Source organism: Aeromonas schubertii, assembly GCF_000820105.1.
In the GTDB taxonomy this organism is placed as follows: domain Bacteria; phylum Pseudomonadota; class Gammaproteobacteria; order Enterobacterales; family Aeromonadaceae; genus Aeromonas; species Aeromonas schubertii.
In genome coordinates, this window is the sequence record NZ_CDDB01000011.1 from 113,208 (window position 1) to 168,933 (window position 55,726).

The following is a 55,726-nucleotide window of genomic DNA, read 5'->3' on the forward strand; positions in this document are numbered from 1 at the left end:
CGCTCACCACTATCGACCCGGACAAGGTGGTCGCCATCGGTGCCGCCGTGCAGGCCGACATCCTGGTGGGCAACAAACCCGATTCCGAGATGCTGCTGCTCGACGTCATCCCCCTCTCCCTGGGTCTCGAGACCATGGGGGGACTGGCCGAGAAGGTGATCCCGCGCAACACCACCATACCGGTGGCTCGCGCCCAGGAGTTCACCACCTTCAAGGATGGCCAGACCGCCATGATGATCCATGTGGTGCAAGGGGAGCGCGAACTGGTGGCGGACTGCCGCTCCCTGGCACGCTTTACCTTGACCGGCATCCCGCCCATGGCGGCCGGCGCCGCCCACATCCGGGTCACCTTCCAGGTGGACGCGGACGGGCTGCTCTCGGTCACCGCCATGGAGAAGTCCACCGGGGTGCAGGCCGAAATTCAGGTCAAGCCCTCCTATGGGCTGGCGGAGGGGGAGATCCTCTCCATGCTGCACTCCTCCATCCTGCATGCGGCGGACGACATGGCCGCGCGCATGCTGGCCGAGCAGCAGGTCGAGGCCGATCGGGTGGTCGAGAGCCTTAACGCCGCCCTGGCGGCCGATGGTGCGGCCCTGCTCGACGAGGGCGAACTGGCTGCCCTGCGCGACCAGGTGGCCCGACTGGTGGCGACCCGCCAGAGCGGCAGTGCCGATGAGATCAAGGCCGCCATCGAGGCAACCGATGGGGCCAGTGCCGAATTTGCCGCCCGCCGCATGGATGCCTCCATCCGCAAGGCGCTGGCCGGCCAGAACGTCAACAAGGTGTAACCATGCCGAAAATAGTTGTATTGCCCCATGCCGAGCTCTGTCCCGAGGGGGCGGTTCTCGAGGCCCGTGAGGGAGAGACCATCCTCGACGTGGCCCTGCGCAACGGGATCGAGGTGGAGCACGCCTGTGAGAAGTCCTGCGCCTGCACCACCTGTCACTGTGTGGTGCGCGAGGGGTTTGACTCTCTCGATCCGAGCGACGAGCTGGAGGATGACATGCTGGACAAGGCATGGGGCCTCGAGCCCGAGTCCCGCTTGAGCTGTCAGGCCAAGGTGACCGATGAGGATCTGGTGGTGGAGTTTCCCAAATACACCCTGAACCTCGCCTCCGAACGCCACTGAGTGGTGCTGCGGTGAAGGCGTCGCAATGATATGGTGAAAGGCCGTTGCCCCCGGGGCACGGCCTTTTTTATTTGCCGCAGCAATCAACCCATGATGGATTAAGCGCCGGTTTGGCCGGCGATCACAAGAAGAAGGAAGCAAACCAAGATGGCTGAATTGATGAACGTTCTGCTCACTACCACCCCGGCGCCCGCCGTATGGGGGGCGGGAGCCCTGCTCAGTTTCGAGGGGGAGACGGCCCGCATCCACCTCGAGGGAGATGTGCTACGCGCCGTGCAGCGCGCCGCCCGCCGCCTCGAGTCCTCCGGCATCCGTCAGGTGCGCCTGGCAGGGCAAGGGTGGGATCTGGAGCGTCGCTTCGCCTTTGCCCAGGGTTTCTATGCGGCCAAGGGGGATCGCGAGCTCGACTTCGGTGAGCAGAGCGAGCAGGAGGCCCGCGAGCTGGGAGGGCTGCTCAAGGCGACCCAGTGGGTGCGCGATGTGACCAACGCCTGTCCCGAGGAGATCTACCCCATGACCCTGGCCGAATCGGCCCTGCTGCTCATTCGCGGCCTGGGGGGCGAGAGGGTGACTGCCCGTATCACGGCCGGCGAGGCACTGCGAGAAGCCGGCCACATCGGCATCTGGTCGGTGGGCCGTGGCAGCGAACGCGAGCCTGTGCTGCTCGAGCTTGACTACAACCCGACCGGCCGTGACGACGCGCCGGTGGCGGCGGCCCTGGTGGGTAAGGGGATCACCTTCGACTCCGGCGGTTACTCCATGAAGTCCTCCGACAACATGTTGCCCATGAAGTCCGACATGGGCGGCGCCGCCATGGTGACCGGTGCCCTGGCACTCGCCATCAGCCGTGGCCTCGACAAGCGGGTCAAGCTGATCCTCTGCTGTGCCGAGAACCTGGTCTCGGGCCATGCCTTCAAACTCGGTGACATCCTCACCTATCGCAACGGCCTGTCGGTGGAGATCCAGAACACCGACGCCGAGGGGCGCCTGGTACTGGCCGATGGCCTGCTCACCGCCGTCGAGAGCGGCGCCGCTTGCATCCTCGATGCCGCCACCCTGACCGGCGCCGCCAAGATGGCGCTGGGACGCGACTACAATGCCGTGTTCGCCCTCGATGAGGAGGAGTCTGCCCGTCTGTTGGCCGCCGCCCGCCGCGAGAACGAGAAGGCCTGGCCGCTGCCCCTCGAGCCCTGGCATGTGGGTCAGCTCAGCTCCTCCTTTGCCGATATGGGCAACGTGGCGAGCGCCGAGGGCACCGCCGGGGCCACCACGGCGGCCGCCTTCCTGTCGCGCTTCGTGCATGCAGGAGGAGAGGGTTGGGTACACATGGATCTGGCCGGCTCCTATCAGAAGGCGGGCAACGATCTCTGGGCCGTCGGTGCCAAGGGACACGGCCTGCGCACCATTGCCGCCTGGCTCGGGGAGGTATGCGCATGAACGTCTGGTTGAGTCGCGATCCGGCCGCCCCTGCGTGGGGCGAGGGGGCACTGCTCTCCTGGCATCAGGAGGGCATTGCCATTCATTTGGGCAGTGATCCTCTGGGGGATATTCAGCAGGGGGCCCGTCGCCTCTGCGCTCAGGGGATCCAGCAAGCGGCCCTCTGTGGCCACTGGGAGCGGGAGCAGCAGTGGGCCTTCGCCCAGGGCTTCCAGACCCCCAAGGCCGAGGTGCAGCTGCAGTGGGCCACCTGCGAAGAGAGCGACCGCGCCGAACTCGAGGCCCGTTGGCTCTGTGGTCGCTGGGTACGCGAGATGACCAACGCCACCCCGGAGCAGATCGGCCCGCTGGAGCTGGCGGTGGAGGCGGCTGCGTTCATTACCGAGCTGGCGCCGGATCGGGTCAGCCATCGCATTCTCAAGGGCGAGGCCCTGCAGCAGGCGGGCTGGACCGGGATCTGGTCGGTGGGGCGTGGCAGTGCACGGGAGCCCGTGTTGCTTGAGCTCGACTACAACCCGACCCGGGATCCCAAGGCGCCGGTGGCGGCCGCCCTGGTGGGCAAGGGGATCACCTTCGACTCGGGCGGCTACTCCATGAAGAGCTCCGAGGGGATGCTCACCATGAAGTGCGACATGGGAGGGGCGGCTATCGTGACCGGCGCCCTGGGGCTCGCCATCGCGCGTGGTTTGACCAAACGGGTGAAGCTCATTCTCTGCTGCGCCGAGAACCTGGTCTCTGGCCATGCCTACAAGCTCGGGGACATCCTTACCTACAAGAACGGTACCACGGTAGAGATCGTCAACACCGACGCCGAGGGGCGCCTGGTGCTGGCCGACGGTCTGCAACTGGCCGGGGAGTCGGGGGCGCCGCTCATCATCGATGCCGCCACCCTGACCGGGGCTGCCGTGATGGCCCTGGGGGGGCGCTACAACGCCCTGTTTGGCCTCGACAAGCCGCTGGTGGAGCGGGCCCGGCAAGTGGCCGATGCGGAGCAGGAGCCGGCCTGGCCCCTGCCGCTGGAGCGCTGGCACCGGGGCATGTGCCCTTCCCACTACGCCGACACCGCCAATAGCCGACCGGTGAAGGGGGGCGGCGCAGGCGGAGCCTCCAATGCGGCCGGTTTCCTGTCGCGCTTCGTGCCCCGGGATGGTGAGGGGTGGCTGCATATCGATCTGGCCGCCTGCTTCTGCGATAACGGTGACAGCCTGTGGGCGCCGGGGGCGACGACCCTCGGCATGCGCACCGTGGCCCGGCTGTTGGAGCAGGCCTGATAAACAAAAAACCACCTCGCTTGAGGTGGTTTTTTTATTGGGGGATCACCGGGGTCGGGTCGGCCAGGGGTGATCGAAGATACGGGCCCGCTCCCAGGGCGCATCGGGCTGGGCCGAGGTGAGCCCCTGATATTTGCCCACATCGTCCACGACCAGAGCAGAGAGGATGGGCAGCTGATGCTCGGTGCAGTGCATGCGGATCCGTTGCAGCAGGGTTCTTAGCTCGTCCTGACAGTTTTCAAGCCCGGCCAGTTTGGCCAGCTTGGAGTAGCGAATGGTGGTCCGCTCCCGGGCCAATTCGGTCAGAATGGCCCAAAGGGTGGCATCGCACACGCCATGCGCTTGAGTGGATTGACTGGTCATAGTTTTCTCCGATGCGACAGTTCGCGGGATCTCGGTCCGCATAGTGGGCGCCAGAGGGGTTGGCGGCCATGATCTGGCGCAAACAGGAGCCCATTATCCGGTGTATCTGGCGGTTATTGCTGGTCTGGTCCGAGCTTGTCTTTATTTTATTCCGCTTATGTCACTGATGGCCAGTGCTTGCTCTGTGAAGTGACAGAGGAGGCCTCCTTTATGCTGCCGGCAGTATGAGCCTGGGGGCGTGCAGATAGGCCAGCTCTCCCTGGCGGGCGATGGTGCCGGGCTCCACCCGCAGGGGGAGACGAAAGCCAGGGCCATTGAGGGTCATGGTGTGGTACTCCCCCTGCTCACCACAGAGATCCAGTTTGCCTCTTGCTGCGAGTTGCTCCAGATCGAGCAGGGCCTGCGCATCGAGTCGGCGCCCTACCCAGTTAGCAGGGAGGTTGCGAGTATTCACGCAGGAGAAGAGGCACTCGATACGAAGCGAGAGGAGGCGCTCCAGCAGCGCCTTCCTGGGCCTCTCCCAGAGGGGAAGCAGAGGGCTGAGTCCAAGCGAGTGGCAGCGCTCGACGATCCAGTTGGGGGCGCCCACCGGCGCTATGTCCCCTGTGATGACGCAGTCGATCCCCAGTCGTTCTCACAGCTCTGCCAGGGCGCGCTCGTAGCTGGTGGCATAGGGGGCCGTGATGGTCATCCGATACAGCGGGAGTGCGAGGGCGTCGGCCTGGGCATGGATCAGTGGCAGTGGATGAACCAGAAAATGGGGGGAAGGGGGAGTAAAGGTGACCAGAGCGGCGACAGCGACCCCTTGCAGACGCGCCTCTGTGAGGGCGAGCATGGAGTCCTTGCCACCGGTCCAGAGCATGATGGCACGGGACATGGGAAACGGCTCAAAAAGGCCATGATGCGCGGGGATAGCCCGGGTGTCGAGCACAAAGTAAAACGCCCCCGTGATGGGGGCGTTGAGCAGAGGCTGTGGCTTAGAGGAGTACGCTGGTCAGCAGGTAGCCGACGGTACTGGCCACACTCACCCCGATGAGACCCGGGATGATAAAGCTGTGGTTCAATATGTACTTGCCGATGCGGGTGGTGCCGGAGCGGTCGAAGCCGATACAGGCCAGATCGCTCGGGTAGGTCGGCAGGATGAAGTAGCCATAGCTGGCCGGCAGGAAGGCGATCAGCAGCTTGGGATCGACCCCCAGCGCCAGCCCCATGGGGGCGATGGCGGTCAGTGCCGCGGCCTGGCTGTTTACCAGCTTGGAGATGAGGAACAGCACCAGGGCGTAGGTCCAGGGCTGGGCCTGCACCACGTGGGCCAGGTTCTCCTTGAGCAGCGGCATATGGCTGTGGAAGAAGGTCTCGCTCATCCAGGCGACGCCGAAGACGGAGAAGATGGCAACCATGCCGGCCTTGAAGACGGGGCCGTTGGAGATCTCGGAGGCCTTGACCTTGCAGCTCATCAGGATCACGGCGCCGGCGATCAGCATCATCATCTGGATCACCAGGTTCATGGAGAGGGGGCCGGTCTTGCCACCCATCTCGAACACCGGGCGCAAGGAGGCATCGGCACCCAGCACGACCACGGCGGCAATGGCGGCAAAGAAGATCCAGGTGGAGCGATAGGCTTCTTTCGGGAACTTCTTGTCCAGCAGCGTCTCGCTGCCACCATAGATAAACTCGCGCTGATGGGGATCCTGCAGCTTGGCCTGGAACTCTTCATCTTTGTCGAGATCCTTGCCGCGACGCAGGCTCCACAGGGCGGCGGTCAGCACGCCACACAGGGAGGCCGGTACCGAGACCATCAGGATCTCGAGCAGGCTGTAGGCATGGCCGATACCGGCCTTGGCGCCCAGGATGGAGACCAGAGAGACCACGGCCACCGAGACCGGGGAGGCGCAGATGGCCATCTGGGAGGCGACCGAGGCGACCGCCATGGGGCGCTCGGGGCGAATGTTCTTCTGCAGCGCTATGTCGGCGATGATGGGGAACATGGTGTAGACCACGTGGCCGGTGCCGCACAGGAAGGTCAGCGTCCAGGTGGTGAGCGGCGCCAGTATGGTGATGTACTGGGGATGGCGGCGCAGCAGGCGCTCGGCGATCTGCATCATGAGATTGAGACCACCGGCGGTCTGCAGCGTTGCGGCGCAGCCGATCACGGCGAGGATGGTGAGCATGACCTGTACCGGTGGCTCACCCGGGGTGAGGCCGAACACGAAGCTCAGAATGAACAGGCCGATGCCGCTGATGAGACCTAGCCCCATTCCCCCAAATCGGGTACCGAGCAGCAAGCAGCCCAGCACCACGAGAAATTCCATCAGGATCATATCCTGTATCCTCCAGTTGCGTTGTGTAGGTGTTTTCCTGGTGGAAAAACACGCTCCCCTCGTCAATGTTATTATTAGCCCTTAAGGGTTAGTTTTCATTATCCCGGCAGCGCCACCAGGAAAAGTTGAGCCGCTTCAATAAGAACTTAAAAACCACAAAAAAGCGGCTAATAGGTATTTTGTTATTTGCCGGGCCCGGCGCATAAAAAAGCCGCCCAAGAGGGCGGCTCGTGAATCGGGTTCGATTAGAACTCGGCGGTGCGGGGGGTGCGCGGGAAGGGGATCACGTCGCGCACGTTGCCCATGCCGGTCACATAGACCACCAGGCGCTCGAAGCCCAGGCCGAAACCGGAGTGGGGCACGGTGCCGTAGCGACGCAGGTCACGGTACCACCAGTAGTCTTCCTTGTTCAGGCCCATCTCGGCCAGGCGCTGATCCAGCACCTCGAGACGCTCCTCACGCTGGGAGCCACCGATGATCTCGCCGATCCCCGGGGCCAGCACGTCCATGGCGGCAACGGTTTTGCCGTCGTCGTTGAGGCGCATGTAGAAGGCCTTGATGTCCTTCGGGTAGTTTTTCACCACCACAGGTGCCTTGAAGTGCTCTTCGGCCAGGTAACGCTCATGCTCGGAGGAGAGATCGATACCCCAGGAGACCGGGAACTCGAAGCTCTTGCCACAGTTCTCCAGAATGGTGATGGCGTCGGTGTAGTCCACCTGGGCGAAGTCAGAGGCGACGAAACGCTCGAGACGGCCGATGGCATCCTTGTCCACGTGCTGGGTGAAGAACTCCAGATCGTCGCGGCGCTCACGCAGCACGGCGTTGAAGACATACTTCAGCATGGCTTCGGCCAGGGCGGCGTTATCGTTCAGATCGGCGAAAGCCACTTCCGGCTCGACCATCCAGAACTCGGCCAGGTGACGGCTGGTGTTGGAGTTTTCGGCGCGGAAGGTGGGCCCGAAGGTGTAGACCTTGGAGAGGGCGCAGGCATAGGTCTCGACGTTGAGCTGGCCGGACACGGTCAGGAAGGTCTCCTTGCCGAAGAAGTCCTTGTCGTAGTCGACCTTGCCTTCCGGGGTGCGCGGCAGGTTTTCCATGTCCAGGGTGGAGACACGGAACATCTCGCCGGCGCCTTCGGTGTCGGAGGCGGTGATGAGCGGTGCCGCGATCCAGAGGTAGCCCTGTTCGTGGAAGAAGCGGTGAATGGCCTGGGAGAGGCAGTTACGCACCCGGGTCACGGCGCCGACGATGTTGGTACGGGCGCGCAGGTGACCCTGCTCGCGCAGGTACTCGATGCTGTGGCGTTTGGCGGACATGGGATAGGTGTCCGGGTCCTCGACCCAGCCGACCACCTTGACCTCGGAGGCCTGCAGCTCGAAGGCCTGGCCGCTGCCCTGGGACTCGACCACGGTGCCGGTCACTTCGACGGAGCAGGCGGTGGTCAGACGCAGCACTTCATTCTCGTAATTGGCCAGGGAATTGGGGACGACGGCCTGCACCGGATGGAAACAGGAGCCATCGGTAATGGCCAAAAACGAGATCCCCGCCTTGGAATCACGGCGGGTCCGGATCCACCCCTTGACGGTCAGGGTGGTGCCAACCGCATACTTGCCGGTCAGCACATCAACTACGGATGCGTGCGTCATTTGAAATATTGTCTCCAGCTTGTTCTTGCAACGCTTTATTGTGCAAAGTTCTGACGGGCTGGGCGCCGGGCGCCAGCCGAAGGCATAATCTTACCCGCGCCGGATTGATAAACAAGCAAAAATATGGGTATAGGCGCTACCCGGGAGTGGTATTGAAATGGAGAGGGATCGTCGTCGAGGACCGGATCTCTGGGTGCGTCTCACCCAGGGGCTGACTCTGATCTGTTGGGGCCTGCTGTTGGTGGCGCTGGCACTCTTTCATCTGGCCAGGCCGGAGATGGATGTGGGCTTCCTGCGCTACGGTGGCATCGAGATCCGGCGTGAATGGCTGCCCGAGCTGACCCTCTGGCTGCTTGGGGCCCTCTGGTTTAACTGCCTGCTGACCCTGACCACCCTGGTCATCGGATGGCGGCGTAACCGGCGGCTGGAAGATAGCCGCCAGACCCAGCTCTGGTTACTGATGATGGTGCTGCTGGGGGGACTCGGAGCCTATTACCTGGGTTGATGCCTGCTGCAGTGCCAACTGTTGCTCTACGCTGTCGAGCATCTGGTTATAGGCCACCGCGACCCGCCCAATCTCATCGGTATCCTCATAGTCGAGACGATGACCGAAGTCGTGGCGATCGGTCGCCTCCTCCATGGCTCGGGTGAGCTGAGCCAGGGGGTTGACGACCCAGGTGCGCAATACCCAGAGAGTGAGCAGCAGCCCCAGGCTGAAGATGGCGGTGAGGATCAGGGTCGATCCGAGGATGCTGCGCTCTACCTGGGCAAACAGGGGATCGAGGGAGTAGTCGATGCGCACGGCACCGAGTACGGTGCCTTCCGGTACCTGATGGCAGGCGGTGCAGTCGGTGCCCCTGTACTCCTTGCTGGCGCGCAGGGGCAGGGTGGCCACCAGGCGGCTGTGGATCCCCTCCTGCACGACCTCCAACGTGGCTTGGCCCGCCAGGGCTTGCCGGTCAACGTCGTCGCGGGCCTGCTCCTGGGCTCGCCCCGCGCCAAACTGGGTGTTGACTGCCTCTGCGCGAATGACTCTGGCCTCCTCCACGTGACTGTGCTTGAGGAATTTCTCTCTTAAGGTATCCCGCGCGCTCATCTTGCCGGTCAGCATCAAGAGATTGAGGCTGTCAAAATAGGCTTCGGTCTGCTCCTGACTCTGCTCCTTGACGAGATCGAGGATCAGACCCCGCTCGCGCACGGCCTGATAGGCGGCAGAGAAGACCAGCACCATGGAGAAGATGAAGAGCAGGAAGAAGTTGAGCTTGGCGGCAATAGAGAGGCGCATGACGATGGAGGGTTCGTTGGGTAAAACCGCTCCAGTCTACGCCTCTTCAGGGACCCGGTCTGGTGTGTTGCTCACAAAGTCGCAAGAAAATCGGGAGTCAAACGGTATAACCTCCCTCCTCAAGCACGGTGGCGATGGCGCCGGTCAACACCGACAGCTCCTGTGCCGTGATGACAAAGGGTGGCATCAGGTAGACCAGCTTGCCAAACGGGCGGATCCAGGCCCCAAGCTCGACGAAGCGGCGCTGGATGGCGGCCACATCGACCGGTCTGGTCAGCTCCACCACCCCGATGGCCCCGAGCACCCTCACATCGGCCACCGCCGCGTGGGTCCTGAGGGGCAGCAGTTCCTCCTGTAGTTGGGCCTCGATGCCCTTGACCCGCGCCTGCCAGGGAGAGTCCAGCAACAGCTCGATGGAGGCGCAGGCCACCGCGCAGGCGAGCGGGTTGCCCATGAAGGTGGGCCCGTGCATAAAGACCCCGGCCTTGCCTTCGCAGATGGTGGTGGCGACCTGCTCCGTGGTGAGGGTCGCCGACAGGGTGAGGTAGCCCCCCGTGATGGCCTTGCCAAGGCACATGATGTCCGGGCGGATGCCGGCCCAGTCGCAGGCAAACAGCTGGCCGGTGCGGCCAAAGCCGGTGGCGATCTCGTCGGCAATCAGCAGCACCCCGAATTCGTCGCACAGGGCGCGCACCCACTGCAGGTAGCGGGGGTGGTAGAAGCGCATGCCGCCGGCTCCTTGCACGATGGGCTCGAGCACGATGGCGGCGATTTCCTCATGGTGATCCGCCATCAGGGTCGCCAGCTCCACCACGCACTGCTCGTCCCACTCGTCGTGGAAGCGGCAGCTCGGTGCCTCGACGAAGTAGTGCTCGGGCAAGAAGCCCTTGTAGAGCTCGTGCATGCCGCCATCCGGATCGCACACGCTCATGGCGCCGAAGGTGTCCCCGTGATAGCCCCGGCGCAGGGAGACAAACTTGGTTCTGGGCGTCCCCTTGGCGTGCCAGTACTGCTGGGCCATCTTGAGCGCCACCTCCACCGCGACCGAGCCCGAATCGGCGAGGAACACCCGATCCAGCCCCTTGGGGGCTATCTCCACCAGCTTCTGGCACAGACGAATGGCTGGCTGGTGGGTAATGCCGCCAAACATGACGTGGGACATGCGCCCGAGCTGCTCGGTGGCGGCGGCGTCGAGCTCGGGGACCCGGTAGCCGTGGATACAGGCCCACCAGGAGCTCATGCCATCCACCAGTTGGCGACCGTCGGCCAGGGTGAGGTGTACGCCGCTTGCTTCGGTCACTTCGTAGCAGGGGAGGGGGCGGGTGAGGGAGGTGTAGGGGTGCCAGATGTGGCGCAAATCAAATTCGCTCACAAAATAATCCGATGTCAATGTTGCTCAACTGGTTGGTGTTGACAGGATACCGGCAATCCCTACACTGGCCAACCATTAACGGCCCGAGAGCCCCACAACGAGAAGCACTCCATGAGCATCGAACCGCGCCACGACTGGACCCTGACCGAGGTCCAGGCCCTCTTCGCCCTCCCGTTCAACGATCTCCTGTTCCGCGCCCAGAGTGTGCACCGCGCTCACTTCGACCCCAACGAAGTGCAGGTGAGCACCCTGCTCTCCATCAAGACCGGTGCCTGTCCGGAAGATTGCAAGTACTGCCCCCAGAGCGCCCGCTACCAGACCGGCCTCGAGGCGGAGCGACTGATGGAGGTGGAGAAGGTGCTGGAGCGGGCCCGCGAGGCGCGAGAGAACGGCTCGTCGCGGTTTTGCATGGGCGCCGCCTGGCGTAACCCCAAGGAGCGCGACATGCCCTACCTCATCCAGATGATCGAGGGGGTGCGCGCCATGGGGATGGAGACCTGCATGACCCTCGGCATGCTCACCGCCGATCAGGCTGGCCGACTCGCCGAGGCGGGGCTCGACTACTACAACCACAACCTCGACACCTCGCCCGAGTTCTACGGTGACATCATCACCACCCGCACCTACCAGGACCGGCTCGATACCCTGGAGCACGTGCGCGGCGCCGGCATGAAGGTGTGCAGTGGCGGCATCGTCGGCATGGGTGAGCAGCCAAGCGACCGGGCCGGCCTCTTGATGGCCCTGGCCAACCTGCCGCGCCACCCGGAGAGCGTGCCGATTAACATGTTGGTCAAGGTGAAGGGGACGCCGCTCGAAGACGAGGCGAACCTCGATCCGTTCGAGTTCGTGCGCACCATCGCCGTGGCGCGCATCATGATGCCGCGCTCCCACGTGCGCCTCTCCGCCGGCCGGGAAAAGATGAACGATCAGCTGCAGGCCCTCTGCTTTATGGCCGGCGCCAATTCGATTTTTTATGGTTGCAAGCTGCTCACCACCCCCAACCCGGACGAGAGCAGTGACATGCAGCTGTTCAAGCGCCTCGGCATCCGTCCCGCCCAGTGCGCCCAAAAACCCGACGCGGTGCAGGAAGAAGAGCTTAACGCCACCCTGGCGCGTCAGGCCGCCAGTGCGCCGGCGAACGGCGATCTCTTCTACGACGCCACGGCCCGCCGATGAATTCCCCGTTTGATCTTGCCGGCGCCCTGGCCGCGCGGCGCGAGGCGGCCTTGCTGCGCACTCGCAGCGCGGTCTGCCTTGAGGGGGCACGGCTGCGCGTTGCGGGGCGAGACTACCTTCATTTTGCCGGCAACGACTACCTGGGGTTGGCCCGGGAGCCGGTGCTGGCCGAGGCATTTGCCGACGGGGTCGCCCGCTTTGGCGCCGGCAGCGGCGCCTCGCCCCTGGTCACCGGCTACCAGGAGGTGCACCTGCGTCTCGAGGAGACCCTGTGCGACTGGCTCGGGGTGGAGGCGGCGCTGCTCTTTAACTGCGGGTTTTCTGCCAATCAGGCGGTGCTCAAGGCGCTGCTTGGCAAGGAGCATCTGCTCTGGCAAGACCGGCTCAATCACGCCTCCTTGCAGGAGGCGGGCAGCCAGCTCCCTTGCGCCATGCGGCGCTTTGCCCACAACGATATGGGGGCGTTGGCACGTCAACTCGAACCCGGCCGTGGCCTCATCGTCTCGGAAGGGGTGTTCAGCATGGACGGGGATCTCGGTGCCTGGCCGGCCTTGTGCGAGCTCGCCGCCGAAACGAACAACTGGTTGATGATCGACGACGCCCACGGCCTCGGCGTGCTGGGGCCCGAGGGGCGCGGTACCCTGGCATCGCTCGGCATGGCGCCGGGCCGGGTCCACATCCACATGGGGACCTTCGGCAAGGCGCTCGGGGTGGCCGGCGCCTTTGTGGCCGGCAGCCGCGAGCTGGTGGCGTACCTGGCCAACTTCGCCCGCACCTATGTCTATAGCACCCACATGCCGCCGGCCCAGGCCCACGCCATCACGGCCGCAATCGCCCTGGCGCGGGACGGGGAGGGGCGCCGCGAACGGCTGGCGCGCCTCATCGAGCGCTTTCGCTCGGGAGCCCAGGCCCAGGGGTGGCAACTGGGGCAGAGCCACACCCCGATCCAGCCGCTGCTGGTGGGGGAGAGCGAGGCGGCCCTGGGGCTTGCGGCGCGGCTGCGCGCGTGCGGCATCTGGGTCAGCGCCATTCGCCCGCCCACAGTGCCGGCCGGCACGGCGCGACTTCGTATCACCTTAAGCGCCGCCCATAACGAGGCGGACGTGGATGCCCTGCTGGCGGCGCTGAATGCCTGCCGGGAGGGGGCATGAGCGAGTTGCAGCCGTTTCAGCGGGTCGACAAGGCCCTGCTGGCCCGCCGCTTCGGGGCGGCGGCCCGCCATTATGATGCCCACGCCGCCTTCCAGCGGGAGGTGGGGGAGGCGCTGCTGGGCTGGCTGCCGGCGCGAAGGGATCGCCTGCTCGATTTGGGCTGTGGCACTGGCTACTTTCTGCCCGCATTGGCGGCGCGCAGCCGCACCCTCACGGCCCTCGATCTCTCCCCCGGCATGCTGGCCCGGGCCGGCGAACGCCACAGCGGTGCCCTGCTGGTGTGCGGCGATGCGGAGGCGTTGCCCCTGGGTGATGGTTCACAGGATCTCATCTTCTCCAGTCTGGCCCTGCAGTGGTGCGAGTATCCCGAGCAGGCCTTTGCCGAGGCGCGCCGGGTGTTGGCTCCGGGCGGTCGGCTCTGCTTCTCGACCCTGTTGTCGGGCTCACTGGCCGAGTTGAAGGCTTCCTACCAGGCCCTCGACGAGGCCCCGCACGTCAATCGCTTCCTGGAGCAAGAGGCGCTCGACGCCGCTATCTCGGCCGGTGGGCTTGCCATCGAGCGGCTCGAGGTGCGCCCCTGGTGCCTCTACTATCAGGGGGTCGAGGCGCTGCTGCGCGATATCAAGGGGATCGGCGCCAGCCAGGTCAACGACGCTCAGGGGGCTGCTGGTTTGGGTGGACGAGCCCGCCTGAGGCGACTGGCGCAGGCGTTTGAGACAAGGCGAGAGGCGCAGGGGTTGCCGCTCACCTATCAGGTGGCGCTCTGTGTGGCGACGCCCGTCATATAATCATCCTAATTCCGATCGGCGCGGGGTCGATCCAGAGCCAGGAGTCGTTATGGCCAAGACATTCTTTATCACAGGTACCGATACCGATGTGGGCAAGACCCAGGTGGCGTGCGCCCTGCTCAGGGAGCTGGCAGCCCTCGACTACAAGGCGGCAGGCTACAAGCCCATCTCGGCCGGTTGCGCCCGCACCCCGCAGGGACTGCGCAATCTCGACGCCCTGCTGCTGCAGGAGGCGGGCAATGTGGACCAGCCTTATGAGGCGATCAATCCCATCGCCTACGAGCCTCCCATCGCCCCCCATATCGCCGCCGAGGAGTGCCACAGCCCCATCTCGCTGGAGACGATCACGTCGGGTCTGCACCGGTTGCAGCAGAGCGAGGCCGATGTGGTGCTGGTCGAAGGCGCCGGTGGCTGGTATTTGCCCCTGGATCGCCAGCACCTCCTCTCGGACTGGGTGCGCGAGCAGAACCTGCCGGTCATTCTGGTGGTGGGAGCCAAGCTGGGTTGCCTCAACCATGCCCTGCTCACCTTCGAGGCCATTCGCCGCGAAGGGCTGCCTGTGGTGGGGTGGGTCATGAATCGCGTCACCCCCGAGATGAGCCACTACCGGCAGAATCTCGATACCCTGCGGGGTCTGTTGCCGGCCCCCTTCCTCGGCGAGATGCCCTGGCTACCCGAGCACAGACGACATGAAACTTCAGGGCTGCTCGATGTTTCCCCCTTGCTCTGATTGTTAACATTCAGCAATCATTCATTGGATTTTGCGATAGTGGCGCCATGAAGTGGTCATGGCGCCACTTTGATGAAATGGCGTAGCCCAATGAGGAGTCAAGAATGAAGCGCATCCTACTGTTCCTGGTCACCAACCTCGCCGTGATGCTGGTGCTGGGGGTGGTACTCAATATCCTGTTCAGCGTACTCGGCATCAACAAGTCCAGCATCAGTGGGCTCCTGGTATTCTGTGCCGTGTTCGGCTTCGGGGGATCTTTCATCTCCCTGTTTATGTCCAAGTGGATGGCCAAGCGCAGCTACGGCGTGCAGGTGATCGAACAACCCCGCAACGAGATGGAACACTGGCTGGTTAGCACCGTGGCTCGCCAGGCTCGTGAGGCCGGCATCCAGATGCCGGAAGTGGGGATCTACGACTCCCCCGAGATGAACGCCTTTGCCACCGGCGCGAGCCGTGATGCCTCCCTGGTCGCCGTCTCCTCGGGTCTGCTCTATACCATGAGTCGCGACGAGGCCGAGGCGGTGCTGGCCCATGAAGTGAGCCACGTAGCCAACGGCGACATGGTGACCCTGACCCTGATCCAGGGGGTGGTGAACACCTTCGTCATGTTCTTCGCCCGTATCGTGGCCGGCGTCATCAGCAACTTCTTTAGCAACAACAACGATGAAGAGAGCAGCAGCACCGGTGGCCTTGCCTATATGGCGACCGTGTTCGTGCTGGAGATGGTGTTTGGCATCCTGGCCTCCATCATCGTCATGTGGTTCAGCCGTCAGCGTGAGTTTCGTGCCGACGCCGGTGCCGCCAAGCTGGCCGGTCGTGACAAGATGATCGCCGCCCTGCAGCGTCTGGCCCGGGGTCCCGAGTCCCAGATGGAGGGCACCATGATGGCCTTTGGTATCAACGGCAAGCGCTCCATGAGCGAGCTCTTCTTGAGCCACCCGCCCATCGAGCAGCGCATTCAGGCTCTGCGCGGCTGATTGCCGGCGAGCGCCAGAGAATGAAAAGGGCCGATTGTTCGGCCCTTCTTTTTTGACTCTGTTATCTCAATCTGAAGTGGGTCATCTCCGTCTCCAGCTCACGGGACAGGCGCTGCAGCCGCTCGGCCTCCTGGGCCGAGTTTCTGGCCGCATCCCGCGACTGCTCTGAGAGGGAGGTGATGGTGCCCACCGTCGACGCCACCTCATTGGCTGCCACCGACTGCTCGCGCAGGGTGTGGCTAATCTCACCCATCAGTCCCGTCAGATTGGCCGCATTGCTCTTGATGCTGGTGATGGCCTCACCGGTCTGGTTGGCAAGGGAAACCCCGCGAGAGACGTTATTGACCGCCGCCTCCATGTTGCGGATCGAGCTGTCTGTCCCTCCCTGAATCTTCTGAATCATGCCGGTGATCTGCTGGGTCGAGGCGGCCGAGCGGCTGGCGAGATTGCGCACCTCGTCGGCCACGACCGCAAAGCCGCGTCCCTGATCACCGGCCCGCGCCGCTTCGATGGCCGCATTAAGGGCGAGCAGATTGGTCTGCTCGGCGATGCCGCGGATCACCTCGATGATCTCCGAGATCTGTTGGGTATGGGTGTTGAGTTCGGCGATGCTGGTGGCCGCGTCGGTCACTGTGCTGGAGATGCTCTCTATGCTGTCTAGGGTCTGGTTGATAACGGCAGAGCCCTGATCCAGTGCCGTTGCCGCATCCTTGCTGAGCTGATCGGCGTTGCTGGCATTATCCGAGAGATGGGTAATGCTCACCACCAACTGCTCAATGGCGGCCGCCATGGTCTGGGTACTGCCCTGCTGGGAGGCCGCATAATGGGAGGTCTGCTCTGCCGTCATGGCGATATTGTCGGCCGACTGCATCAGGGATTGGGCCGAGTGGGAGACCTTGCCGATGATGTCGCGCAGGGTCTTTTGCATCTCGGCGAGCATGCCAATCAGGCTATAGCGAGCATTGGCGGGCACCTCTATGGCGCGGGAGAAGTCGCCACGGGCCATGTGCTCCAGCTCCCGGCGTAGCACCTGAACCGGGCTACCCACCAGCTCTAGCAGGGAGCGATAGGTGCGCCAGAGGAAGAACATCAGGGCCACACCCAGCAGGATGAAGAGGTAGCCGATGAGCCGGGACAGGCTGGCCACCCCCTCTACCGCCTCCTGGGTGCGGTTGTCGAGCAGCACATAGAACTGATCGATGGGCTCCATGATCTTGGCCTTGTTCTGGTGATAGGCCTTGTCATGCATCATGGCGATGGCCTGTTGCTGATTGGCCACGGGGTCCCCATCGCTCTGCTGCACCAGCTTGAAGGCGGCCACCTCGGTGTTGACCAGTCCGTCGGAGTTGTTCTTGGCCTCGGTCAGCTTGGCCAGCTCCTGGCTGGTAAAGCCCGCATCCTTCATCAGATCGATGAGCCCGCGTCGCTCACCGCTGTCGGGCCGGGGAGGCTGACCGGTGGCGGCGACGAAATCCCAATAGATCCGGTGATAGTCCTGGGGCCTGGCGGCCTCACCGTTACGGATGGCCAGGATGCGCATGTACTGCTGCTCATAGGCGGGATCCTTGGTGATGACGTAGGTTCTGGCCAGTCGGGTCAGATCGTCTGAGGACTGGCGCAGCTCATCGGCCAACTGATAGGAGTGGTATCGTTGCTCACTGGCCTCCTGGATCCGGGCACTGGACCAGATGTAGGCGATAAAGGTGAGCGCTAACAACAACAGCAGGACAACCGAGATCAGCAGGTTGACCTGAAAGGTGGATTTTGTCTGTTCCATGACGAGCGTTCCAACTACGTGTGCATTCCTGCCACGGGAGCAGGGGGGAGTCGGTCACCCTGATGCCGTGCCGACACCATTGGGTATAGCGCTCAAGTGGGAACGATCGCAAATCTGGAGTTAGGGCTGTGCCACGATATCGCTCAGAGGGACGGCGCAGCAGGCGAGGATCTCGCCCCGGGCCCGGGCCGCTTCATCCAGCGCCGGCGCTGCCGGATGCTCTACCTCCCCCTCCAGCAGGGTGCAGCGGCAACTGCCGCACAGACCCGCACGGCATGACCAGGGGATCTCAATCCCCTGTTTGCCGGCCTGATCGAGCAAGGAGCCCTGGTTATTGCCGAGAAACACCCGCTCGCCGACACGAATGCGCACGCTCTTGTGGGGCCGAGCCACCGCCAGCACGGTTCCCCCAAAGGATTCGTGGTGCAACCGCTCGGCCGGTACCCCAAGCTCGCCGAGCCAGCCCATCGCCAGCTGCATAAAGCCGTTGGGGCCGCACAGGTAGACATCCCGCTCGCTCAGGTGGGGGATGGCGGCCAGGTGGTCACGGGTGAGATGTCCTTTTAACCCCTGCCAGTGGGGGTCGGGCTGGCTTAGCAGCAGGGTGAGGTGCAGGCCGGCCTGACGCAGGGCGAGCAACTCTTCGCGGGCCGGAATATCCGCCTCGCTGCGGCACTGATGAAGGAAGTGAACGTCCCCAAGCTCTCCCCGATCCGCGAGGAAGCGGGCCATGGAGAGCATGGGGGTGACTCCTGAGCCGGCCGAAAGCAGCAGCAGTTTGCGCCGTCCCCCCAGCTGGAACTGACCCTCGGGGGCGTGGGCGAGCAGGGTCTGCCCTACCTGCAGCTCCTTGTGCAGCCAGGGGGAGGCGTGCCCCTCCTCGATGCGCTTGACGCTGATGGCGAGGCGCTCCGGACGAGAGGGGCTGGAGCTCAGGGTGTAGCGACGCAGGATGCGTTGGCCTTCAATGTCCAGGGCAATGGGCAGGTGCTGGCCCGGCAGGTAATCGGGCAGGGGCAGAGCGTCGTCGGCCTCCAGCCAGAAGGTCTCGAGATCCCGGGCCAGGGATTCACGCGCCACACAGCGCAGGCGGCGGCGAGCCGGTGCCGCGTTCGGGTAGTGGGCAGGGCGCCGATACTCGAGCACCTCTATGGGGGCGCCCACCTCGATCACTCCCTCGTTGAGAGGAATGAGGTTCTGGCCGAAGTAGACCTCCCCATCTTCCCCCTTACGGTAACGGGAGAGGGTCGCCAGCGGCTCCTTGAGCCCGTTGAAGCGTTCACTGCCCGGCTCGACCGTGGTCATGATGCAGCGGCTGCAGGGTTTGGCCAGCGCAAATTCCACCTCACCGATGCGGATGCGCTCCCAGCCATCTTCGGCAAACGGGAGCGTGCCGCTGACCACCAGATTGGTGCGAAACTGACTCATGGTGTGCAAGGCGTCGGAGCGCAGGTTGAGATCCTCGAGCGAAGCCTGCGAGATAAGCAGCAGGGGGTAGCCATCGGCAAAGCTGACCCGGGTGCCGATTTTCTCCCGGTAGCGATTGGAGGTAACCCCCAGCCACAGCAATCGGGCCGGCTCGCCCAGCACCCGACTCAACCAGGCATCGGCGCCGGCCGTGGTGGTGAGTGCGGTGAAGTCGTCGCTCCAGACTCGGGTGGCAAAGGGGATGCGGTCAAACTCGGCTTCGTGCACACAGAGCGGCGGCTCCTGTCCATATTCGAGTCGCAGACCCCCCTCGCAGAGGTGGGCCCGGATGAGTTGCAGCCTGGGATGGGTCCTGGCCGTGATAAAGCTGCCGTCGGGGCGCACCACCATGTAGCGGCGATCACCCGCCAGTCCCTCTGCGGTGACCCGGGCCTGGTTCGGGGAGAGGGGGGCGCAGGACTTGACGGGATAGAGGTGGAGGGCGCTGAGGGTGAACATGGTGGATTCCCTTGTATGGATCAGTCCCCGAGCATACCGGCTTCTCGGTCCCGACTCCATCGGCGGTCTATGTTTGTAGAGGTGAAAAGGGAGGTGGCCATGAGAGCGATATTGCTGTTTTTACTGCTGCTAAGCGGGGTCTGTCATGGCGGAACCTCGCTGGTGCTCACTACCGGCGAGTATCCCCCCTACTGCTCGGAACGCCTCAAGCATCAAGGGTTAATTCCCCATATCATCACCAGCGCGTTCGCCAGGGAGGGTGTGACCGTTCGCTTCGACTTTTATCCCTGGAAGCGGGCCTATCGTCTCTCCGAGGAGGGGGTGGTCGATGGCACCGCCCACTGGTATGAGTCGGCCGAGCGGCGCAAGACCCACCTCTACAGCGATCCCATCCTGGCCGAGACGTATGTCTGGTTCTACCTCAAGTCGGCTCCCCTCGAGTGGCAGGAGTTTCGGGATCTCGCCCCTCGCGCCCTGGTGGCCATCAGTGGTTACACCTATAACGAGGCCTTTTACAAGGCGATCGAGTCGGTACCCCTCAACGTTCAGTTTGTGACCCGGCTGCGTCAGAGCTTCGATCTCATCCTCTCGGGGCGAGCCGACCTCACTTTGGAGAATCTGGATGTGGGTTTTTACTCCCTGCGCCAGTTCTATCCGGCGAGCACAGTGGATCTCTTTACCACTCACAGCAAGCCGGTGATGAGGGTCGAGGGGCATCTGCTCATCAGCCGCAAGCGGCCCGATGCCGCCGAGCTTATCGCCCGTTTCAACCTGGGTCTAAAGGCCCTGCGTGAGAGCGGTGAGCTGGACAAAATGGTGCTGGACTCCCGCTCCGGTCGTTATGCGATGGACAAGCCTTGAACAAATCGGCCTTTTTTTGATCTGGGTGGCCATCCTCGACAAACGTTTGTTACACACTGTACCGAGTTTCCGGTTTTTAACGCTTTTGCTTTTCCCCGCCTGCCACCGGCCGCCACGGCAAACCGGTTTTCAAGGGCTCAGGGCGGTCGGTTCACCCACAAGCAGAAAGCAATGTTATGAGCAGACAACTGGATATGACATCGCCGCCGGATCTCTCCCGCAAGACGGGGACGGGTCCGGTGCGCAGTCGGGTGCCTGCCTGGCGCCCGGCCCTGCCCCCCTGCAATCACGCCTGTCCGGCCGGAGAGAACATCCAGGCCTGGTTGTCGCTTGCCCAGGCCGGCCACTTCGAGGCGGCCTGACAGCGGCTTGTCGAAGAGAACCCCTTTCCCGCCATCCATGGCCGGGTCTGTTATCACCCCTGCGAGAGCAGCTGTAACCGCGCCGCCGTCGACGAGGCTGTCTCCATCCACGCCATCGAGCGTTTCCTCGGGGATGAGGCGCTGCGCCTGGGGTGGCGCCCGGCACCCCTCTCTTGCACCGGCGGCAAGCGGGTGCTTGTCGTCGGTGCAGGCCCCTCTGGCCTCTCCTGCGCCTGGCACCTCAATCGCCTCGGCCACCGGGTGGAGATCCGCGAGGCGGGTCCCCTGGCCGGCGGCATGCTGCGCTTTGGTATTCCCGCCTATCGCCTGCCCCGGGAGGTGCTCGATGGTGAGGTGGCCCGTCTGGTGGAGGCCGGCGTGACGCTGACCCTCAACCACAAGGTGGAGGATGTGCTGCGCGAGCGTGACGAGGGGGGCTTCGATGCGGTCTTTATGGCCATCGGTGCCCATCTGGCCAAGCGGGTCGATATCCCGGCCCGGGAGGCGGGTCGGATCCTCGATGCGGTGAGCTTCCTCGAGCAGGCAAGCCTTTGCGTCGAGCAAGGTCTGCCACCACCCAAGCTGGGTCGACGGGTTGCCATCTACGGAGGGGGCAACACGGCGATGGATGCGGCGCGCACCGCCCGTCGCCTCGGGGCCGAGGAGGCGATGATCATCTATCGGCGCGATCGGGATCATATGCCGGCCCACGCCTTCGAGGCCGATGAGGCCGAGGAGGAGGGGATCAAGATCAACTGGTTGCGCTCCATTCGCCACATGGACGAGAGCCGTATCGAGGTGGAAGAGATGACCCTGGACGGGGATGGCAGACCTGTCCCCACCGGCCGCATCGAGACCCTGGAGGCGGATTCCCTCATTCTGGCCCTCGGCCAGGAGGTAGACCTGACCGTGCTCGAGACCATACCGGGTGTTCGGGTCAACCAGGAGGGGGTGGTGCAGGTGGGCGAGAACCTGATGACCGATGTGCCCGGATTGTTCGCAGGGGGAGACATGGTTCCCTCACAGCGCACCGTCACCATCGCCACCGGCCATGGCAAGAAGGCGGCGCGCCACATGGATGCCTGGCTGCGCGGGGAGCATTACCAAAAACCGCCCTCACACCCCCTCATCGGCCACGAGGGGCTGCACCTGTGGTTCCAGACCCGGGCGCCGGCCAGCGATCAGCCCGTGATGGCGGCTGCGGCACGCCAGGACTTTAGGGAGATTGTGGGAGGGCTTTCGGAAGGCGAGGCCCGTTATGAGGCGAGCCGATGTTACTCGTGTGGCAACTGCTTCGAGTGCGATGGCTGTTACGGCAGTTGCCCCGAGCAGGCGATCGAGAAGCTGGGGGCCGGCCTCGGTTACCGGGTCGATCCGGCCCGCTGCACCGGTTGCAGCGCCTGCCACGATCAGTGCCCGTGCAATGCCATCGAGATGGAGGAGGCCAGATGAGCGACCAGATGATCATGGTGGACGGCAACGAGGCCGCCGCACGGATTGCGTACCAGCTAAGCGAGATCTGCGCCATCTACCCCATCACCCCCAGCTCCACCATGGCGGAGCTGGCGGATGCCTGGGCCGACGAGGGGCAGACCAACCTGTGGGGCAACGTGCCCACCGTGGTGGAGATGCAGAGCGAGGGGGGGGCCGCCGGCTCGGTGCATGGCGCCCTGCAGGGGGGGGCACTCGCCACCACCTTCACCGCCAGCCAGGGGCTGATGCTGATGCTGCCCAACATGTACAAGATAGCGGGTGAGCTCACCCCGGCGGTGTTCCATGTGGCGGCCCGCGCACTGGCGGCGCAGGGGCTCTCTATCTTCGGTGACCATCAGGATGTGATGGCGGCGCGCACCACCGGCTTTGCCATGCTGGCCTCGGCCAGCGTACAGGAGGCCCAGGATCTCGCCCTGGTTGCCCACGTGGCGACTCTCCAGTGCCGGGTCCCCTTCATTCACTTCTTCGACGGTTTTCGCACCTCCCACGAGGTGAACAAGATAGCAGCCATCGATAAGGCGACCATTCGGGCCATGATCGATGACGACTGGATCCGCAGCCACAGGGCGCGCTCCCTCAACCCGGACAGGCCGGTGATGCGCGGCACGGCGCAAAACCCCGACACCTATTTCCAGGGGCGAGAGAGCGTCAATCCCTTCTACGAGGCGGTACCGGCCAGGGTGCAGCAAGCGATGGACGAGCTCGCCCGCCACACCGGTCGACCCTACCGGCTGGTGGAGTATCGGGGGGCGCCGGATGCCAGCGAGGTGGTGATCCTGATGGGCTCGGGGGTGGCGGCTGCCCGTGTTGCCAGCGACTGGCTCAACGCCCGGGGGGGCAAGACGGGGGTGCTGCAGGTGCGTCTCTATCGGCCCTTCCCGAGCGCCGCCCTCATCGCGGCCCTGCCCGGGACGGTGCGGCGCATCGCCGTGCTCGATCGCACCAAGGAGGCGGGGGCCGGCGGCGAGCCGCTGCTGCTCGATGTGCAGAGCGCGCTCATCGATGCCCTGCAGCGGGGACTCATCGGGGCGCTGCCCTGGCTCTCGGGGGGGCGTTATGGCCTCTCCTCCAAGGAGTTCACCCCGGCCATGGGGGTGGCCATCTTCAACGAGCTGCGCGAGCCCGCCCCGCGCCCGCGCTTTACCGTGGGGATCCTCGATGATGTGACCGGCTTGAGTCTGACGGTGCCGACCCTGCCCAATCTGGAGCCGGCCAACCGGGTGCAGGCGCTCTTCTATGGTCTCGGAGCCGACGGCACGGTCGGGGCCAACAAGAACAGCATCAAGATCATCGGGGAGGGGGGCGAGCTGCACGCCCAGGGCTATTTTGTCTACGACTCCAAGAAGTCGGGATCGCGCACCGTCTCTCACCTGCGCTTTGGCCCTGATCCCATCGACGCCCCCTGGCTTATCGAGGCGGCCAGTTTTATCGCCTGCCATCAGTGGTCTTTCGTCGAGAGCGTCGATCTGCTCGAGCACGCGGCCCCCGGTGCCACCCTGCTGCTCAACGCCCCCTGGCCCAAGGAGCAGCTCTGGCAGCAACTGCCGGCGCGTCTGCGTGCCCGGATCCGCAACAAGGGCATTGCCCTGTGGGCCATCGATGCGGATCGGGTCAGCGAGCAGACCGGCATGGGCAAGCGTATCAACACCATCATGCAGACCTGCTTCTTCGCCCTCGCCGGCGTGCTCCCCAGGGAGGAGGCCATTGCGCTGATCAAGAAGAGCATCGCCAAGAGTTATGCCAGGAAAGGGGAGGCGGTGGTCGAGCGCAACTTCGCGGCGGTCGATGGGACCCTGGCAGAGCTCTATCCCATCCCCTGGCCCGAACAGGGGGAGGAGAGCGAGTCCCCCTATCCCCTGCCCATCGCCTTGCCACACGGGGTGACGTCGGAGGTGCATACCTTCCTCGAGCGGGTGACAGGACCCATGCTGGCGGGCCAGGGAGATCGCATTCCCGTCTCACTGCTGCCCTGTGATGGCACTTACCCCACCGCCACCAGCCGGGTGGAGAAGCGGGCCATCGCCCGGGAGATCCCCATCTGGCGCTCCGATCTCTGCATCCAGTGCGGTAACTGCTCCTTCGTCTGCCCCCATGCGGCCCTGCGTGCCAAGTTCTATCACGCCAGGTGGCTGGCCGATGCACCCGATGCGGTTCGCTCGGCACCGGTGACGGCGCGGGGGTTCCCCGACAGCCGCTACACCCTGCAGGTCTATCCGGAGGATTGCACCGGCTGTGGCCTCTGTGTCCAGGCGTGTCCGGTGCGCACCGAGGGGGGCGAGCGGGCCATCGTGATGGAGGAGATGCGCGTGCACCTCGAGGCCGAGAAAGAGGGGCTCGCCTGGTTTGAATCGCTCCCCTGGCCGGCGCGGGACAAGGTGGATTTCTCCACCGTGCGCGGGGTGCAGTTCCTCGAGCCCCTGTTCGAGTTCTCCGGCGCCTGTGCCGGTTGCGGCGAGACCCCCTACCTGCGTCTGCTTACCCAGCTCTTTGGCGATCGCATGCTGGTGGCCAACGCGACCGGCTGCTCCTCCATCTATGGGGGCAACCTGCCGACCACCCCCTGGAGCCAGAACGGCGAGGGGAAGGGGCCGGCCTGGTCCAACTCCCTGTTTGAGGACAACGCCGAGTTCGGGTTCGGATTGCGTCTGAGTGCCGATCAGCACAGGAGTCAGGCCGAAGTGGCGCTGCAGGCCATGGCCCCGGCGCTGGGCGAGGAGGTGGTGGCCGCCATTCTCGGCGCGCCCCAGCGCCTGGAGTCGGAGATCCGTGACCAGCGCCAGCGCATTGCCCGGGTGCGGGAGCGGCTTGGGCCGCATCCCGACGAGGCCGGGTTGACCCTGTTGTCGCTGCTCGACCAGCTGGTGCGCCGCTCGGTCTGGATAGTGGGGGGGGATGGCTGGGCCTATGACATCGGCTCGGCCGGGCTCGACCATGTGCTGGCCTCCGGACGCGACGTCAACGTACTGGTGATGGACACCGAGGTCTACTCCAACACCGGAGGACAGATGTCCAAGTCCACGCCGCTGGGGGCGGTCGCCAAGTTTGCCGCGGGTGGCAAGACGCTTGCCAAGAAGGACGTGGCCCTGCAGGCGATTGCCTATGGCAACGTCTATGTGGCGCGCATCGCCTTCGGGGCTCATCCCCAGCAGGCGCTGCAGGCCCTGAGGGAGGCAGAGGCCTATCCCGGGCCGTCACTCATCATCGCCTACAGCCACTGTATCGCTCACGGCATCGACATGGAGCAGGGATTGACCCAGCAGAAACGGGCGGTCGATTCGGGCCACTGGCCCCTGATGCGCTACAACCCTGTGCTGCGTGAGGCGGGTCACAATCCCTTCAGCCTCGACAGCCTGCGCCCTGGCATTCCCTTGCAGACCTATCGGGAGCAGGAGACCCGCTACCGGGTGCTGGCCCAGAGTCACCCAGAGGAGGCCGAGCGGATGATGGCCATTGCCCAGCAGGTGGCGTTGCAGAAGTGGTCCATCTACGAGGAGATGGCGACCCGGGAGGCCGAACGGTTCCATCCCGTGTTGTGATCGTCGGGGCTGGGTAAAGGGGCCGTCAGGCCCCTTCTTCATAGGCAGGTGGCAATCAGGGAGGCCACAGAAAACAACGACCCGGGCCATGCCCGGGTCGTATTGGTCGATGTGTCACTGTTGTGACTGGTCTCGCGCTTTGTAATCTTGCAGGATCTCGTAGAGATCTTCTTTGAGTTTCAGCTTTTTCTTCTTCAGTTCACGAACCTGATCGTCGTTTGCGTACTCTTTTTCCAGTTGCTTGATCTCGTCATCCAGCTGATTGTGCAGATCAAATTTCCTCTGAAAGTGGGCATCGGTGGTTTTCAGCCGGGAGATAAGGTCACGGTACTCTGGAAACATGTCGCCTCCTTTCTTGGTGGGTATGAGTCCAAACTAGCCTATCTCCCTCCCCGGTAACGTGACCCATATCACTTTAATCACAATTCGTCTGCTGGGGCGAAATCGCGTCCTTATCGAGCAGGTGGCCGAAGTAGATACTCACCTGAAGTCCCCCTTCGGGGCGATTGTGAACGCTGATGTCGGCGTCGTGCAGGTGAGCGATACGGCGCACTATGGCCAGCCCCAGACCGACCCCGTTCCCCGCCTGGGGATTGACCCGAAAGAAGCGTTCGCTCAGGCGTGGCAGCAGTGACTCCGGGACGCCGGGGCCGTTGTCTGCGATGTGTACGACCCCCCGGTTACCCTCCCGCTCTACCCTCACCTCTATGGTGCCGCCACAGGGGGTGTAGCGCAGGGCATTGTCGATGAGGTTGGCAAACAGGATCTCCAGCAGGGTCTCTTGCCCCTCAAGGGTGATAGGGTCGGCGACCTCGAGAGAGAGCTGCAGATCTTTTTGCAAGGCGAGGGGGGCGAGATTGGCAATGGCCTCGCGCACGCACTCGTCGAGGCGCATGGGACTGGCCTCTATCTGCTGGCGGTTGTCGAGACGAGCCTGGGTGAGCAACTGGCGCAGCAGGCGATCGCAGCGGTCCAGCGCCGTCACCATCTTGCCGAGGGAGTGGCGGCGGCTCTGCTCGTCGCCGGCGGCCAGGGCGTTCTCGCTATAGAGACGCAGCACGGCCAGCGGTGTACGCAGCTCGTGGGCGGCCTCGTCGGTGAATTGTCGCTCCCGGGCCAGGGTCTCCTGCAGGGTGTGCATCAGGCGGTTGAGCTCCCCCATCAGCAGGGCCACCTCCTTGGGGGGGGAGGGGATGTTGAGAGGGGTCAGGTTGGCCGGGTGGCGTTCTCCTATCTCCCGTGTCAGCTCGGTGAGCGGCATCAGGCCACGGGTCATCAGCCACCACAACAATACCAGCAGCAGGGGCAGGGTGATGATGAGGGGCAGCATGGAGACGGTGGCTATCTTGCCAGCCAGCTCGCCGCGCTCGTCATCCCGTTCGGCGACCATGAGCCAGGTGCCCAGATGGGCATTATGCAGGGTGAAGGTGCGCCAGATGTGTGGCCCGTCCCTGTGCTGGCCAAAACCGGGCTCCAGGGCGCCGAGCGGGCGTTCGGGGGCGCTCGGTGAGCGCAGCATCATCTCCCCGTCGTCGGCGATGAGTTGAAACGAGAGGTTGCGTTCGAACTCGTGCCCATAGGGGGTCAGCTCGTCATCGTCCCCTCCCCAGCCGTGATCGCCCGAAGGGGAGGCGTGGGGCTGTTCCCACTCCTCATAGATGGCGCCCTGGGCGCGCTGATCGGGCAACTGGGCCAGATAGCGCAGCAGCAGCTTCTCGGTGATGCGGGCCGACTGGGCCAGCCGGGCATCGAACAGCTCCTCCATCTCGTGGCTGGCCGAGAGGTAGCCGATCAGCGCACTGACGGTGAGGCTGGCACTCACCAGCAGGAGGACGGCGCTGAGCAGAAAACGGCGCAGAGAGTGGCGGGTCTGGTTCAAGGGAGTGACTCCAGGCGTGGCACTATGTAGCCGACCCCGCGCAGGGTGCGGATCAGGTCGGGGAAGAGCTTCTTGCGCAGGTGGTGGATATGCACCTCCACCGCATTGCTCTCGGCCCCCTCATCCCAGCCGTAGAGGCGCTGATGCAGCTGATCCCGGCTCAGTACCCGGCCGGCCTGGGTCATCAGCTCATAGAGCAGTCGATACTCATGGGGGGTGAGGCGCACCGGCTCTCCCCGGTAGATCACCTGCTGGGCGTCCGGATAGAGCACCAGGTCCCCGTACTCCAGCATGGGCTGGGCCTGTCCCTGGCTGCGCCGCAGCAGGGCGCGCAGGCGTGCCTCCAGCTCGGGCAGGGCGAAGGGTTTGGTGAGGTAATCATCGGCCCCTGCGTCGAGTCCCTGTACCCTGTCGTCCAGGGCATCGCGGGCGGTGAGGATGAGCACCGGCAGGGCGTGTCCCTCCCGGCGCAGGCGACGCAGCAGGTTGATGCCGTCGATATCGGGCAGATTGAGATCGAGGATGAGGGCGGCAAACTCCTCGCACTGCAGGGTGGTGAGGGCGGGAAGCCCGGTGGTGAGCCAGTCCACCGTATGGCCGGCTCCCTTGAGGGCATCTTGCATGCCATCCCCCAGCATTACATCGTCTTCCACCAACAGGATGCGCATTTTTCACTCCCCTCGTTACGACTCGCAGGGCCTCAGTATGCCCCGCCCCGGGGAGTGGCTCCAGTGGGTGGGGCTCGGGTGGTCAGAGTTTGGCCAGTTTGGCCTTGATCTCGCCGCGCCGCCCCTCGTCGGCCACCTCCCTCCCCGGTCTGGCCGGAGCGGCCAGGGCTTTTTCCAGGTACTGCCTGGCCTCGGCCTTCTTTCCCTTCACGAGCAGGAAGTCGCCGTAGAAGTAGTTGGGGTCTATCCCGTCAGGATTGATGGCGAGGGCCTGCTTGAGCAACTCCCCGGCCTTGTCGTCGTCGCCGAAGCCGAGGGGCCAGCCAGGCACCTGATAGTAGAGGGAGCCCAGGCTGGTGTAGGCCGACCCGTCGAGGGCCCTGGCGTCCTGCTTGAGGGCAATTTCGAGGCGGGCCTTGGCCTCCTTGACCAGGGGCAGGGCTCCCAGTCCTCCCTTGGCGCCGGCCCAGGTACTCTTGACGATGGCCGACCAGATCAGCAGGTCGGTGCGAAAGGCCTCCTTGCCACTGGCGGCATCGGCGCGCTGACTCAAGGTCTCGAAGCACGACTCCTTCTGTTGCTCCGGAGTCTGATACTGGCAGACGGCCCAGGCGGACTGGATCTCGGCGAGGGGGTCGGCGGCGAGGGCCGGGGTGGCCGCCAGAGCGGCGAGAAGAAGCATCTTCATGGTCAACCTTCCTTGTGCAAGAGGTGATGGGCAAAGCGGGAGATGGTGGCGTGCTGCTTGGCCAGCGCCTTGTCCACCAGACCCGGCAGCAGGGCGTTGAGGCGAACAAACAGCTTCTCGGGCCAGCCGACCCAGGTGCGCAGGCGCTCCTGCTCCAGACTCTCGATGGCGAGTCTGGCGACCTCCTGGGGTGTGTCGGTCCGGGTACCCAGGGCCGCATTCATGGCATAGACCTCCGGGGTGTTGAGGTGAGTGCGGGTTGCGCGCGGCGCAAAGTGGATAACCCGGATGCCGCTTCCCTCCAGCTCTCGTGCCAGGGCCTCGGAGAAGCCGCGCAGGGCAAACTTGCTGGCGCAATAGGCGCTGTAGCCCGGGTAACCGATGGCGCCGAAGCTGGAGCCAATGTTCATCACTATGCCGGGGCGGCGCAGCCTTGGCAGCAGCAGTCGGGTCAGCAGTATGGGGGCCAGGGTGTTGAGCTCGAGCTGGGCCCTTATCTGCTCCTCGCTCTGATCCTCCAGCCAGGCGAAGTGGTTGGTGCCGGCGTTGTTGATGAGGATGTCGATGCCACCGGCGAGCAGGGGCTCGTGGGCCAGCTGCCTGAGCCCCTGTGCCAGATCGGCGCAGAGCCACTGGTGGCGTTCCGGGTGGGGCAGGCGCTCCTGAAGATCGCGAAGGGGGGCCTCGCGGCGACCGTGCAACAGCAGGTGGGCACCGCGCTCGGCCAGTTGTTGCGCCAGGGCTTCGCCGATGCCACCGCTGGCGCCGGTGAGCAGAATGCGTTTGCCATCGAGGTTCATGCTCTTCTCCTCAATCCCGGGGCAACAGGGTGCGCAGCATATCCCCGTAGAGGCGATAGACCACCCGTGCACTGTGGACGATAGCCGCCTGGTCGGCGGGATCCGTGACCCGGTTCATCAGCCCCTCGAAGAACCTCAGGTGCTCCTGATCGAGCGCCCCGTGGGAACTCAGGTAGCTCATGGCCTGGGGCGGTAGGCCAAGCCCCTGCTTGAGCTGGTCGGCCACGGTCAGGGCGATGGCGACACTGGTTCCCTCCAGCACCTGAACCATGCCGAAAAATCCCATGGGGTTACCCCGCTGGATCTGGTCGTAGAGGAAGGCAACCATCAGCTCGATAGGCAGGCAGGGGGTGCCGCCGCGCACCGCCTCGGCATCCCCGCCGCAGGTGCGGATGTCATTGAGGATCCACTCCTGATGGCCATACTCCTCGTCGATGTACTCGGCAATGGCTCCGCGCACCCACTCGTACTCCTGGGGCAGGCGGCCGCCGGTGGCCATCAGCAGGGGAACAGTATGACGCACGTGATAGTAAGCCTGGGTCAGAAAGGCGATGTAGGTGTGGCTGGTGATCTCGCCGCGCTGGCAGGCCTGGATCACGGGGGCGCTGAGCAGGTACTCGCGCTCGCCGGCCGTCTCGGTTTGCAGGTTGTGGTAAAAGCTCACTGTGTCTCTCCTTGGCAGAGTTGTTCGATACGGGTGCGGTAGGTGGCGAAGATCTGCTCCCGGCGCGGACGTCCGTTGGCGGTCAGCAGCCCGGATGCCTCGGTGAGGGGGGCCACCAACCAGTGGTGAATGCGGGCATAGTCGGGCAGTCGCTCGTTGAGACGCTCCACCTGCTGCGCCAGGGCGCCCTCCATGCCGGGCATGGGGTGCAGCAGGGCCACGTTATGGGTCAGGCCGTCGCCGAAGACCACGCAGCGGGCGATGGCCGGCTCGAGCTGGGCCTCGGCCTCGATCCACTCGGGGGAGAAGTTGCGGCCAAAGGCGGTGATCTGCACGTTCTTCTTGCGCCCCGTGATGGTGAGGAATCCCTCCTCGTCGAACTGGCCCAGATCCCCGGTGGCGATGGGGCCGCACTGGGGAGGGTCGCCCAGATAACCCAGCATGGTGGCCCCTTCGACCAGCACCTCCCCATCGGGTGCCAGGGTCACGTGGCAGTGGGGCAGCACGCGTCCGACGCTGCCGATACGATCGCAACCCGGCTCATTCAAGGCGACCACAGAGCCGCACTCGGAGAGGCCATACCCCTCATAGACGGGAAGCCCCAACTGGCGGGCCGACATCAGCAGGGCAGGGGAGACCTTGCCGCCGCCGACGGCCACGAAGCGCAGGCTCCCGGCCAGATGAGTGGCGAGGTGCGGCTGCTGGCGACACAGCCCGACCAGCAGTCGCAAGAGTTCGGGCACCAGCACCAGGCTGTGGGGGCGCTCTCTCATCAACAGGGCGGTGAAGCGGCCGGGCTCCAGGGTGCTGGAGCCGGTAAACCCCACCTCACTCAAGGAAGGGAGTGTGCTCTGGGCTCCCATCAGCAGCGGCACATAGAGGCCGGTGAGGTTCTCGAGCAGGGTCGTCAGCGGCAGCAGGGTGAGGTGGCGCACCACCCCGCTCGGGGCGACCCGGCTGGCCAGAGAGGTACAGACTGCCTCCAGCAAGGGTTGGGAGAGGCAGACTCCCTTGGGCTGGCCCGTGGTGCCCGAGGTATAGGTGATCTTGACCGTGCCGTCCGGCACCGGGGGGGCTGTGATGGCTCGGCGCAGCAAGGGGTAGCCCTCACACTGCTCGAGCCGCCAGCCGGCCCGGCGCTCGCTGAGCTGCGATGCCGCTTGAGCATCGCTCACCGCCAGGGCATCGGCCCCGCTGCTCTCGAGCAGCCAGGCCTGCTGGCTCTTTGAGAAGAAGCCCGGGACCGGTATCGACACTATGCCGGCCTGCAGGCAGGCGAGATCGAGCAGGGCCCAGGGCAGGCCGTTGTCCCGGGCGATGGCGAGGCGTTGCACCCCGGCGTCGGTCAGTGCCATGGCCAGGCTGGCGATCCCTTGTTCCAACTGGCGGTAGGTGAGGCTCTGTCCACCATCGCACAGGGCGATGCGATCGGGGTGGGACAGCGCCGTGGTCCGGATCCGGGTCAGCAGGGTCATGAGAGGGCACTCCTGGCCAGGGGGAAGAGGGGCGGCATGGGGGCGAACAGGCCGAGCAGCAGGGAGTGGTTGGCCAGCACCCGGCGGCCGAGGCCGAGATCGCCGACCATCACCCTGGGCTTGCAGTGGTAGTAGTGACCCCAAGCGCTGGCCTCTTCCCCCATCCGCTCGGGCAGGGCAGTGGCGAGCTCGACCGGGTTTAACTGCAGGCGGGTGAAGCTGTTGCGAAGGCGCGCCGTACCGGTAAAGACCACATAGTCGAGGGCGTTCTCGCACAACAGCTTGCACAGGGCCGCAAACATGATGCGGGCGTGACCCGGCTCGGCGCAGGCGAAGTTGCCCACCTCGACCAGTCGGTCGCGCCGGGTGGTGATCCCAAGACGCTCGGCGATCACCGCCTCGATGGGAGCGTCCAGATAGCGTTCGAGATAGAGGGGGGCCGTGGCCAGACTCAGACCACAGGCACCGACCAGGGAGTCGTCGGCCCGGTAGAGAGCGATGAGCGTGGGCAGAAAATGGGGAATGGTGGCGTCGAACTCGCGGGCATAGGCTGTCTGGATATAGCCTTGCAGGCGACCGATCTCGTCGGGGGTGTCGGCGATGACGAGACGATAGGGGGCCTGGATCTCTGAAGGCATGGTGGGCTCCTCACTGGGTCGATGAGGAGAGGGTGACAGGCCATTCTTAAGAAGGACTTAAGCGCGGTGAGATGCCCAATGGAAGAGGCGCCGCAGCGCCCCTTTTTCAACTCTCTTTTTTCTCTTTCTTCTTGCGCTCGGGCAGCGGCTTGCCATCCCGGGCGATCACCTTGCCCGCCTCGAAGCAGATCTGGGCGGCCAGCTCCTCGAGGTCGGCGGCCTTGGCGTCGCTGCCTACCGCATAGCGCCAGTTGACCACAGTGATCTTCTCGGCGATGGGGGTCTGGGCCACCAGCGGCTCACGCCACCCTTGCCCCATATGGGCCACCAGTACCCCGTCACGCAGCAGCTCACCGACGATCTCTCTGGTCGGCTCGCCCTTGCCATAGGTGAGCCCCTGGGGATGCTTCTTGCCGGCCAGCGGGGCATCGCTGGCCGGGATGAGGCGGGTGCGCACGACCCACTTGGGCTGCTTCTGATCCTTGCCGAGCGGCTTGCCCACCTGATACTCGTTGACCTTGATCGCCTTGATGAGCTGGTTGGTAAACTCCTTGGTCAGCGCAGCCTGCTCCGGGGCATTGGCATCGGTCTGGATCGGGGCCAGATACCAGGTGGCGGCCAGGGCCGACTGGCCCAATAGCAGTGTGGCCAGCAGCAGGCCGAAGAGAGTCTTAATCGAATTTCGCATCATGATTCCACCAAGAGTTTGTTTTGCCAGCGTCGGCTGCGCCAGCGCCAGTACATGGCCAGGCCGCGAACCCATTCGTCGCAGGCCAGTGCCAGCCAGATGCCGACCAGTCCATGACCCTGCATGATACCGAGGAAATAGGCCAGAGGCACGGCAATCCCCCACATGGAGATAAGTCCCATGAGCAGAGGGAAACGGGCATCCCCGGTGGCGCGCAGGGCGTTGATCACCACCAGGTTGAAGGTGCGCCCCGGCTCGAGGATGAGGCTCACCAAAAAGAGCTGCGCCACCTGGTTGACGATATCCGGGTCGTCGGTAAAGAGACCGATCAGCTGACGCCCGCTGAGCGCGGCGGCCAGCGCGATGAAACAGGTGACGACAAGGCCCAGTTTGAGGCTCTTGAGCAGCTGCCCATAGGCGCGCTCAAACTGTCGGGCACCGGCCAGATGGCCGATGATGATCTCGTTGCCAAGGCCGATGGAGAGGCCAAACAGCAGGATGAAGAGACAGATCTGGAAGAAATAGGAGTGGGTCGCCAGCGCCTTGTCGCCGAGCAGGCCGACGAAGGCGGTCACCACCATGAACTGCAGCATCCAGGAGAGGTTCTCCCCGGCGGCGGGCAAACCGATATGCAGCACCTTGCCCAGCATCTCCCGGCTCGGGCGCAGGATGTCGCGGGGAATGAGGCGGATGCCGGTCTTGCGGGCCACCAGCCAGACTAGCAGGACCACCCCGACCAGGCGGCCGACGACCGTGCTGATGGCGACCCCGGCCACCCCCATCTCGGGCAGGCCGAACCAGCCGTAGAGCAGCAGCAGGTTGCCGGCGAAGGTGATGAGGTTGACCAGCAGGGTGACGTACATGGCCTCCCGGGTATGGCCGTGGGCGCGCAGGGTGGCGGCCAGACAGAGCGCCGCCGCCTCGGGCAGCAGACACAGGCCGATGATCTGTAAATAGAGACGACCGTCGTCCATCAGATCTGCCGGCAGGTTCATCAGCGCCAGTATGGGATTGGCGCCGCCCATGACCCCCACGGCGGCCACCAGGCCAACCAGCAGGTTGAAGGCGATGGCGGAGTGGATCACCACCCGGGCCTTCTCCCTGTCGCCGGCACCCAGATACTGGGTGATCACCACGCTGGTGCCGATGCTGACGAAGCTGAACAGGGTGATGGCGAGGTCGAAGACCTGGTTGCCCACGGCCAGGGCGGCCACGCCCCGGTAGGAGACGTGCCCCACCATGAAGGTGTTGAGGGCCCCGGTAAGAAAGTGCAGGGCGAGATCGATAAAGAGGGGCCAGGTGAGGGAGAAGAGGGTTCCCGGGCCCCGCTCGGAATGGCTTTGCATCGGTGTTCCACGGCTACGGAAGGGCCGGTAGGGCCCTCCACGGTGCGCCATTTAACACCAAGGGGCCGGGTCACGCAATCGTGGTGGCCAGGCTCACCTCCCGTTCCTCCTGCTCGGGATCGGTCTCGGCCAGGGGCAGCGTCTCCTCGGCGGAGCGGTAGCAGCGGGTCATGCGCAGGGCCTGATAGATGTCGGGGCAGAGCAGGATCCCATCCTCGCCAACTCGCACCCCGGCCTGGCGGAACCAGTGACTGAGCTGGCCGTGGCGACCGGCCATCACCATGTGAATGCCCCGTCGTTTCAGCTCCTGGTGCAGCTCTCCCACCATGCTCATGACGCTGATGTCCTGATGGGTAAAGCAGGCCACGGCATCGATCACCAGGCAGCGGGGACCGTGCGGGTCTTGCACCAGCAGTGCCAGCACTCGCCGCTTGAAGTAGGGGGCATTGAAGTAGGTGAGCGGCGAGTTGAAGCGATAGACCAGGATGCCGGGAACCCCCTTCACCTGCTCGTTGTTGCCTATGGTGCGCACCACCCCCTCTTCATCGGTGCCGAGCAGCTGGTCCGTGGGGCGCATCACGTTGCGCAGGAACTGGAACAGGCCGAGCAGCACCGCCAGGGTGATGCCGGGGATCACCCCCATGGTGAGGACGCTGACAAAGGTGGTGAGCGCCAGCCAGAAGGCGGATCGGTCCGAGTGGCGCAGGGCCCACAGGCCGCGAAAGTCGGTCAGTGAGAGAGAGGCCATCACCAGCACCACACCGAGGGCCGCGGTGGGGATGTACTGCAGGGGCTCGGTGAGAGTAAAGGTAACCAGGGCGATCACCGCCGCAGCGATGATGGAGACCAGCTGGCTCTTGCCGCCGTTGGCGTCGTTGACCGCGGTGCGCGAGTCGGCTCCGCTGATGGCGAATCCCTGGGATGCGGCGGCGGCCAGGTTGGCCATGCCAAGGGCCCGGAACTCCTGATCCGCATCGATCTCGTAGCCGTTCCTGGCGGCAAAGCTGCGGGCGGTGAGCATCATGGAGACGAAGCTCACCATGGCGAGGTTCAGGGCCGGCAGCACCAGCTCACGCAGCAGACCGGGGGGAAACTCGGGCAGTTGCAGGTCGGGAATGCCGGAGGGGACATGGCCTATGGTCTTGATGCCAAATTGCCCCAGGGTGCCGGCCCAGACCAGCAGGCCGGCGCCGGCCAGAGCCAGCATGGTGGCGGGCCAGTGGGGGCGCAGCCGCCGGCAGACGAGCAGCAGTAGCAGGGTGAAGAGGCTCATGGCCAGGGTCGGCAGGTGGCTTTGGGAGAGGTAGCCTGGGCTCCCTGCCAGTCGCTCGATGAGGTACTTCTCGCTGAAGGTGAAGCCGAAGATCTTGGAGAGCTGTCCCACCATGATGGTGATCGCCACGCCGTTAAGCAGCCCCATCAGGATGGGGCGCGACAGAAAGTCGGCCAGCACACCCAGCTTGAAGCGGCTGGCCACCAGGCACCAGACACCGGTCATGGCGGTCATGGTCATCACCAACTGCCAGTGTTTGGTGGGATCCCCGGCGGCCAGGGGGGTGACCACGGCGGCGATGACGGCGCAGGTGGCGGCATCGGGCCCCACGATCAGTTGGCGTGAGGTGCCAAAGAGGGCGTAGACCATCATCGGCAGGATACAGGAGTAGAGTCCCACCACGGCACCGACGCCGGCCAGCTCGGCATAGGCGATGGCGACGGGAAGGGCGACCGCGGCCACCGAGAGGCCGGCGCGACAATCGGGGGCAAGCCAGCTGCGCTCGTAGCGGAGCAGAGCGGCGAGGCCGGGCATCCAGCGGGCCAGAGAGAAGAAATCGCGCATAGTGAACCCTTTGAAACTACAGCTTTTTCAAGTGTGCCCAAAGAGGTAACAGAAATGCAATGCCGCCCTCACTGGGCGGGCCAGAGGACTCGCAACCTGGGCCAGAGGTGTAGCCACCCTTTTTCCGTGACGCGCCGGTTGAAGATGGCGGGATCCTGACGGCAGAGGGGGTTGGGGGCGACCACCAGGCTCCAGTTGTGGGAAAGGCCGTGGGGAGCCACCAGGGTCAGGCTGTCGTCCGGCGCCAGTCGGACTCCGACGCAGGTGGGGAGCTCGACCCAGTGGGAGAGGGCGGCGAGGCTGCTCTCGAACGGGGGGAGGTGCTGACGGCGGTGCATCCGCGCCTGGTTGCGTACCTCCCAGCATTGGGCGGGCCAGAGGGCCTGGATGCGGATCTGGTGCTCGGCTTCCCGCTGACCCTCGGGGTCGCTCGGGTCGAGGTAGATGAGATCGATGTCGTTCAAGGGGGTGGGAGTGGGGTGTCCGTGCAGGTGATCCCAGATGAGGTTGCGCACGAAGCCTGCCCCCAGATACCAGTCGGGCAGATTGAGCGTACGGGCCGCCCGCAGACAGCCCAGATGCAGGGGGGAGGCGAGCAGGAGTTGGCGAGTGAGGGCAAAGAGATCACTGCTTGGCATAACGACTCAGCCACACCTCGATATAGCTGCAGGTGGGCACTATCTTGAGCCCCTCGCTCTGGGTCCAGTTGTAGAAGGCGCGGGCGAGCTGGTCGGCTACACCGGCGCTGCGAGCCTCGGGAGGGACGAAGGTGTTGAAGGCCTCCACCGTCGATGCATCGATACGGCGATAGCGCAGTCTGGACTCCTGGCCTTCGACGACACAGACAAACTGGCGTTGATCCTGCTGGTGGACGATCTCGTTCATCGGGTTTCCCTCGAGTTGGCTCGGTTACGCAAAGCATGGTCGCTTGGGGCGAGCAAGTCCATCTCAGAGCGGCTCCTGTTCACTCTCCTGGCGTTGCATCATCAGGGCCTTGCCTTCGGAGAGGCAGCTCACCACCTTGAAGCGGGCGCTCTTTAGCATGTTGGCCAGGGTCTGACGGGAGACCCCCATGGCCACGGCGGCATCCTGCTGCTGCATCCCCTGCAGATCCACCAGGCGCAGGGCCTCGTACTCGTCATCGGCCAGGGTGACCCGCTCCAGCTGGCCCAGGGGGGTGCCGCTTGGCTTGAAGCAGGGGTGGGCCGGCTGGCCACAGATGTGACGGGGTATGCGGGGTCTGGGCATGAGGCCTCCTTCGATAAACGCGCCTATTTAACCCGACCCCGCGGCGCGGTGCAAACGGCTTACCAGCAACGCTCCAGGAGGGTCAGCAGCTCCTCCCGATCGGCATCCTTGCGATTAAACAGCAGGGCGCCGTCATTGATGGCGAGATCCCGGATCTCCACCAGCAGGCTCTGCTCGGTCAGGCCCGCCTCGCGCAGGGTGCGCGGCAACTTGACCCGCTCCCAGAGCAGATCGCGCAGGCGGCAGAGGGCCGTGATGGCGGCGCGGGGGCGCTCCGAGGGCGGGGTGCCGGCATAGTGTTCGGCATCGGTCAGGGCCAGTAGCAGTCGGGTCAGGGCCGGGTCTATGCCGGGGCGGTTGTACTCCAGCACCCAGGGGAGGAAGAGGTTCATGCACAGGCCATGGGGCAGGTGGCAGCGGGCACCCAGGCTGTGACCCAGGGCGTGCACCAGTCCCACCATGGAGTTGGAGAAGGCCATACCGGCCAGGGTCGCCCCCTCGGCCAGGGCCAGACGCAGCTCGGCGTCATCGGGTTTGTCGAGGATCGCGGGCAGTGCCCTGGCTATTTTCTCGACGGCCATCAGGGCCAGCCCCTGGCTGACCGGGTTGGCGCTGTTGCCAATGAGGGACTCGATGGCGTGGGTCATGGCATCCATGGCCGTGGCTGCCGTGATGGGCAGCGGCAGTGACAGGGTCAGGCGCGGATCCAGTACCGCCAGGTTGGGGATGAGGAAGGGAGAGGTGAAGGGCACCTTGCGTCCGCTCTTCTCGTCACGGATCACCGCCACCAGGGTCACCTCGGAGCCGGTGCCCGCCGTGGTGGGCAGCACGGCCAGGGGGTTGAGGGGGCGGGTCAGCAGATCGGCCCCCGACCAGGCCAGCAGGTCGTTCTCCTCTCCCATGGAGACCAGAATATTGACCGCCTTGGCGGTATCGATGACCGAGCCTCCGCCGAGGGCGATAAGGGAGTCGCAACCGAGGCGGCGATAGCGCTCGGCGATGCGCTCGACCACCTGGGTGGAGGAGTCGGGCGGTACCTCATCCTCGATGGCCAGGGCAACCAGGGCGCCGGCGCCCAGGATGTCGTAGACCTTGTCGGCCAACCCGCTGGCGCGGATCCCCTTGTCGGTGATGAGCAGGGGGCGTTCGGCGCCGAGGGCGGCCATGGCGGCAGGCAGCTGCTCGATGGCAGACTCCCCCACCAGCAGTTTGACCGGACAGAAGAACTCGAAATAGCGGCTGTGATCCATGGTGAACTCCTCAGGCGATAAGCAGGCCGGCGCAGATATTGAGGGCGCGGGGCAGTTTGCGCTCGGGGGCGCGGTATTGGCGAAGCAGGGGACGAGCCAGAAACGCCGGCAGCAGCAGGGACTCCAGGGCCTCCAGGGCCCGCACCAGATGCATGGCGGCGGTGAGATCCCCCTCCACGCTCACCCTGCCTTCACAGAAGCTCTGGTTGATGCCGAGGCGAAAGCCCAGCACCCGCAGGGCCGTCTGGGGGTGTTTGAAGGTCATGCTAAGAGAGGGGGTTGAGTGGCTCACGTGCCAGCTCTCCCCCCGTTTTTGCAAGGTGAGGTGGCAGCTTAGCCCCCGCACCTTGAGCTGAAAGCAGAAGCCGTCGGGCAGGGGCGCCAGCTCCCGTGAGACCACGGGGTCAACCCGGGCGGCGCGGGAGAGGGTGCGCCCCATGCCCCACATCAGGAGCGAGATCAGGGTGCGCTTACCCTGCCAGGCCAGGGTAGAGAGGGGGAGGGACAGGGCTTTGCTCATGATGCACTCCTTGCGATGGCATGCCAGAAGAGGTCGAAGGCCGCCTGATGCCACTCGGGATCGCGTGAGCACTCGGGCTCGGCGACGAACAGAGCGGCGCAGGCGAGAAATTGTCCCTGGCATGCCTCCATCAGCAGCGGCAGGGGGCAGGGACGTACCACCCCCTGCCGGATCCCCTCCTCGAGGAGGATGGGCAGGAAGGTGAGGCTCTCGTTGATGATGCGGCTGCGCAGTGCCAGGGGCAGGGCCGCCGAGTGAAAGAAGCCAAGCAGGAAACGCAGCTCCCTGGGGTGGGCCAGCAGCCAGCTCATGGTCCCCTCCCAGTAGTGATAGGCCTGCGCCTTGAGGGGAAGCGTCTCCTCGGGGGGGGCCAGGGCGGCGGCGAGCCGCCCCTTGATCTCCTGATAGAGGCAGAGGATGAGTGCCTCCTTGTTGGGAAAGTGGTGGAACAGGGTTCCGTTAGCCACCCCTGCCGCCTTGGCGATGCGGGCGGTGGCGGCACCGGCCGTTCCCTCCTCGGCGCAGAGAGTGAGGGCGGCATCGAGGATCTGACTGCGCTTGTCCTGCATGCTCCCCTCCTAGCGCATGAAGAAGCGCAGCATCAGGCGCTGCAACCAGCCGTAGGGAGGATGGACCAGGCCACCGGTGGAGAGGCGACCGCGGCGCAGCACCGTCTTGGCCTTGGAGAAGGTAAGGAAGCCCTCGTGGCCGTGGTAGTGACCCATGCCGGAGGGGCCTATCCCCCCGAACGGGGCATCGTCGGCGGCCACGTGAAAGACGGTCTCGTTGATGGCCATGCCACCGGCGTGTACCTCCTCCACCACCCGTCGGGTCAGCGCCTCATCCAGGCTCATCAGGTAGCAGGCCAGCGGCCTCGGACGGGCGCGAATGTAGTCGAGCGCCTCGTCCAGGGTGTCGTAGGGAATGATGGGGAGCAGAGGGCCGAAGATCTCCTGCTCGAGCAGGGTGCAGCGCTCGGGCAGGTTCCACAGCAGGTGCGGCACCATGCGGTGTTGCTCGGGATCCATCCCCGGCTCGGCCACGCTGGCCACCTCGGCGCCCGCCGCTTTTGCCTCCTCCAGCCAGGCGCTGAGACGCTGGAAGTGAGTCTGATTGATGAGGCTGGTGTAGTCGGGACTCCCCAGTCCCTTGGGATAACGACGCAGGAAGGCGCGGCGGAAGGCCTCTGCCAGCGCCTCTTCCTGGCCACGGGGCAGCAGCAGGTAGTCGGGGGCGACACAGATCTGGCCCGCATTGAGGCACTTGCCATAGATGATCCGCTCCACCGCCAGATCCAGCGGCATATCGGGGGCAATGAGACAAGGGGACTTGCCGCCAAGCTCCAGGGTCAAGGGGGTGAGGTGCTGGCTCGCGGCCGCCATCACCTTGCGCCCGACGGCGGTTGAGCCGGTGAAGATGAGGTGATCAAAGGGCAGGGCACTAAATTGGGCCGCCACCTCGGGCCCCCCCTCCACCACGGCGACTTCGTCTTCATCGAACCGCTCGGCCAGCAGCTGCCGCAGCACGGCATTGGTGGCCGGGGTGAACTCGGAGAGCTTGATGATGGCCCGGTTGCCGGCCGCCAGGGCGGTAATGAGCGGGCCAATGGAGAGCATCACCGGAAAATTCCAGGGCACCATGATGCCCACGACCCCCAGCGGTTGGTAGTGCACCCTGACCGAGGCCGGGGCCAGCAGCAGGCCGGCATGGCGGCGGCTGGGTGCCATCCAGCGGCGCAGGCGGCGGCGGGTGTAGTTGATCTGCAGCACGCAGGGCAGCAGATCCGAGATGCGGGTGTCGAAGGCGCTGCGCTGGCCATAGTCCTGAGCGAGGGCCTCCTCGAGGCGTTTGCCCTCTGTAAGTAGTCCCTCCTTGAGCCGTGCGAGGGCTTCCTGGCGCTGCTTGAGAGAGGGATAGGGGGTAGCGGCGAAGGCCTGACGCTGGCACTCCAGCAAGGTGTCAATAGGGGCCGCATTCCATACCGGGGCCTGGGTCATGGTCATCTCCTGCAACAAAACCGACTGATTGGTCGGTTGAAATCTAGACAAGGAGATTTCCTTTGTAAAGGCGGGTGAGCATTTTATTCAGCTGGCATCAAGCGAAGCCCCTTTGAGGATAGAGGACGGGCTCTGGAAGTGTGGCTTCAAACACAATTCTGTTATTAATGGCTGTGCTGCCGCCGCGCCAGGAGGTAGCTTGGAGCAAGTGGATACCTATAAGGAGATAGATTATGACGGTGGAGCGACTGCTGACCCAACTGGATGAGGTGATCGACCGCATGCCCGAGAGTTTCAATACCTACGAGCTGGTACAGCGCCTCTCGGCCCTCTATCCCGCCGACTACTTTGCGGCTGGTCACGCCCTGGCCCAGGGGGGCGATCCCCATGCCCTGCATGCCCTCCACAATGCGGTGGCGGCGCACCTGGCCGGGGGAGAGCGGGTGATAGAGGGGGCGCATCTTCCCTGCACCACCCCCTGGGGAGAGCGCAGCAGCTCGCCGCGCTGGCACCGCAAGCACTAAACGACGAGGCCCCGCAGTGCGGGGCCTCGTGTTTGGGGGGTTAACCCTGATTGGCGGGGGCGGCGTTGCACCCTTCGACGGCGGCGCGGATGAGATCCAGCGCGCTCGCCTCGCAGGGGGGGAGCTCCTCGTCGCAGGTGGCGATCGGGGTGACCCGCTCGCCCCACTTGATGAGGCCGGCGCCCCAGGTCAGCCCGGCGCCAAAGGCGGCGGTCAGCAGGTAGCTGCCAGGCTTGACGCGCCCTTGCTCGAGGGCCTCGCACAGGGCGATGGGCACGGTGGCGGCCGAGGTGTTGCCGTAGTGCTCGATGTTGACCATCACCTTGTCCATGTCGGCGTTCATACGCTTGGCGAGGAACTCGATGATGCGCACGTTGGCCTGGTGCGGCACCAACAGATCGATTTGCTCGGGGGCGATGCCGGCCTGGGCCAGCACGGTGGCGGTTGCCTCACCCATGCCGCGCACGGCGCGTTTGAAGATCTCCTGACCCTCGAAGTTGAAGATGTAGTGGCCATCGGTGTCGGCGAAGCGCACCCGATCAGAGCCAAAGTTCGGCACGTGCAGGATCTCGCGCGCCTCGCTGTCACTGCCGAGCTTGTTGGCGATGAGGCCGGACTCCTGTTCGCTTGCCTCTACCACCACGGCACCGGCACCGTCGCCAAACAGCACGGCAGTATCGCGGCGGGCCCAGTCCAGCAGGTAGGTGAGACGCTCGGCGCCGATCACCAGGATCTTCTTCATCATGCCGCTCTGGATGAGGGAGGTGGCCACCGACAGGGAGTAGACGAAGCCGGTGCAGGCGGCATTGAGATCGAACACGGCGGCACGGTGGGCGCCGAGGGCCTGCTGCACGGCGGAGGCACTGTTTGGCACCAGTGTGCCCGGGGTGGCGGTGGCCAGTATGATGGCGTCGAGTTCGGTGGCATCGAGGCCGGCGCAGGCCAGGGCGCGGCGGGCGGCCAGGGTGGCCAGCTCGCTCTGGCTCACGTGGGAGACGCGGCGCGCCTTGATGCCGGTGCGCGGATAGATCCACTCATCGGAAGTCTCCATGATGGTGCCGAGATCGTCGTTGGTCAGCACGGCAGGAGGGAGGCACTTGCCCCAGCCGGTTATGTTGGCGTAAGTCATAGGGATACCACGGGTATGCGGGCGGAAAATCGCCCGATTATGCCGCAAAGTAACCCGAGTGTCACAATCCTCTGCGGCTTTCGACGGGGCAGTGAAGCTGCTAGGCTGGCACTCCCGGCCGTCCCATGGGAGCCCCTATGCCCAACCTCAATCTGTTGCCCACCCTCAGGGTATTACTCGAGACGCGCAACGTGAGCCGCGCTGCCGAGGTGTTACACCTGAGTCAGCCCTCCATCAGCAAACAGCTGGGTCAGCTGCGCCGCGAGTTCGGCGATCCCCTGCTGGTGCGCGAGGGACAGCGCTGGTTGTTGACCCCAAGGGCAGAGGGGCTGGCGGCCGAGCTGGATGGCTCCCTTGGTGCCCTCGAGCGACTCTATGCCGCCCCCACCTTCGAGCCTGCTGACTGTCGCCGGGTGTTTCGCTTCGCCTCTTCCGATTACGTGGCCCAGCATATCTTTCCGCAGATTTGCGTCGCCCTGGCCGAGCAGGCACCCCATGCGACCATCGACTACCAGCTGTGGGAGAAAGGGCAGTTGCCGCGTCTGTGGGAGCTCGATCTCGACCTGGTCTCCACCATCACGGACGAGGTACCGGATCAGATCTGTGGCCGCCAGCAGGGGAGCGATCATCTGGCGGTGCTGATGGGGGCCCATCACCCCCTGGCGGGCTCCTCCCTGACTCTGGAGGATTATCTCGCCTGGCCCCATCTGCAGGTGAGCGGAGGCGGCGACAAGGAGAGCCCGGTCGAGCTGGTGCTCGCCTCACTCGGTCGCAGCCGGCGCTGGTTTGCCAGGGTTCCCTTCTTTCAGGCTGCGGTGGAGGTCTTGCTGCGCACCGACTGCCTGCTCACCATTCCGGCCCATATTGCCTGGCTGCTGGCCGAGCGCCATCCGCTTGCCTTCACCGCCTTGCCGTTTGACACCCGGTCTCAGCGCTATCACCTGCTGTGGCACCGTCGTCACCAGCAGGATCCCGCTCATCGTTGGCTGCGGGAGCTGGTGTGGCCCATTCTGAGTGGCCACTTGCAACAGGGGGTGGCGCAGAGCCGGCGGGTACTGGGCAACCCATGCTGAGCACCGGCTTGCAGAGGCGGCCAGCCGGGTTGGTCGTCTTTGGTATTGCCATAAGTTATGGCTTGTATGAAATAGTTTTATTTTGTGCATAGCACCAACTTTGTCACAGTGTGGCCATACCAAGGCGATTGCAAATGGAGCATCAAAGATGGAGTGGAGTAGCTGGTTGGCCCTGGCCGCCATCTGTGTCATGGGGGCCGTGAGCCCGGGTCCGAGCCTGGCCCTGATCATTCGCAACACGGTCGGCGGTGGGCGCGGCAACGGCGTGGCCACGGCTCTGGGTCACGGTCTCGGGGTTGGCCTCTATGCGCTCATTACCGCCATGGGGCTGGCGCTGCTTATCACCAAGACCCCGCTGCTGTTTGACGGGATCCGCTATGGCGGGGCCGCCTTTCTCGCCTGGCTCGGGGTCAGGGCGCTGTTCGCCAGGGGGGGGCCGGCGGCGGCCGATGAGCACCAGGGGAGTAGCCGGCGCGGCGCGCTGGAGGGGTTTATGGTCGCCTTTCTCAACCCCCAGCTCGCCATCTTCTTCGTGGCGCTGTTCAGCCAGTTTGTGCACCAGCAGACCGGTTGGCGCGAGGGGGGCATCATGATGCTCACCGCCGGCGGCATCGATGCGCTCTGGTATCTGCTGGTGGCCCTCGGCCTCTCCCACGGCCCCGTGCTGGCCTGGTTGCACCGCAAGGCTTCGATGATCAACAAGGCGAGCGGCCTGGTGCTGCTGGGGTTGGCGGTCAAGGTGGTGGCCTAGGATAAAGGTGAATACACAAGGCATCTTTATCCCTATAAATTAAGCGGGATCAAGACACAGAGGGGGAGGGGAGGCTACACTCTCCTCCCCTTTTTCTCGCCTGAACTCTCCCATGCACAGCCATCGACTCGAGCTGCTCGCTCCCGCCAAGACGCTGGAGTACGGCATTGAAGCCATCAATCACGGCGCCGACGCCGTCTATATCGGTGGGCCCGCCTTCGGTGCCCGCAGTGCCGCCGGCAATACGGTGGCCGATATCGAGGCGCTGGCCCGCCATGCCCACCGCTTCGGAGCCCAGGTCTTCGTCGCCTGCAATACCCTGCTCTATGACCATGAGCTGGAGGCGGCGAGTCGCATGGCTCACGACATCTATCAGGCTGGGGCTGATGCCCTCATCATTCAGGATCTCGGCCTGCTGCAGTGCGACCTGCCACCCATTGCGCTGCACGCCAGCACCCAGACCGACAACCGCACCCCGGAGAAGGTGAAGTTCCTGCAAGATGTGGGGTTTTCACAGGTGGTGCTGGCGCGCGAGCTCTCCCTTGAGCAGATCGGCGCCATCAGCGCGGCCACCAGCGTCCAGCTCGAGTGCTTCATTCACGGTGCCCTGTGCGTCTCCTATAGCGGTCAGTGCAACATCAGCTATGCCCGCACCGGGCGCAGTGCCAACCGGGGCGAGTGCGCCCAGCTCTGTCGCCTGCCCTGCAGCCTGCAGACCCCGGAGGGTGAGGTGCTGGTGGCCGACAAGCACCTTCTCTCTCTCAAGGATATGGATCAGAGCGACAACCTGGAGGCGCTCATCGACGCCGGGGTGCGCTCGTTCAAGATAGAGGGGCGCCTCAAGGAGCTCGGCTATGTGAAGAACGTCACCGCCTGGTATCGCCAGCGGCTCGACGCCATTCTGGCGCGCCGCCCCGATCTCGCTCCGGCCTCGGCCGGGCGCTGCACCTATGCCTTCACCCCCAACCCGAAGAAGAGTTTCAACCGGGGCAGTACCGACTACTTCCTGCATGGTCGCAATATCGATATCGGCTCACCAGATTCGCCAAAGTCCCTCGGTGAGGCCATTGGCCGGGTAAAACGGGTGACCCGCAGCGGTATCGAGCTCGACTCCGGCGTGGTGGTCAACAACGGTGACGGAGTGGCTTTCTTCAACCCCAGGGGGGAACTGGTGGGGGCCCGGGTCAACGAGGTGAGCGGCGGTGAGCTGCGCTTTAGCGATCCATTGCGTGGCCTCAAGCCCGGTAGCGCCCTCTATCGCAACCACGATCAGGCCTTCAGCCGACAGCTGGAGAAAAAGAGCAGCGACAGACGCATCGCCCTCGACCTCGCACTGACGGTGACGGCCGATCGGCTCATCCTCAGGGTCACCGACGAGCAGGGGTTTAATGTGACGTGCGAGGGGCTGGGGGAGTTTGCCCCGGCAGAGCATCCGGAGCGGGCCTCGCAACAGGTGCGCGATCAGCTCGCCAAGCTCGGCAATACCCTGTTTGCCGCTCGCGCCATCGAGGTGGTGTGGGAGCAGCCCCGCTTCGTGCCGGCGGGACTCTTGAACGGCCTGCGCCGGGAGGCGGCCGAACGACTCGAGGCGGCGCGCATCGACGGTTGGCAGCGCCCGGCGCGGCGGGTTGCCATGCGCGAGGCCGTTTATCCGGCCAAGCGGCTCAACTACCTGGGCAATGCCCTCAATCAGGCGGCGGTGGCGTTTTTCCAGGAGCATGGAGTGGGACGGGTGGCTCCCGCCTATGAGGCCGGGGAGGAGCAGGGAGAGGCGGTCCTGATGATCACCAAACACTGCATCCGCTTTAGCCAGCACCTCTGTCACAAGCAGAACCCGGAGATCAAGCCCGAGCCCCTCGAGCTCAAGATGGGCAAGGATACCTTCCGCCTGCGTTTTGACTGTGTGCGCTGCGAGATGCAGGTGCTGGGGAGCCTCAAGCCCTGAGCTCATGGCCCCTGTGTCCCGCCACCCTTTTCGCTTCTCGTCGAGGTGGCCCTGATGCACTATGGGGGCCGCCTCACTGAACAGGGATAGACGAATGAGCATGGATGTGATCTCCCTCGCCCGGGATTATCTGATGGAGCGCTATCGGCCGCACTGCATCATCCTCTACGGCTCTCACGCCCGTGGCGATGCGGGTCCCTCGAGCGATATCGATATCGTCTGTTTTTGTGACGGGGTGGAGGCGCAGCAGGATGCCAGGCCCTTTCACGGCACTTTTCTCGATGGCTGGATTTACCCGGCCACGGCCCTGGGCAGCACAGACCCCGAGTGGTTACGTTTTGCCGGGGGGCAGTTACTGCTCGATCTCACCGGTGAGGGCAAGGGGCTGCTCGAGCGCCTCGATGCCTTGCTCAAGGCCGGGCGTTCACCCATGAGCCCGCAGGAGCGGGCTTCCACCCTGGTGTGGGTCGAGAAGATGGTGGCGCGGGCCGGGTGTGACGAACTCGATGGCCACTACCGCCGCACCTGGCTGCAGTATGAGCTGCTCTCTCTCTATTTTGAGCTGCGCGGTCTCTGGTTTCTCGGCCATAAACAGGGCTTTGCCTATCTGAAAGCGCAGGATCCCGAGACTCATGGCTGTTTTGAGGCAAGCTATCGCCACCCTCTTGATCACAGCCGACTGCGGCAGCTGGTGAAGGCCGTTGTCGGTAGTGGGGACGGGGGCACCTGAGCTCGATGGCGGCAGCGCCGGGTCGGCCCAATGGTCAGCTCAACGGCGGGGGTATAAAAGGAGAGGGGCTGCGTCACAGGCGCTCTCAGGGCGAGGCGGATACGCAAGATATCACCCTGCTATGCGCCCCCATCCCTAACCGGAGCAGTAGCGATTTCGCCCGCGACTCTTGGCCAGATAGAGGCGGTCATCGGCGATATTGAGCAGGGTCTCCAGCCGGTGGCCGGCCTCCTCCCGGGTGGCAATGCCTATGCTGGTGGTAAAGGTGAGCGGCCCCTTCTGCGTCTCTATCCCGCTGTGGGGCAGGGCAGTCAGGATCCTGGCTGCCATCGCTTGCGCTTCCTCTCTCCCTTGCCGCGGTAACAGCAGGGTGAACTCCTCCCCCCCGAAACGGCCAATCAGAGCATCGCTTCCTGCCACGCGTTCCAGCATGCGACAGAAGGCCTTGAGCACCTCATCGCCGACGGCATGGCCATAGGTATCGTTGATCCCCTTGAAGTGATCGAGGTCCATGGAGAGAAGGCTCAAGGGGACGCCGGATGTAAGACAGGACTCCAGCTCGGCCTGGGCCCGGTTGGTGAAGTGGCGCCGGTTGGCGACTCCGGTCAAGGGGTCGGTCTGGGCCAGGCGCCTGAGCTCTCTCTCCATCTGCTTGCGCTCCGATATGTCGCTAAAGGCCTGGGTGAGCAGGGTATGTCCCTTGTGGTGAAACAGGCTGAAGGCGATCTCGACGGCAAACGGCGGGTGGGAGGGAGAACACATGTCCACATCGATACGGCTCTCGCAGGGATGGGGCTCGAAGCTCTGATCGACGGCGGCCAGATACTCCTCGCGAAAGGGGGGGGCGATGAAGCTGTCACAGCACTGTCCCAGCAGATCGTCCTGGCGCATCCCCAGGTGTGTGGCGCAGTAGCTGTTGACCATGATGATCACCCGGTGGGGATCGATGAGCATGATGCCGATCGGTGCCCCGTTGATCAGCTCCTGCAACTGCTTGCTGGAGCGTTTAGACTCTTCCAGCGCCGCATTTTTCAGTCGCTCCACTACCTTGCGTACCGTGATATCGCGAAACAGGATCAGCACCTGCCCACTCTTGAGGGGAGAGCAGCGGAGTTCGATATAGAGAGTCTCGCCATTGCGTTTGAGCCGGCACTCGTGTTGTTCGAGCCGATGGAGCCGGCGGCAGTTATCGAGGTGGGTAAAAAACTGGGGATGTTCCCGAAACAGGGGGAGCGTGTCGATGCAGCTGTATTTTTCGATATCACCAAACAGCTGCGCCAGGTATTGGCCTGGCCGGATGTCGCGGATGACGTTCGTCTCATCGAGCCACAGGCAGGTGTCGGGGAGGGCATCGAGCAGGGTGTTGAGCAAATCGTTACGCTCGTTGAGCTCTTGTGAGCTGATGTCCAGAGAGCGGCCCAATATGGCCTCATCCTCGCTAAAACTTTCATAGGAGTCGTTGACGGCCTCGATAAAGGCTGCCAGCACTTCCGATGGTGGTATACCGTCAGGAAAGCAGCGAGCGAGCTGCCGCTTAAGAAGACGATGCATGCGGGGGCGCTTCCGAAAGGGCCGTGACCGTCATGGTCTGGTTGTGCAACTCGGCGCAGTTGCCCAGTTCAAAGGGAGCTATCTCGCCGTAGGAGTAGTAACCACACACCTGGGCTTGCTTTCCCAGTACCTCTACCACCTGGTCGATCTCGTCGTCTGCCAGTTGCCGCAGCAGCAGACGACGGCCGACACAGCTTATCAATATGATCACCTCGGGCTGACTCGCTTCCCCTTGCTGACAGACGCTGGCGGCCTGGCTTGCCCCCTCGATGAGCGACTCTGCATTGGCCCGCATCATTCTGACGCTCGCTCCCTGAGGGATATCACCGGCGAAGGTGATGCTGCCGCTATGCTCGTCGATGGCGAGCAGAGTCCGAACGACTGTGGTGGGCTTGTTGGCCTCCTGGATCTCCAGTGGATATCTGAGTCCCGCGGCGGGCAGATCGCATCCCAGCTCCCCGAGGTAGCGGCGGTAGACGGTGAGGGCGCTCTCGTGGTCGAGCTCTTTGAGCACATTGCCGTCGGCGGCGGTGACGGTTCGGACGGGACCGAAGGGGGTCCAGCCCCCACGCGAGCCATAGCCGACTCGCAGTCGCTCTCCATAAAAACCGATGGCGACCACCAGATGTGAGGCCAACCTCTCATTGGCAAGCACACTCGTCTCCTTGAAACATTCTCCATCGCCGGCCAGTCCCCCCGTGATGGGTATCGTGGGGTGGGTGTCACAGAGCCCCTTGGTGAGTTCGCTGCCGTTCACCGTGACCCCTTCACTGATGACCATGATGTAACGCAATCCCTCCGAGTCCAGAGCAAGGGCGAGGCGCTGGCCCGCCTGGTAGGAGGCCTTGCGATCATCGATCTCGGCGGTGACGAGGTGCAACCTGACCGAGTCAAACCCGATCAGGGTGGCGATCAGGGTGCCATCCGACGTGCCAAGAGCGGAGATCTCCCCGGCCGTGGTGCAGCCGACCAGCCGGGCCAGGGGTAATGTCTCCCTCAGGGCGTCGATCGCATCGGTAAAGCGCGGCAGATCACCAAACAGAAGAACCAGAGTATTGGCATGGTTAAACGGGGCCAGTTCACCGCCATCCCAGTGTTGGCCGTTCCAGCGAAGTTGAAGGGACGTCATAACCGCTTCCTTTACTGCTATCACTACTGAAGTCTAGACGTGTCATACCGCTCCTGCTCAGGGTGCCGGTGTGTGATCCTCAGGGTGCCGGCGCCGCATCCTGACGCCCTGGTGTGCGGGACCAGAGGAGGGACAACCGATGCCTCCGCGCTTTCCCGCGATGGGTCGTCTATACCAAGGAGCATGGCCAATAATGCGTCACAGGAGAGAGATGACCGGGCTGCAACCTTTCGATGCTGCGCAGTACAAGCGCGCGCAGCGTGCGCAGTGGAACCGGGATGGCGCCGCGTGGCGGCGCTGGAACCCTGTGCTGGATCGCTGGTACGGAGAGGTGACGCGTCTGATGCTCGATAGCGCCGGGATCCGGCCCGGTCAGCGCATCCTCGACATCGCCGCCGGAGCCGGGGAGCCGGCGATCAGTGCCGCCGAGCGGGTCGGGCCCGACGGCGATGTGCTCGCCACCGATCTGTCCGAGGGGATAGTGGCGCTCGCCAGGGAGGAGGTGCACGGGCGCGCTTTGAACCAGGTGGATACCCGGGTGATGGACGGTGAGCGGCTCGATCTGCCGGATGCCACGTTTGACGCCGTGATCTGCCGGCTCGGCCTGATGTACATGCCGCATCCACTCGATGCCTTGCGTGAATGGCGCCGGGCGCTTAAACCCGGTGGCCGGGTTGCCCTGGTGGTCTTCTCCACTCCGGAACACAACGACTGGGGGGCTGTGCCGGCCGCCATTATCCGGCGTCACGCCGGGCTCGCGGCACCTGCCGTCGGGCAGCCCGGCCCGTTCAGCCTGGGGGCGCCGGGCCGGCTTGACGCCTTGCTGCGCGAGGCGGGGTTCGAATTTCCTGTTGTGCGCGCCGTGCCGGTGCCGCACCGGGCAGCCTGCGCCGAGGCGTTTGTGCAAGTCGCCCGGGAGGCGTTTGGGGGGCTCAACGCCATGATGGCGCACCTGCCAGAGGCAGCGCAGCGCACCGCGTGGGACGAGATTGCGCTGGAGATGCGCCGCTTCGAGTCGGCGTCAGGGTTTGAAGTCGGCGGCGAGTGCCTGCTGGCCAGCGCCAGCAAATGAGGCGATCCCTTCGAGTTGCAGCAGGGCCTGCTTGATGCCGAGTCCGCCCGCATAGCCGGTCAGGCGGCCATCTTTGCCGATCACCCGGTGGCACGGGACTATGACTGACAGCGGATTGCGCCCGTTTGCGGCGCCCACCGCGCGGCTCGCGCTCGGCTTGCCAAGGGCGGCGGCCAGCTCCCCATAGCTGCGGGTCTGGCCGTAGGGAATGTCGCACAGGGCCTGCCACACCGCGTGTTGAAACGGCGTGCCGCTCGGGGCGCATGGCACGCTGAACGAGCGCAGTCGTCCGGCGAAGTACTCCCTAAACTCATGAATAAACGGGGTGAGTGCATGCCGGTCACGCAGCCACCCCTCCTGGCTTGGCAGGGCGCGCAGACCATGCAGAAAGTCCACGTGGGCCAGCCCTTGCCGGTTGATGGCCACCAGCAGGGGGCCACATTGGGTGTCCATCACATCAAAGCGGATCATCGGGTGCTCCTTGTCGTGCATCCATCACTGAAAACGGCAGCCTATGGGTGGCCCCATGCCACAGCCAGCTTGCGGCGTAGGCACGCCACGGGCGCCATGGCTCGGCCAGCGCCGTGAGCTCGGCCACCGACAGGCGGCGACCCGGGATCGGGCTCTTCTGCAGCACCAGATCGCTGGCCGGGAACGCATCCGGATCCTGACCGCAGCGCAGGCGCCAGTAAGCGACCGTCCAGGGGCCTATGCCGGGCAGGGCGAGCAGCTCGGCATCTTGCGCCGTCTCCAGGTTCAGGCCACCCAGCAGCGCCTCGGCCAGCCCCTTGAGGGTGCGAACCCGGCTGCCGGTCAGCCCCAGGCCATCCAGGCTCATCGCCTTCAGCTCGGCCGCATCGGGCAGTCGCGGCGCACCAAACAGCTCGGCGCGGCGTGCCACCAGCCGCCCAAGCAGGGTGATGGCTCCTTTCACCGAGATCTGCTGACCTATGATGGCGCGCAGCATCACTTCGAGAGGACTCCAGCCTCCCGGCAGGCGCAGACCGGGGGCCGCCGCAATCCAGGGGGCGAGTCCCCCCTCCTGCAGTCGCGCCACAATGGGGAGTGGATCGGCATCGAGGTCCCATTGGCGACGCACCTTGTGCAGCAGTGCAGGCAACGCCTTGGGAGCAACCCCATAAAAAGTGACCCTGAGGTGATGGCCATCCCCCTGGCACACCTCGATGCGTGCCGGCATCCCGTCATCACCAGGCGCTAAGTGGCGAACGTAGCCGTGTGCACTCACTTCCTCGATATCCTTGATGGCGCGTACCCGAAAGAACGACAGCAAGGCGGCAAAGTCATACGGTGGCCGGTATCCCAGATGCAGTACCAGTCCCTCACCGCAAGCGATCGGATCCACGCGTTTGCGCAAGGCACTCGGGCAGAGACCATAGGCGTTAAGCCAGGCATCGTTGAAGCGGCGCAGGCTGTGAAAACCGGCCGAGAAGGCCACATCGGTGACAGACAAAGAGGTGTCAGTGAGCAGTTGCTTCGCCAGCAACAGTCGCCGGGTCTGCTCCAGCTTGTGCGGGGAGAGGCCAAGATATTGCTCGCACTGGCGCCGCAACGTGCGCGCCGTCATGGCGCAGCGAGCCGCAAGCTCATCCAGAGTCAGATCGGCAAGGTCGCCCCGCTCGATGGCGTTAATGGCTCTCGCCAGCCCGGTCGGCAGGGCGTGGCGCTCTCCCGGAGCAAGCTCGGGACGACAACGTAGACAAGGCCTGAGCCCTGTCTGCTCGGCGGCGGCAGCCGAGAAGAAGTAGCGCACGTTAGCTTCGAGGGGTGGGCGTGCAGGACAGACAGGCCGGCAGTAGATGCCGGTCGAGAGCACGCCGGTAAAGAAGCGGCCATCGAAGCGGGCATCGCGAGCGAGGCGGGCGGCGCGGCACTGCTCAGGGGTCAGCGTCATAACATCTCCTGGGATCATGAACGCAGACTAGAGGCAGAAACACCGCAAGACTAGCCAAAAACGGACGGCAATCGAAAGAAAAGTCGTCGCCCCGGCGCTCAGGGTGTGCGAGGGTAGGGTGACAGGATAAAGGAGGTGGTCATGGCGGGAGCAGCGCGCGCAGGCGCACTCATCTATGTGGCGGATCTTGCGCGGCAGGCGCAGTTTTATCAGGCTCTGCTTGGCATGCAAGTGCTGCATCAGGATGCACAATATGCTGTGCTCGATAACGGGGACACTCAGCTTGTGTTACATCGGATGCCTGCACCTTATGTGGAGCAGATCGTCATCTCAGTGCCACCGACCTTGCGTGAACAGTGTGCCATCAAGCTGTTTTTCTCGGTGCCGAGTCTCGCGCGCGCCGAAGTCAAGGTGGCCGATCTCGGCGGTGGCATGCTCCCCGAGCAGTGGAGTGGCGCCGGCTTTGTGGTGCGTAATGCGTTCGATCCGGAAGGCAATCTGTTTCAGTTGCGTCAGTGGGAGCCGGGCAACTGATATGCAAAGGGCCGCGATGGCGGCCCTGGTTAAATCAACGTCCCAGATAACGCTGCTCCAGATGGCGCCGTAGCCAGTGGGGCGACAGGCTCTCGCCTGTGGCCTGCACCATCAGGGTGTCGGTTGGCAGGAAGCTCGCCTGTTGCCAGATCTTCTGCTTTAGCCAATCGAAGATCGCCGGCAGCTTGCCCGCCGCGATCAGCTCTCCCATCTCGCCGAGATCGCGCTCCAGCGCGAAGCGCAGCTGCGCCGCCGTCATGGCACCCAGAGTGTAACTCGGGAAGTAACCGAACGAGCCGTCGGTCCAGTGGATGTCCTGCATGCAGCCGTCCCGGTAGTTGCCTGCCGTGCTGATCCCGAGCCAGTGGCGCATCTTCTGATCCCACAGCTCAGGGATGTCGCGCACCTCGATGCGCCCTTCCATGAGATCGCGCTCCAGCTCGTAACGCAGAATCACGTGGGCCGGGTAGGTGACCTCGTCAGCGTCGACCCGGATAAAGCCGGGCTCGACCCGGTTATAGAGCCGCTCCAGGTTGGCCGGTGCCAGTGCCGGCTGATCGCCGAAATGGGTGCGGATGTGCGGCGCGATGAGCGACAGAAACGCCGGGTGATGACCAAGCTGCATCTCGCAAAACAGGCTCTGGCTCTCGTGCACGCCCATGGAGCGCGCCTCGCCGGCCGGCTGGCCCAGCCAGTCGCGCGGCAGTCCCTGCTCATAACGGGCGTGGCCTGTCTCGTGGATGATGCCCATCAGGCTCGAGACGAACTCGTCGTCGTTATAGCGGGTGGTCATGCGCACATCGGTCGGCACACCACCACAGAAGGGGTGGGTGCTCACATCCAGGCGGCCGTGGTTGAAGTCAAAGCCGATGATCCCCATCACCTCGAGGCCGAGCGCCTTCTGTTGCTCGACGGGGAAGGGGCCGACCGGTGTGAGTATCGCCGCCCCGCGCTGGCGCTCGGTCACCTCGGTGATGAGCCCGGGCAGCCAGGTGGCAAGATCCCCGAACACCTGATCCAGCCTGGTCACGCTCATGCCCGGCTCATAGAGCGCCAGCATGGCGTCGTAGGGACGCACCCCGAGCGCCTCGGCACGCAGCCGGGCGACCTCGCGGGACAGGCGCACCACCTCCTCGAGGTTCGGGGCAAAGCCGGCCCAATCGTTCTCTTTGCGCTGACGGCGCCAGGCGTGTTCGCACTTGCTGCCGGCCAGGGAGAGGGCCTCGACCAGATCGGCCGGCAGCAGGCGCGCATCCTGCCAGTGGCGGCGGATCTCGTGCAGGTTCGCCTGCTGTGGTGGGCTCAGGGATTCCCCCTCGGCCGCGGCAATCCAGTCGCCCACGTCGGGGGCGGTTTGCTTCTCGTGCAGCAGCACCTCGAGCTCTGCCATGGCCTCGGCACGGGCATCATTGCCCCCCTCCGGCATCATGGTGGCCTGATCCCAGCCGCAGATGGCGGCCAGGTGTTGCAGGCGGTGGATCTGTTGCTGGTGTTGTTCAAGCTTTTGATATGACATCTGTTGTTATTTCCTTGTCGATGCTTTCCTGGCCCCGGTGATGCCGAGAGGCCTGGCCTATCACGGGCCTGGCCCCGGTGATGCCGGGAAGCCTAGCCTATCACGGGGCGCCTCCCTTGCCGAGGCGTCGACCCAGATAGCGCCCCAGGGTGAGCAGGGGCAGGGTTGGGGGTAGGCCCCAGGGCTCGGGGATCAGCGAGGCGTCGCACAGATGCAGACCGCGAAGGCGCGTCTCCAGCCCCTCGTCCAGATGCTCGCCGAGGGCCACGCTGCCACCGGGATGGGCGGCAAACGGGTGGCTGCACACCAACCGGGTTGCCCCCGCCTGGCACAAGATGGCTTCGGCCTGTTGCCGGCCGATGGCCAGCACCTGTTTGTCCTGCCCGCTCAGGCTCTTGACTGGCCACTCCAGGGGGCCGACACGTCCGGTCAGGCTGTCCCGTCCCTTGACCATGAGGCAGAGGCTTCGGTGCGGGTCGATGCGTCGTCCCACCTGAGCGGCAAAGAGATGCAGCAGGGGAGCCGGCAGGGCGAGATCCGTCAGCAGGTAACCCTGCTCG

Annotated in this window: 51 protein-coding genes and 2 pseudogenes (2 of these 53 only partly in view); 20 read left to right on the top strand and 33 right to left on the bottom strand. The window is 64.6% G+C overall.

The window, feature by feature from the left end:
- The 4 genes from hscA to pepB (BN1133_RS02990) all read left to right on the top strand — a co-directional run.
- A protein-coding gene (hscA, locus tag BN1133_RS02975; RefSeq protein WP_050665066.1) for a Fe-S protein assembly chaperone HscA crosses the window boundary here: on the top strand, positions 1-788 show its final stretch. The gene continues 1,051 nt to the left of window position 1, outside the view; the window shows 788 of its 1,839 coding nt (coding positions 1,052-1,839); the start codon falls outside the window, past its left edge; the stop codon is at positions 786-788.
- A 2-nt stretch (positions 789-790) separates the two neighbouring features.
- Complete coding sequence (gene fdx, locus BN1133_RS02980; protein WP_050665067.1) at positions 791-1,129, top strand: ISC system 2Fe-2S type ferredoxin; 339 nt, start codon at positions 791-793, stop codon at positions 1,127-1,129.
- 147 nt (positions 1,130-1,276) lie between these two features.
- Positions 1,277-2,566, top strand: a complete 1,290-nt coding sequence (gene pepB, locus BN1133_RS02985) for an aminopeptidase PepB (RefSeq protein WP_050665068.1) — start codon at positions 1,277-1,279, stop codon at positions 2,564-2,566.
- Positions 2,563-3,837 (top strand): aminopeptidase PepB, encoded by a 1,275-nt coding sequence (pepB, locus tag BN1133_RS02990; protein WP_050665069.1) that lies wholly within the window; start codon positions 2,563-2,565, stop codon positions 3,835-3,837. The genes pepB (BN1133_RS02985) and pepB (BN1133_RS02990) overlap by 4 nt, the downstream gene beginning before the upstream one ends.
- Before the next feature lie 45 nt (positions 3,838-3,882).
- Here pepB (BN1133_RS02990) and BN1133_RS02995 read toward each other — a convergent pair whose 3' ends face one another.
- From BN1133_RS02995 to asnS, 4 genes and pseudogenes are all read right to left on the bottom strand, one after another.
- The gene (locus BN1133_RS02995; RefSeq protein ID WP_050665070.1) at positions 3,883-4,200 is read right to left on the bottom strand and encodes a hypothetical protein; all 318 of its coding nucleotides are present in this window, start codon (positions 4,198-4,200) and stop codon (positions 3,883-3,885) included.
- Between the two features lie 208 nt (positions 4,201-4,408).
- A pseudogene (locus BN1133_RS03000) lies at positions 4,409-5,077 on the bottom strand (Dph6-related ATP pyrophosphatase).
- A 100-nt stretch (positions 5,078-5,177) separates the two neighbouring features.
- On the bottom strand, positions 5,178-6,521 hold the full coding sequence (locus BN1133_RS03005) for an anaerobic C4-dicarboxylate transporter (RefSeq protein WP_050665071.1): 1,344 nt from the start codon (positions 6,519-6,521) through the stop codon (positions 5,178-5,180).
- A gap of 245 nt (positions 6,522-6,766) precedes the next feature.
- Positions 6,767-8,167, bottom strand: a complete 1,401-nt coding sequence (gene asnS / locus BN1133_RS03010) for an asparagine--tRNA ligase (RefSeq protein ID WP_050665072.1) — start codon at positions 8,165-8,167, stop codon at positions 6,767-6,769.
- 157 nt (positions 8,168-8,324) lie between these two features.
- Between asnS and BN1133_RS03015 the strand changes: the two genes are divergently transcribed.
- Positions 8,325-8,672, top strand: a complete 348-nt coding sequence (locus BN1133_RS03015) for a hypothetical protein (protein ID WP_050665073.1) — start codon at positions 8,325-8,327, stop codon at positions 8,670-8,672.
- Here BN1133_RS03015 and BN1133_RS03020 read toward each other — a convergent pair.
- The gene (locus tag BN1133_RS03020; RefSeq protein WP_050665074.1) at positions 8,622-9,452 is read right to left on the bottom strand and encodes a HAMP domain-containing protein; all 831 of its coding nucleotides are present in this window, start codon (positions 9,450-9,452) and stop codon (positions 8,622-8,624) included. The two genes, BN1133_RS03015 and BN1133_RS03020, sit on opposite strands and share 51 nt — an antisense overlap.
- A 97-nt stretch (positions 9,453-9,549) precedes the next feature.
- Complete coding sequence (gene bioA, locus BN1133_RS03025; RefSeq protein WP_050665075.1) at positions 9,550-10,824, bottom strand: adenosylmethionine--8-amino-7-oxononanoate transaminase; 1,275 nt, start codon at positions 10,822-10,824, stop codon at positions 9,550-9,552.
- Between the two features lie 111 nt (positions 10,825-10,935).
- Here bioA and bioB point away from each other — a divergent pair, with 111 nt between their 5' ends.
- The 5 genes from bioB (at position 10,936) to htpX (ending at position 15,646) form a co-directional block, all read left to right on the top strand.
- The gene (gene bioB, locus BN1133_RS03030) at positions 10,936-12,000 is read left to right on the top strand and encodes a biotin synthase BioB (protein WP_050665076.1); all 1,065 of its coding nucleotides are present in this window, start codon (positions 10,936-10,938) and stop codon (positions 11,998-12,000) included.
- Entirely contained in the window at positions 11,997-13,151 is a 1,155-nt protein-coding gene (bioF, locus tag BN1133_RS03035) for an 8-amino-7-oxononanoate synthase (RefSeq protein ID WP_050665077.1), read from the top strand. Before bioB ends, bioF begins: the two co-directional genes overlap by 4 nt.
- Entirely contained in the window at positions 13,148-13,939 is a 792-nt protein-coding gene (gene bioC, locus BN1133_RS03040; RefSeq protein ID WP_050665078.1) for a malonyl-ACP O-methyltransferase BioC, read from the top strand. Before bioF ends, bioC begins: the two co-directional genes overlap by 4 nt.
- A gap of 49 nt (positions 13,940-13,988) precedes the next feature.
- Positions 13,989-14,669, top strand: coding sequence for a dethiobiotin synthase (gene bioD / locus BN1133_RS03045; RefSeq protein ID WP_050665079.1), 681 nt, complete (start codon positions 13,989-13,991; stop codon positions 14,667-14,669).
- Positions 14,670-14,773: 104 nt separating this feature from the next.
- A complete protein-coding gene (gene htpX, locus BN1133_RS03050) occupies positions 14,774-15,646 on the top strand; it encodes a protease HtpX (RefSeq protein WP_050665080.1) in 873 nt (290 codons plus the stop codon).
- A 61-nt stretch (positions 15,647-15,707) separates the two neighbouring features.
- On the opposite strand, the gene BN1133_RS03055 is transcribed toward htpX, so the two are convergent.
- Together BN1133_RS03055 and BN1133_RS03060 are read right to left on the bottom strand one after the other, a co-directional pair.
- Positions 15,708-17,423 (bottom strand): methyl-accepting chemotaxis protein, encoded by a 1,716-nt coding sequence (locus BN1133_RS03055; RefSeq protein WP_050665081.1) that lies wholly within the window; start codon positions 17,421-17,423, stop codon positions 15,708-15,710.
- A gap of 120 nt (positions 17,424-17,543) precedes the next feature.
- A complete protein-coding gene (locus tag BN1133_RS03060; protein ID WP_050665082.1) occupies positions 17,544-19,349 on the bottom strand; it encodes a hybrid-cluster NAD(P)-dependent oxidoreductase in 1,806 nt (601 codons plus the stop codon).
- A gap of 99 nt (positions 19,350-19,448) precedes the next feature.
- Here BN1133_RS03060 and BN1133_RS03065 point away from each other — a divergent pair, with 99 nt between their 5' ends.
- The 3 genes and pseudogenes from BN1133_RS03065 to nifJ all read left to right on the top strand — a co-directional run bounded on the left by BN1133_RS03065 (position 19,449) and on the right by nifJ (position 25,602).
- Positions 19,449-20,210 carry a substrate-binding periplasmic protein gene (locus BN1133_RS03065; RefSeq protein WP_050665083.1) on the top strand — a complete coding sequence of 254 codons (762 nt, stop codon included), beginning with the start codon at positions 19,449-19,451 and terminating at the stop codon, positions 20,208-20,210.
- A 176-nt stretch (positions 20,211-20,386) separates the two neighbouring features.
- Positions 20,387-22,024, top strand: a pseudogene (locus tag BN1133_RS03070) (NAD(P)-binding protein).
- A complete protein-coding gene (gene nifJ, locus BN1133_RS03075; protein ID WP_050665084.1) occupies positions 22,021-25,602 on the top strand; it encodes a pyruvate:ferredoxin (flavodoxin) oxidoreductase in 3,582 nt (1,193 codons plus the stop codon). The pseudogene BN1133_RS03070 and the gene nifJ overlap by 4 nt, the downstream one beginning before the upstream one ends.
- A gap of 114 nt (positions 25,603-25,716) precedes the next feature.
- Here the strand turns inward: nifJ and BN1133_RS03080 are convergent, their stop codons facing one another.
- The 18 genes from BN1133_RS03080 to BN1133_RS03165 all read right to left on the bottom strand — a co-directional run bounded on the left by BN1133_RS03080 (position 25,717) and on the right by BN1133_RS03165 (position 41,300).
- On the bottom strand, positions 25,717-25,944 hold the full coding sequence (locus BN1133_RS03080; protein WP_050665085.1) for an HP1242/YdcH family protein: 228 nt from the start codon (positions 25,942-25,944) through the stop codon (positions 25,717-25,719).
- A 73-nt stretch (positions 25,945-26,017) separates the two neighbouring features.
- Entirely contained in the window at positions 26,018-27,481 is a 1,464-nt protein-coding gene (locus BN1133_RS03085; RefSeq protein ID WP_050665086.1) for an ATP-binding protein, read from the bottom strand.
- The gene (locus BN1133_RS03090; RefSeq protein ID WP_050665087.1) at positions 27,478-28,149 is read right to left on the bottom strand and encodes a response regulator; all 672 of its coding nucleotides are present in this window, start codon (positions 28,147-28,149) and stop codon (positions 27,478-27,480) included. Before BN1133_RS03090 ends, BN1133_RS03085 begins: the two co-directional genes overlap by 4 nt.
- An 82-nt stretch (positions 28,150-28,231) precedes the next feature.
- On the bottom strand, positions 28,232-28,837 hold the full coding sequence (locus tag BN1133_RS03095) for a tetratricopeptide repeat protein (RefSeq protein ID WP_153006720.1): 606 nt from the start codon (positions 28,835-28,837) through the stop codon (positions 28,232-28,234).
- Between the two features lie 2 nt (positions 28,838-28,839).
- Entirely contained in the window at positions 28,840-29,637 is a 798-nt protein-coding gene (locus tag BN1133_RS03100; RefSeq protein WP_050665088.1) for an SDR family oxidoreductase, read from the bottom strand.
- Positions 29,638-29,647: 10 nt separating this feature from the next.
- On the bottom strand, positions 29,648-30,301 hold the full coding sequence (locus tag BN1133_RS03105; protein ID WP_050665089.1) for an iron-containing redox enzyme family protein: 654 nt from the start codon (positions 30,299-30,301) through the stop codon (positions 29,648-29,650).
- A complete protein-coding gene (locus BN1133_RS03110) occupies positions 30,298-31,776 on the bottom strand; it encodes an AMP-binding protein (RefSeq protein WP_050665090.1) in 1,479 nt (492 codons plus the stop codon). Before BN1133_RS03110 ends, BN1133_RS03105 begins: the two co-directional genes overlap by 4 nt.
- Positions 31,773-32,414, bottom strand: a complete 642-nt coding sequence (locus BN1133_RS03115; RefSeq protein ID WP_050665091.1) for a thermostable hemolysin — start codon at positions 32,412-32,414, stop codon at positions 31,773-31,775. Before BN1133_RS03115 ends, BN1133_RS03110 begins: the two co-directional genes overlap by 4 nt.
- A 106-nt stretch (positions 32,415-32,520) precedes the next feature.
- Positions 32,521-33,102, bottom strand: coding sequence for a hypothetical protein (locus BN1133_RS03120; protein ID WP_050665092.1), 582 nt, complete (start codon positions 33,100-33,102; stop codon positions 32,521-32,523).
- On the bottom strand, positions 33,102-34,448 hold the full coding sequence (locus tag BN1133_RS03125) for an MATE family efflux transporter (protein ID WP_050665093.1): 1,347 nt from the start codon (positions 34,446-34,448) through the stop codon (positions 33,102-33,104). The genes BN1133_RS03120 and BN1133_RS03125 overlap by 1 nt, the downstream gene beginning before the upstream one ends.
- A gap of 70 nt (positions 34,449-34,518) precedes the next feature.
- Positions 34,519-36,285: a SulP family inorganic anion transporter gene (locus tag BN1133_RS03130; RefSeq protein WP_050665094.1), complete on the bottom strand. Its 1,767-nt coding sequence runs from the start codon at positions 36,283-36,285 to the stop codon at positions 34,519-34,521.
- A 68-nt stretch (positions 36,286-36,353) separates the two neighbouring features.
- Positions 36,354-36,923: a nucleotidyltransferase family protein gene (locus BN1133_RS03135; RefSeq protein WP_050665095.1), complete on the bottom strand. Its 570-nt coding sequence runs from the start codon at positions 36,921-36,923 to the stop codon at positions 36,354-36,356.
- A complete protein-coding gene (locus tag BN1133_RS03140) occupies positions 36,910-37,170 on the bottom strand; it encodes a GNAT family N-acetyltransferase (protein ID WP_050665096.1) in 261 nt (86 codons plus the stop codon). Before BN1133_RS03140 ends, BN1133_RS03135 begins: the two co-directional genes overlap by 14 nt.
- Positions 37,171-37,233: 63 nt before the next feature.
- Positions 37,234-37,533: a DUF134 domain-containing protein gene (locus tag BN1133_RS03145; protein WP_050665097.1), complete on the bottom strand. Its 300-nt coding sequence runs from the start codon at positions 37,531-37,533 to the stop codon at positions 37,234-37,236.
- Positions 37,534-37,592: 59 nt separating this feature from the next.
- On the bottom strand, positions 37,593-38,783 hold the full coding sequence (locus tag BN1133_RS03150; protein ID WP_050665098.1) for an iron-containing alcohol dehydrogenase: 1,191 nt from the start codon (positions 38,781-38,783) through the stop codon (positions 37,593-37,595).
- A 10-nt stretch (positions 38,784-38,793) separates the two neighbouring features.
- Complete coding sequence (locus BN1133_RS03155) at positions 38,794-39,303, bottom strand: SCP2 sterol-binding domain-containing protein (RefSeq protein ID WP_050665099.1); 510 nt, start codon at positions 39,301-39,303, stop codon at positions 38,794-38,796.
- Positions 39,300-39,872 (bottom strand): TetR/AcrR family transcriptional regulator, encoded by a 573-nt coding sequence (locus BN1133_RS03160; RefSeq protein ID WP_050665100.1) that lies wholly within the window; start codon positions 39,870-39,872, stop codon positions 39,300-39,302. The genes BN1133_RS03155 and BN1133_RS03160 overlap by 4 nt, the downstream gene beginning before the upstream one ends.
- A 9-nt stretch (positions 39,873-39,881) precedes the next feature.
- A complete protein-coding gene (locus tag BN1133_RS03165) occupies positions 39,882-41,300 on the bottom strand; it encodes a coniferyl aldehyde dehydrogenase (protein ID WP_050665101.1) in 1,419 nt (472 codons plus the stop codon).
- A gap of 233 nt (positions 41,301-41,533) precedes the next feature.
- On the opposite strand from BN1133_RS03165, the gene BN1133_RS03170 reads away from it, so the two are divergent.
- Entirely contained in the window at positions 41,534-41,824 is a 291-nt protein-coding gene (locus tag BN1133_RS03170) for a hypothetical protein (RefSeq protein ID WP_050665102.1), read from the top strand.
- Positions 41,825-41,864: 40 nt separating this feature from the next.
- Here BN1133_RS03170 and BN1133_RS03175 read toward each other — a convergent pair whose 3' ends face one another.
- Positions 41,865-42,953, bottom strand: a complete 1,089-nt coding sequence (locus BN1133_RS03175; protein ID WP_050665103.1) for a ketoacyl-ACP synthase III — start codon at positions 42,951-42,953, stop codon at positions 41,865-41,867.
- Positions 42,954-43,090: 137 nt separating this feature from the next.
- Here BN1133_RS03175 and BN1133_RS03180 point away from each other — a divergent pair, with 137 nt between their 5' ends.
- The 4 genes from BN1133_RS03180 (at position 43,091) to BN1133_RS03195 (ending at position 47,452) form a co-directional block, all read left to right on the top strand.
- Entirely contained in the window at positions 43,091-44,026 is a 936-nt protein-coding gene (locus BN1133_RS03180; protein WP_050665104.1) for a LysR family transcriptional regulator, read from the top strand.
- 148 nt (positions 44,027-44,174) lie between these two features.
- Complete coding sequence (locus tag BN1133_RS03185; RefSeq protein ID WP_050665105.1) at positions 44,175-44,777, top strand: LysE family translocator; 603 nt, start codon at positions 44,175-44,177, stop codon at positions 44,775-44,777.
- A 112-nt stretch (positions 44,778-44,889) separates the two neighbouring features.
- On the top strand, positions 44,890-46,722 hold the full coding sequence (locus BN1133_RS03190) for a peptidase U32 family protein (RefSeq protein WP_050665106.1): 1,833 nt from the start codon (positions 44,890-44,892) through the stop codon (positions 46,720-46,722).
- 94 nt (positions 46,723-46,816) lie between these two features.
- The gene (locus BN1133_RS03195) at positions 46,817-47,452 is read left to right on the top strand and encodes a nucleotidyltransferase family protein (RefSeq protein WP_050665107.1); all 636 of its coding nucleotides are present in this window, start codon (positions 46,817-46,819) and stop codon (positions 47,450-47,452) included.
- 135 nt (positions 47,453-47,587) lie between these two features.
- On the opposite strand, the gene BN1133_RS03200 is transcribed toward BN1133_RS03195, so the two are convergent.
- Positions 47,588-49,003, bottom strand: a complete 1,416-nt coding sequence (locus BN1133_RS03200) for a sensor domain-containing diguanylate cyclase (RefSeq protein WP_082177878.1) — start codon at positions 49,001-49,003, stop codon at positions 47,588-47,590.
- Positions 48,987-50,132 (bottom strand): FIST signal transduction protein, encoded by a 1,146-nt coding sequence (locus tag BN1133_RS03205; protein WP_050665109.1) that lies wholly within the window; start codon positions 50,130-50,132, stop codon positions 48,987-48,989. The genes BN1133_RS03200 and BN1133_RS03205 overlap by 17 nt, the downstream gene beginning before the upstream one ends.
- A gap of 193 nt (positions 50,133-50,325) precedes the next feature.
- Between BN1133_RS03205 and BN1133_RS03210 the strand changes: the two genes are divergently transcribed.
- Positions 50,326-51,204 carry a class I SAM-dependent methyltransferase gene (locus BN1133_RS03210; protein WP_231686231.1) on the top strand — a complete coding sequence of 293 codons (879 nt, stop codon included), beginning with the start codon at positions 50,326-50,328 and terminating at the stop codon, positions 51,202-51,204.
- Here the strand turns inward: BN1133_RS03210 and BN1133_RS03215 are convergent.
- Both BN1133_RS03215 and BN1133_RS03220 read right to left on the bottom strand, forming a co-directional pair.
- A complete protein-coding gene (locus BN1133_RS03215; protein WP_050665111.1) occupies positions 51,154-51,675 on the bottom strand; it encodes a methylated-DNA--[protein]-cysteine S-methyltransferase in 522 nt (173 codons plus the stop codon). The genes BN1133_RS03210 and BN1133_RS03215 overlap by 51 nt on opposite strands.
- On the bottom strand, positions 51,662-53,116 hold the full coding sequence (locus tag BN1133_RS03220; protein WP_050665112.1) for an Ada metal-binding domain-containing protein: 1,455 nt from the start codon (positions 53,114-53,116) through the stop codon (positions 51,662-51,664). Before BN1133_RS03220 ends, BN1133_RS03215 begins: the two co-directional genes overlap by 14 nt.
- Positions 53,117-53,257: 141 nt before the next feature.
- On the opposite strand from BN1133_RS03220, the gene BN1133_RS03225 reads away from it, so the two are divergent.
- Positions 53,258-53,650, top strand: coding sequence for a VOC family protein (locus BN1133_RS03225; protein ID WP_050665113.1), 393 nt, complete (start codon positions 53,258-53,260; stop codon positions 53,648-53,650).
- 34 nt (positions 53,651-53,684) lie between these two features.
- On the opposite strand, the gene BN1133_RS03230 is transcribed toward BN1133_RS03225, so the two are convergent.
- Both BN1133_RS03230 and BN1133_RS03235 read right to left on the bottom strand, forming a co-directional pair.
- Positions 53,685-55,166, bottom strand: coding sequence for a carboxypeptidase M32 (locus tag BN1133_RS03230; protein WP_050665114.1), 1,482 nt, complete (start codon positions 55,164-55,166; stop codon positions 53,685-53,687).
- Between the two features lie 100 nt (positions 55,167-55,266).
- Positions 55,267-55,726, bottom strand: partial view of an FAD-dependent oxidoreductase gene (locus BN1133_RS03235; protein WP_050665115.1) — the end only. 818 nt of this gene lie beyond the right edge of the window; only the last 460 of its 1,278 coding nucleotides appear in the window; its start codon lies beyond the right edge, outside the window; it ends in the stop codon at positions 55,267-55,269.

What these genes read in the sequence shown, in the direction of transcription:
- fdx (WP_050665067.1), top strand. Translation starts at nt 791, where the DNA reads ATGCCGAAAATAGTTGTATTGCCCCATGCCGAGCTCTGTCCCGAGGGG.
- pepB (WP_050665068.1), top strand. Translation starts at nt 1,277, where the DNA reads ATGGCTGAATTGATGAACGTTCTGCTCACTACCACCCCGGCGCCCGCC.
- pepB (WP_050665069.1), top strand. Translation starts at nt 2,563, where the DNA reads ATGAACGTCTGGTTGAGTCGCGATCCGGCCGCCCCTGCGTGGGGCGAG.
- BN1133_RS02995 (WP_050665070.1), bottom strand. Translation starts at nt 4,200, where the DNA reads ATGACCAGTCAATCCACTCAAGCGCATGGCGTGTGCGATGCCACCCTT.
- BN1133_RS03005 (WP_050665071.1), bottom strand. Translation starts at nt 6,521, where the DNA reads ATGATCCTGATGGAATTTCTCGTGGTGCTGGGCTGCTTGCTGCTCGGT.
- asnS (WP_050665072.1), bottom strand. Translation starts at nt 8,167, where the DNA reads ATGACGCACGCATCCGTAGTTGATGTGCTGACCGGCAAGTATGCGGTT.
- BN1133_RS03015 (WP_050665073.1), top strand. Translation starts at nt 8,325, where the DNA reads ATGGAGAGGGATCGTCGTCGAGGACCGGATCTCTGGGTGCGTCTCACC.
- BN1133_RS03020 (WP_050665074.1), bottom strand. Translation starts at nt 9,452, where the DNA reads ATGCGCCTCTCTATTGCCGCCAAGCTCAACTTCTTCCTGCTCTTCATC.
- bioB (WP_050665076.1), top strand. Translation starts at nt 10,936, where the DNA reads ATGAGCATCGAACCGCGCCACGACTGGACCCTGACCGAGGTCCAGGCC.
- bioF (WP_050665077.1), top strand. Translation starts at nt 11,997, where the DNA reads ATGAATTCCCCGTTTGATCTTGCCGGCGCCCTGGCCGCGCGGCGCGAG.
- bioC (WP_050665078.1), top strand. Translation starts at nt 13,148, where the DNA reads ATGAGCGAGTTGCAGCCGTTTCAGCGGGTCGACAAGGCCCTGCTGGCC.
- bioD (WP_050665079.1), top strand. Translation starts at nt 13,989, where the DNA reads ATGGCCAAGACATTCTTTATCACAGGTACCGATACCGATGTGGGCAAG.
- htpX (WP_050665080.1), top strand. Translation starts at nt 14,774, where the DNA reads ATGAAGCGCATCCTACTGTTCCTGGTCACCAACCTCGCCGTGATGCTG.
- BN1133_RS03055 (WP_050665081.1), bottom strand. Translation starts at nt 17,423, where the DNA reads ATGGAACAGACAAAATCCACCTTTCAGGTCAACCTGCTGATCTCGGTT.
- BN1133_RS03060 (WP_050665082.1), bottom strand. Translation starts at nt 19,349, where the DNA reads ATGTTCACCCTCAGCGCCCTCCACCTCTATCCCGTCAAGTCCTGCGCC.
- BN1133_RS03065 (WP_050665083.1), top strand. Translation starts at nt 19,449, where the DNA reads ATGAGAGCGATATTGCTGTTTTTACTGCTGCTAAGCGGGGTCTGTCAT.
- nifJ (WP_050665084.1), top strand. Translation starts at nt 22,021, where the DNA reads ATGAGCGACCAGATGATCATGGTGGACGGCAACGAGGCCGCCGCACGG.
- BN1133_RS03080 (WP_050665085.1), bottom strand. Translation starts at nt 25,944, where the DNA reads ATGTTTCCAGAGTACCGTGACCTTATCTCCCGGCTGAAAACCACCGAT.
- BN1133_RS03090 (WP_050665087.1), bottom strand. Translation starts at nt 28,149, where the DNA reads ATGCGCATCCTGTTGGTGGAAGACGATGTAATGCTGGGGGATGGCATG.
- BN1133_RS03095 (WP_153006720.1), bottom strand. Translation starts at nt 28,837, where the DNA reads ATGAAGATGCTTCTTCTCGCCGCTCTGGCGGCCACCCCGGCCCTCGCC.
- BN1133_RS03100 (WP_050665088.1), bottom strand. Translation starts at nt 29,637, where the DNA reads ATGAACCTCGATGGCAAACGCATTCTGCTCACCGGCGCCAGCGGTGGC.
- BN1133_RS03110 (WP_050665090.1), bottom strand. Translation starts at nt 31,776, where the DNA reads ATGACCCTGCTGACCCGGATCCGGACCACGGCGCTGTCCCACCCCGAT.
- BN1133_RS03115 (WP_050665091.1), bottom strand. Translation starts at nt 32,414, where the DNA reads ATGCCTTCAGAGATCCAGGCCCCCTATCGTCTCGTCATCGCCGACACC.
- BN1133_RS03120 (WP_050665092.1), bottom strand. Translation starts at nt 33,102, where the DNA reads ATGCGAAATTCGATTAAGACTCTCTTCGGCCTGCTGCTGGCCACACTG.
- BN1133_RS03125 (WP_050665093.1), bottom strand. Translation starts at nt 34,448, where the DNA reads ATGCAAAGCCATTCCGAGCGGGGCCCGGGAACCCTCTTCTCCCTCACC.
- BN1133_RS03130 (WP_050665094.1), bottom strand. Translation starts at nt 36,285, where the DNA reads ATGCGCGATTTCTTCTCTCTGGCCCGCTGGATGCCCGGCCTCGCCGCT.
- BN1133_RS03135 (WP_050665095.1), bottom strand. Translation starts at nt 36,923, where the DNA reads ATGCCAAGCAGTGATCTCTTTGCCCTCACTCGCCAACTCCTGCTCGCC.
- BN1133_RS03140 (WP_050665096.1), bottom strand. Translation starts at nt 37,170, where the DNA reads ATGAACGAGATCGTCCACCAGCAGGATCAACGCCAGTTTGTCTGTGTC.
- BN1133_RS03145 (WP_050665097.1), bottom strand. Translation starts at nt 37,533, where the DNA reads ATGCCCAGACCCCGCATACCCCGTCACATCTGTGGCCAGCCGGCCCAC.
- BN1133_RS03150 (WP_050665098.1), bottom strand. Translation starts at nt 38,783, where the DNA reads ATGGATCACAGCCGCTATTTCGAGTTCTTCTGTCCGGTCAAACTGCTG.
- BN1133_RS03155 (WP_050665099.1), bottom strand. Translation starts at nt 39,303, where the DNA reads ATGAGCAAAGCCCTGTCCCTCCCCCTCTCTACCCTGGCCTGGCAGGGT.
- BN1133_RS03160 (WP_050665100.1), bottom strand. Translation starts at nt 39,872, where the DNA reads ATGCAGGACAAGCGCAGTCAGATCCTCGATGCCGCCCTCACTCTCTGC.
- BN1133_RS03165 (WP_050665101.1), bottom strand. Translation starts at nt 41,300, where the DNA reads ATGACCCAGGCCCCGGTATGGAATGCGGCCCCTATTGACACCTTGCTG.
- BN1133_RS03170 (WP_050665102.1), top strand. Translation starts at nt 41,534, where the DNA reads ATGACGGTGGAGCGACTGCTGACCCAACTGGATGAGGTGATCGACCGC.
- BN1133_RS03175 (WP_050665103.1), bottom strand. Translation starts at nt 42,953, where the DNA reads ATGACTTACGCCAACATAACCGGCTGGGGCAAGTGCCTCCCTCCTGCC.
- BN1133_RS03180 (WP_050665104.1), top strand. Translation starts at nt 43,091, where the DNA reads ATGCCCAACCTCAATCTGTTGCCCACCCTCAGGGTATTACTCGAGACG.
- BN1133_RS03185 (WP_050665105.1), top strand. Translation starts at nt 44,175, where the DNA reads ATGGAGTGGAGTAGCTGGTTGGCCCTGGCCGCCATCTGTGTCATGGGG.
- BN1133_RS03190 (WP_050665106.1), top strand. Translation starts at nt 44,890, where the DNA reads ATGCACAGCCATCGACTCGAGCTGCTCGCTCCCGCCAAGACGCTGGAG.
- BN1133_RS03195 (WP_050665107.1), top strand. Translation starts at nt 46,817, where the DNA reads ATGAGCATGGATGTGATCTCCCTCGCCCGGGATTATCTGATGGAGCGC.
- BN1133_RS03200 (WP_082177878.1), bottom strand. Translation starts at nt 49,003, where the DNA reads ATGCATCGTCTTCTTAAGCGGCAGCTCGCTCGCTGCTTTCCTGACGGT.
- BN1133_RS03205 (WP_050665109.1), bottom strand. Translation starts at nt 50,132, where the DNA reads ATGACGTCCCTTCAACTTCGCTGGAACGGCCAACACTGGGATGGCGGT.
- BN1133_RS03210 (WP_231686231.1), top strand. Translation starts at nt 50,326, where the DNA reads ATGCGTCACAGGAGAGAGATGACCGGGCTGCAACCTTTCGATGCTGCG.
- BN1133_RS03215 (WP_050665111.1), bottom strand. Translation starts at nt 51,675, where the DNA reads ATGATCCGCTTTGATGTGATGGACACCCAATGTGGCCCCCTGCTGGTG.
- BN1133_RS03220 (WP_050665112.1), bottom strand. Translation starts at nt 53,116, where the DNA reads ATGACGCTGACCCCTGAGCAGTGCCGCGCCGCCCGCCTCGCTCGCGAT.
- BN1133_RS03225 (WP_050665113.1), top strand. Translation starts at nt 53,258, where the DNA reads ATGGCGGGAGCAGCGCGCGCAGGCGCACTCATCTATGTGGCGGATCTT.
- BN1133_RS03230 (WP_050665114.1), bottom strand. Translation starts at nt 55,166, where the DNA reads ATGTCATATCAAAAGCTTGAACAACACCAGCAACAGATCCACCGCCTG.